General features: G+C 44.1%; 49 protein-coding genes and 5 pseudogenes (1 of these 54 running past the window's edge). 18 read left to right on the top strand and 36 right to left on the bottom strand.

The annotated features are described in order from the left end of the window. A protein-coding gene (locus AB4517_RS05420) for a MetQ/NlpA family ABC transporter substrate-binding protein (RefSeq protein ID WP_017059075.1) crosses the window boundary here: on the bottom strand, window positions 1-783 show its 5' portion. Its footprint begins 21 nt before the window's first position; 783 of the gene's 804 nt are visible here — the first part of the coding sequence; the start codon lies at window positions 781-783; the stop codon falls past the left edge of the window. Between the two features lie 331 nt (window positions 784-1,114). After that, window positions 1,115-2,023, bottom strand: coding sequence for a dienelactone hydrolase family protein (locus AB4517_RS05415; RefSeq protein ID WP_017059076.1), 909 nt, complete (start codon window positions 2,021-2,023; stop codon window positions 1,115-1,117). A 408-nt stretch (window positions 2,024-2,431) separates the two neighbouring features. On the opposite strand from AB4517_RS05415, the gene AB4517_RS05410 reads away from it, so the two are divergent. Beyond that, window positions 2,432-3,058 (top strand): type II secretion system protein, encoded by a 627-nt coding sequence (locus AB4517_RS05410; protein WP_372148018.1) that lies wholly within the window; start codon window positions 2,432-2,434, stop codon window positions 3,056-3,058. 11 nt (window positions 3,059-3,069) lie between these two features. On the opposite strand, the gene AB4517_RS05405 is transcribed toward AB4517_RS05410, so the two are convergent. Then, window positions 3,070-3,525, bottom strand: a complete 456-nt coding sequence (locus AB4517_RS05405; protein WP_017059083.1) for an Lrp/AsnC family transcriptional regulator — start codon at window positions 3,523-3,525, stop codon at window positions 3,070-3,072. 142 nt (window positions 3,526-3,667) lie between these two features. Between AB4517_RS05405 and AB4517_RS05400 the strand changes: the two genes are divergently transcribed. Then, complete coding sequence (locus AB4517_RS05400) at window positions 3,668-5,479, top strand: PLP-dependent transferase (RefSeq protein ID WP_372148017.1); 1,812 nt, start codon at window positions 3,668-3,670, stop codon at window positions 5,477-5,479. A gap of 300 nt (window positions 5,480-5,779) precedes the next feature. Here the strand turns inward: AB4517_RS05400 and AB4517_RS05395 are convergent, their stop codons facing one another. Then, window positions 5,780-6,343 (bottom strand): LysR substrate-binding domain-containing protein, encoded by a 564-nt coding sequence (locus AB4517_RS05395; RefSeq protein WP_372148016.1) that lies wholly within the window; start codon window positions 6,341-6,343, stop codon window positions 5,780-5,782. Window positions 6,344-6,475: 132 nt separating this feature from the next. Next, complete coding sequence (locus tag AB4517_RS05390; RefSeq protein WP_372148015.1) at window positions 6,476-7,360, bottom strand: LysR family transcriptional regulator; 885 nt, start codon at window positions 7,358-7,360, stop codon at window positions 6,476-6,478. A 164-nt stretch (window positions 7,361-7,524) separates the two neighbouring features. On the opposite strand from AB4517_RS05390, the gene AB4517_RS05385 reads away from it, so the two are divergent. Then, window positions 7,525-8,025, top strand: coding sequence for a nuclear transport factor 2 family protein (locus AB4517_RS05385; RefSeq protein WP_017059088.1), 501 nt, complete (start codon window positions 7,525-7,527; stop codon window positions 8,023-8,025). Between the two features lie 197 nt (window positions 8,026-8,222). Further along, window positions 8,223-8,969, top strand: a complete 747-nt coding sequence (locus AB4517_RS05380; RefSeq protein ID WP_372148014.1) for a nuclear transport factor 2 family protein — start codon at window positions 8,223-8,225, stop codon at window positions 8,967-8,969. Between the two features lie 156 nt (window positions 8,970-9,125). Here the strand turns inward: AB4517_RS05380 and AB4517_RS05375 are convergent, their stop codons facing one another. From AB4517_RS05375 to AB4517_RS05325, 11 genes and pseudogenes are all read right to left on the bottom strand, one after another. Next, window positions 9,126-10,268: a diguanylate cyclase gene (locus tag AB4517_RS05375; protein WP_372148013.1), complete on the bottom strand. Its 1,143-nt coding sequence runs from the start codon at window positions 10,266-10,268 to the stop codon at window positions 9,126-9,128. Between the two features lie 186 nt (window positions 10,269-10,454). Beyond that, a complete protein-coding gene (locus tag AB4517_RS05370) occupies window positions 10,455-10,703 on the bottom strand; it encodes a hypothetical protein (RefSeq protein ID WP_017059092.1) in 249 nt (82 codons plus the stop codon). A gap of 379 nt (window positions 10,704-11,082) precedes the next feature. Next, the gene (locus AB4517_RS05365; protein WP_102333225.1) at window positions 11,083-12,252 is read right to left on the bottom strand and encodes an MFS transporter; all 1,170 of its coding nucleotides are present in this window, start codon (window positions 12,250-12,252) and stop codon (window positions 11,083-11,085) included. A gap of 128 nt (window positions 12,253-12,380) precedes the next feature. Then, window positions 12,381-12,992: pseudogene (locus tag AB4517_RS05360) on the bottom strand (LysR family substrate-binding domain-containing protein); the annotation flags it as partial. A 169-nt stretch (window positions 12,993-13,161) separates the two neighbouring features. Continuing rightward, window positions 13,162-13,341 carry a hypothetical protein gene (locus AB4517_RS05355; RefSeq protein ID WP_017059095.1) on the bottom strand — a complete coding sequence of 60 codons (180 nt, stop codon included), beginning with the start codon at window positions 13,339-13,341 and terminating at the stop codon, window positions 13,162-13,164. 63 nt (window positions 13,342-13,404) lie between these two features. After that, entirely contained in the window at window positions 13,405-14,130 is a 726-nt protein-coding gene (locus tag AB4517_RS05350) for a metallophosphoesterase (protein WP_029235480.1), read from the bottom strand. Window positions 14,131-14,209: 79 nt separating this feature from the next. After that, window positions 14,210-14,704: a YcxB family protein gene (locus tag AB4517_RS05345; protein WP_017059097.1), complete on the bottom strand. Its 495-nt coding sequence runs from the start codon at window positions 14,702-14,704 to the stop codon at window positions 14,210-14,212. Between the two features lie 455 nt (window positions 14,705-15,159). After that, complete coding sequence (locus AB4517_RS05340; RefSeq protein ID WP_372148012.1) at window positions 15,160-17,154, bottom strand: choice-of-anchor X domain-containing protein; 1,995 nt, start codon at window positions 17,152-17,154, stop codon at window positions 15,160-15,162. A 12-nt stretch (window positions 17,155-17,166) separates the two neighbouring features. Then, complete coding sequence (locus AB4517_RS05335; RefSeq protein WP_017059099.1) at window positions 17,167-18,684, bottom strand: triacylglycerol lipase; 1,518 nt, start codon at window positions 18,682-18,684, stop codon at window positions 17,167-17,169. A gap of 491 nt (window positions 18,685-19,175) precedes the next feature. After that, a complete protein-coding gene (locus AB4517_RS05330; protein WP_372148011.1) occupies window positions 19,176-20,273 on the bottom strand; it encodes a nickel/cobalt transporter in 1,098 nt (365 codons plus the stop codon). 94 nt (window positions 20,274-20,367) lie between these two features. After that, entirely contained in the window at window positions 20,368-21,090 is a 723-nt protein-coding gene (locus tag AB4517_RS05325; protein WP_029235926.1) for a DUF1007 family protein, read from the bottom strand. A gap of 475 nt (window positions 21,091-21,565) precedes the next feature. On the opposite strand from AB4517_RS05325, the gene AB4517_RS05320 reads away from it, so the two are divergent. Together AB4517_RS05320 and nqrM are read left to right on the top strand one after the other, a co-directional pair. Further along, the gene (locus AB4517_RS05320; protein WP_372148010.1) at window positions 21,566-22,012 is read left to right on the top strand and encodes a NifB/NifX family molybdenum-iron cluster-binding protein; all 447 of its coding nucleotides are present in this window, start codon (window positions 21,566-21,568) and stop codon (window positions 22,010-22,012) included. Beyond that, window positions 22,009-22,206, top strand: a complete 198-nt coding sequence (gene nqrM / locus AB4517_RS05315) for a (Na+)-NQR maturation NqrM (protein WP_017059103.1) — start codon at window positions 22,009-22,011, stop codon at window positions 22,204-22,206. Before AB4517_RS05320 ends, nqrM begins: the two co-directional genes overlap by 4 nt. A gap of 63 nt (window positions 22,207-22,269) precedes the next feature. On the opposite strand, the gene AB4517_RS05310 is transcribed toward nqrM, so the two are convergent. Next, window positions 22,270-22,548, bottom strand: coding sequence for a DUF134 domain-containing protein (locus AB4517_RS05310; protein ID WP_372148009.1), 279 nt, complete (start codon window positions 22,546-22,548; stop codon window positions 22,270-22,272). A gap of 34 nt (window positions 22,549-22,582) precedes the next feature. Here AB4517_RS05310 and AB4517_RS05305 point away from each other — a divergent pair, with 34 nt between their 5' ends. Next, window positions 22,583-23,032: a PaaI family thioesterase gene (locus AB4517_RS05305; protein ID WP_017059105.1), complete on the top strand. Its 450-nt coding sequence runs from the start codon at window positions 22,583-22,585 to the stop codon at window positions 23,030-23,032. A 34-nt stretch (window positions 23,033-23,066) separates the two neighbouring features. Beyond that, a pseudogene (locus AB4517_RS05300) lies at window positions 23,067-23,195 on the top strand (ABC transporter substrate-binding protein); the annotation flags it as partial. A 42-nt stretch (window positions 23,196-23,237) separates the two neighbouring features. Here AB4517_RS05300 and AB4517_RS05295 read toward each other — a convergent pair. Continuing rightward, window positions 23,238-23,441 (bottom strand): hypothetical protein, encoded by a 204-nt coding sequence (locus AB4517_RS05295; protein ID WP_017059106.1) that lies wholly within the window; start codon window positions 23,439-23,441, stop codon window positions 23,238-23,240. Window positions 23,442-23,806: 365 nt separating this feature from the next. Here AB4517_RS05295 and pnuC point away from each other — a divergent pair, with 365 nt between their 5' ends. From pnuC to AB4517_RS05280, 3 genes are all read left to right on the top strand, one after another. Next, window positions 23,807-24,541 (top strand): nicotinamide riboside transporter PnuC, encoded by a 735-nt coding sequence (gene pnuC / locus AB4517_RS05290; RefSeq protein WP_372148008.1) that lies wholly within the window; start codon window positions 23,807-23,809, stop codon window positions 24,539-24,541. Window positions 24,542-24,549: 8 nt separating this feature from the next. Beyond that, on the top strand, window positions 24,550-25,278 hold the full coding sequence (locus AB4517_RS05285; protein WP_372148007.1) for a nucleoside phosphorylase: 729 nt from the start codon (window positions 24,550-24,552) through the stop codon (window positions 25,276-25,278). A gap of 125 nt (window positions 25,279-25,403) precedes the next feature. Next, window positions 25,404-26,084 (top strand): Crp/Fnr family transcriptional regulator, encoded by a 681-nt coding sequence (locus AB4517_RS05280; protein ID WP_372148006.1) that lies wholly within the window; start codon window positions 25,404-25,406, stop codon window positions 26,082-26,084. Between the two features lie 152 nt (window positions 26,085-26,236). On the opposite strand, the gene AB4517_RS05275 is transcribed toward AB4517_RS05280, so the two are convergent. Beyond that, entirely contained in the window at window positions 26,237-27,940 is a 1,704-nt protein-coding gene (locus AB4517_RS05275) for an FAD-dependent oxidoreductase (RefSeq protein WP_017067877.1), read from the bottom strand. 268 nt (window positions 27,941-28,208) lie between these two features. Then, on the bottom strand, window positions 28,209-29,111 hold the full coding sequence (locus AB4517_RS05270) for a VirK/YbjX family protein (protein WP_133153774.1): 903 nt from the start codon (window positions 29,109-29,111) through the stop codon (window positions 28,209-28,211). Window positions 29,112-29,446: 335 nt separating this feature from the next. Here AB4517_RS05270 and AB4517_RS05265 point away from each other — a divergent pair, with 335 nt between their 5' ends. Both AB4517_RS05265 and AB4517_RS05260 read left to right on the top strand, forming a co-directional pair. Continuing rightward, entirely contained in the window at window positions 29,447-30,655 is a 1,209-nt protein-coding gene (locus AB4517_RS05265; protein ID WP_102449292.1) for an IS256 family transposase, read from the top strand. A gap of 727 nt (window positions 30,656-31,382) precedes the next feature. Beyond that, window positions 31,383-32,558, top strand: a complete 1,176-nt coding sequence (locus AB4517_RS05260) for a threonine/serine exporter family protein (RefSeq protein WP_017064690.1) — start codon at window positions 31,383-31,385, stop codon at window positions 32,556-32,558. A 312-nt stretch (window positions 32,559-32,870) separates the two neighbouring features. Here AB4517_RS05260 and AB4517_RS05255 read toward each other — a convergent pair whose 3' ends face one another. The 16 genes and pseudogenes from AB4517_RS05255 to AB4517_RS05180 form a co-directional block, all read right to left on the bottom strand. Further along, window positions 32,871-33,854 (bottom strand): GTP-binding protein, encoded by a 984-nt coding sequence (locus AB4517_RS05255; protein WP_372148005.1) that lies wholly within the window; start codon window positions 33,852-33,854, stop codon window positions 32,871-32,873. A 92-nt stretch (window positions 33,855-33,946) separates the two neighbouring features. Then, the gene (locus AB4517_RS05250) at window positions 33,947-35,623 is read right to left on the bottom strand and encodes an amidohydrolase family protein (protein ID WP_017062008.1); all 1,677 of its coding nucleotides are present in this window, start codon (window positions 35,621-35,623) and stop codon (window positions 33,947-33,949) included. 109 nt (window positions 35,624-35,732) lie between these two features. After that, window positions 35,733-36,368 carry a hypothetical protein gene (locus AB4517_RS05245; RefSeq protein WP_372123016.1) on the bottom strand — a complete coding sequence of 212 codons (636 nt, stop codon included), beginning with the start codon at window positions 36,366-36,368 and terminating at the stop codon, window positions 35,733-35,735. Continuing rightward, window positions 36,328-36,450: pseudogene (locus AB4517_RS05240) on the bottom strand (carboxylesterase family protein); the annotation flags it as partial. The pseudogene AB4517_RS05240 and the gene AB4517_RS05245, both read right to left, overlap by 41 nt. A gap of 44 nt (window positions 36,451-36,494) precedes the next feature. Next, window positions 36,495-36,779: a hypothetical protein gene (locus AB4517_RS05235; RefSeq protein WP_017062010.1), complete on the bottom strand. Its 285-nt coding sequence runs from the start codon at window positions 36,777-36,779 to the stop codon at window positions 36,495-36,497. A 377-nt stretch (window positions 36,780-37,156) separates the two neighbouring features. After that, window positions 37,157-38,116: pseudogene (tnpC, locus tag AB4517_RS05230) on the bottom strand (IS66 family transposase); the annotation flags it as partial. Further along, window positions 38,017-38,757, bottom strand: coding sequence for a YegS/Rv2252/BmrU family lipid kinase (locus tag AB4517_RS05225; RefSeq protein ID WP_372111589.1), 741 nt, complete (start codon window positions 38,755-38,757; stop codon window positions 38,017-38,019). The pseudogene tnpC and the gene AB4517_RS05225, both read right to left, overlap by 100 nt. A gap of 19 nt (window positions 38,758-38,776) precedes the next feature. Continuing rightward, window positions 38,777-39,682 carry a LysR family transcriptional regulator gene (locus AB4517_RS05220; protein WP_372148004.1) on the bottom strand — a complete coding sequence of 302 codons (906 nt, stop codon included), beginning with the start codon at window positions 39,680-39,682 and terminating at the stop codon, window positions 38,777-38,779. Between the two features lie 78 nt (window positions 39,683-39,760). Further along, window positions 39,761-41,143 carry a BatD family protein gene (locus AB4517_RS05215; protein ID WP_372148003.1) on the bottom strand — a complete coding sequence of 461 codons (1,383 nt, stop codon included), beginning with the start codon at window positions 41,141-41,143 and terminating at the stop codon, window positions 39,761-39,763. Continuing rightward, window positions 41,140-42,846 (bottom strand): VWA domain-containing protein, encoded by a 1,707-nt coding sequence (locus AB4517_RS05210; protein ID WP_372148002.1) that lies wholly within the window; start codon window positions 42,844-42,846, stop codon window positions 41,140-41,142. The genes AB4517_RS05215 and AB4517_RS05210 overlap by 4 nt, the downstream gene beginning before the upstream one ends. Further along, window positions 42,839-43,918: a VWA domain-containing protein gene (locus AB4517_RS05205; protein ID WP_372148001.1), complete on the bottom strand. Its 1,080-nt coding sequence runs from the start codon at window positions 43,916-43,918 to the stop codon at window positions 42,839-42,841. The genes AB4517_RS05210 and AB4517_RS05205 overlap by 8 nt, the downstream gene beginning before the upstream one ends. Next, complete coding sequence (locus AB4517_RS05200) at window positions 43,911-44,453, bottom strand: DUF4381 domain-containing protein (RefSeq protein WP_017066901.1); 543 nt, start codon at window positions 44,451-44,453, stop codon at window positions 43,911-43,913. The genes AB4517_RS05205 and AB4517_RS05200 overlap by 8 nt, the downstream gene beginning before the upstream one ends. Continuing rightward, window positions 44,454-45,416: a DUF58 domain-containing protein gene (locus AB4517_RS05195; protein WP_372148000.1), complete on the bottom strand. Its 963-nt coding sequence runs from the start codon at window positions 45,414-45,416 to the stop codon at window positions 44,454-44,456. Between the two features lie 12 nt (window positions 45,417-45,428). Continuing rightward, window positions 45,429-46,412, bottom strand: a complete 984-nt coding sequence (locus AB4517_RS05190; RefSeq protein ID WP_017060007.1) for a MoxR family ATPase — start codon at window positions 46,410-46,412, stop codon at window positions 45,429-45,431. Between the two features lie 130 nt (window positions 46,413-46,542). Next, complete coding sequence (locus tag AB4517_RS05185; RefSeq protein WP_372147999.1) at window positions 46,543-48,951, bottom strand: tetratricopeptide repeat protein; 2,409 nt, start codon at window positions 48,949-48,951, stop codon at window positions 46,543-46,545. 192 nt (window positions 48,952-49,143) lie between these two features. Continuing rightward, a complete protein-coding gene (locus AB4517_RS05180) occupies window positions 49,144-50,691 on the bottom strand; it encodes an arylsulfatase (protein WP_372147998.1) in 1,548 nt (515 codons plus the stop codon). 346 nt (window positions 50,692-51,037) lie between these two features. On the opposite strand from AB4517_RS05180, the gene AB4517_RS05175 reads away from it, so the two are divergent. From AB4517_RS05175 to AB4517_RS05155, 5 genes and pseudogenes are all read left to right on the top strand, one after another. Beyond that, a complete protein-coding gene (locus tag AB4517_RS05175) occupies window positions 51,038-52,600 on the top strand; it encodes an arylsulfatase (RefSeq protein ID WP_372147997.1) in 1,563 nt (520 codons plus the stop codon). Window positions 52,601-52,950: 350 nt separating this feature from the next. Continuing rightward, a complete protein-coding gene (locus AB4517_RS05170; RefSeq protein WP_372147996.1) occupies window positions 52,951-54,045 on the top strand; it encodes a cytochrome-c peroxidase in 1,095 nt (364 codons plus the stop codon). Beyond that, window positions 54,038-56,425, top strand: a complete 2,388-nt coding sequence (locus AB4517_RS05165) for an ATP-binding protein (RefSeq protein ID WP_372147995.1) — start codon at window positions 54,038-54,040, stop codon at window positions 56,423-56,425. The genes AB4517_RS05170 and AB4517_RS05165 overlap by 8 nt, the downstream gene beginning before the upstream one ends. 13 nt (window positions 56,426-56,438) lie before the next feature. Beyond that, window positions 56,439-56,864 (top strand): annotated as a pseudogene (locus AB4517_RS05160) (hypothetical protein). A 106-nt stretch (window positions 56,865-56,970) separates the two neighbouring features. Beyond that, the gene (locus AB4517_RS05155; protein ID WP_372147994.1) at window positions 56,971-57,636 is read left to right on the top strand and encodes a DUF2057 family protein; all 666 of its coding nucleotides are present in this window, start codon (window positions 56,971-56,973) and stop codon (window positions 57,634-57,636) included. Window positions 57,637-57,671: the final 35 nt, after the last annotated feature.

The raw sequence follows: 57,671 nt of genomic DNA, 5'->3' as shown, positions 1-57,671 counted from the left end.
GCCTTTGAAAGTGCTGTCTAAAAAGTCATTGATCTCTTGTGAGTGGTAAATTGAGATAATCTTTTTATACGTTTCATTATTTTTGTCTTCTTCTCGCGCCGCAACAACCATCACTGCTAAAGGTGCGTCTTTTTTCTCTAAGTAAATGCCTTGTTTCTTAGGGTCGAGTCCAGCCGACATTACATAGTTCATGGTGATTGCAGCAGCATCTACATCGTCAAGAGAGCGGGGTAGCTGCGCGGCATCCACTTCAACAAATCGAATGTTCTTCGGGTTGCTAACAATATCGTTTAAAGACGCGTTGAAACCAGCGTTGTCTTTTAATGAGATCAGCCCTGCATCTTCAAGCAGTAATAGTCCACGCCCGCCATTCGTTGGATCGTTTGGAATCGCGATTCGAGCGTTTTCGGGAATAGAATCAAGCGAAGTGTACTTGTTCGAGTAAACGCCCATACGCATCAAAATTGAACGTCCGATAGAAACTAACTGGCTATCGTGATTGGCATTAAAGTTATCGAGGAATGGCTGATGCTGGTAACTGTTCAGTTGGATACTTCCATCATCTAATGCTGCGTTAGGGGTGATATAGTCTGAGAACTCGACGAGTTCAATGTTTATCCCTTGCTTTGCTGCTTCTTTGGCAACAGCTTGTACAACTTGTGCATGTGGGCCAACTGTCGCCCCAATCTTGATGACAGCCTCGTCTTTTTTTCCACATCCTGTTACACCGAATACGAAAGCTAATGCCAACAGGGATGCTGTGATTTTTTTGTAGCTGTTCATGATAACTCCATTTAATAAATAAAAGACATGTAGACGTCTAGCTATCTATATTATCTATTTGCGCGATCGGGTCAATAGGTTTGTTTGAAGCGAAGTTACATTGATGAGCGGTTAAGTCAGTGAATCAACGAGGCTTCTGTACGTGAGACTCGACCGACAATCCCCTTCTAACCCCCTTGGTTTACATCTCAAACCTATTGTTGGTAATGGGAAAAGGGAGGAACTGATTACCGACCAACAAAGGCCTCGCGAGTGCGAGGCCTTTTGGGTTTTGCAGGGAATAGGGCAGTCACTCGGAATCTAAAGAAAACGGGTTCAGTAAAGCTAACTATTAAGAAAGCTTTTGGTTAAAGAACTCAAGTGTACGTTTCCAAGCTAACTCTGCTTCTTCTTCAGCATAGCGGCCAGTTGAATCGTTATGGAAGCCATGGTTCACGCCGTCATAGATGTAAGCTGTGTAGTCTGCTTCGTTCTCTTTGAGTTCGGCTTCATAATCTGGCCAAGTCGCATTCACGCGTTTATCGATTCCCGCAAATTGGATGAGCAAGGGGCCTTTTACATTTTTTCTTAAATCTGGTGCGGCAGGAGTACCATAAAATGGAACGCCTGCATCGAGTTGCTCTGGCATGACAGCGGCCAACATATTCACGATATAGCCACCGAAGCAGAAACCGACTGCGCCTAGCTTACCGTTACTTTTTTCATGGGACTTCAAGAAGTTTGCCGCTGCGATAAAGTCTTCTTCGATTTTCTCTTTTGATAGCGACTTCTGCATCGTTCGACCTTCATCATCATTACCTGGATACCCGCCAAGCGAATAGAGTGCATCAGGTGCAAACGCAATAAACCCCGCCGCTGCGAGTCGTCTTGCCACATCCTTTATGTATGGATTGAGGCCTCTATTTTCATGAATGACCAATACAACAGGCGCATTGCCCTCTAACTCTTTGGGTACAACCAAGTAACCATAGCCTTCGCCGTGTCCTTTAGGTGAAGGAAACTTCTCGTAGGTTGCTTTGATGGAAGGGTCATTGAAAGAGACTTGCTCTGCCTGCGCATAATTAGGAATCAGTGCAGAAGTTAGCGTCGTCATGGTTAAGCCAAGTACAGCTAGCCCAGATAGACGAGCCATAAACTCTCTGCGATCAATCAGGCCGTGTGCATATTCGTCGTACCAATCAAATGCTTCTTGAGGGATAGATCGAGTCGGCGTTGATTGAGATTCGGTATTTGGATTCATAACTTTTCCTTGTTGTGAGTTGTTTGACCAATCAACTATAGTGGAAAATTTGATATAATTGAACGATCGCTCAATAACTTTTGAGCTATTTGTTATATCAAAGTACAAAAATTAGATGACAGTCCGATAAAACGATCACTTCGAATCGATTTCCATCGCTTTGGTTTGTTTTACGGAGCAATTCAATACAAGGTTGATTTGAGGGTTAAGTCAGTGAAGTCGGGTGTGATGATTGTTTGTTTTTAGGGAGGCTCTAAATCGAAGTTGGGCACATTAGAGCTAGGCTTATTTTCCGCAGACATGGACAAGTAAGTTTCAATGCAAAACGCTTGATTTTACTCTGGTATAATCTTTCTCATAGGGACGACCTTAGCGTTATCAGAACCTTCTTGATGAGAGATAAAATAGATGTTGAAACTTCTGCGTCAGATAGAAAAATGGAAACTTGCATCGTTTAGTTTACTCATGCTCATTGCCGCATTTTTTATCTACAACCAGATCGGTAATCGTATTTCCCGTGTCGATGAGGCAACATTTTTGATCGGGCAACTGAATACTGTCTTGGATGCAGCGGAGCAATATTCTCATGACAATGGCTCTTTACCTCCAATTACTTCCGATACCGACACGAACTTCGGCTACTTAAACATCAATCACTTAATTGCAAATCCGGGCTTATCAACATGGCGAGGACCATATCTACCTTATGGCGATACATGGATAGGTGGTGATCAGTACATCGATCACCCAGATTACATAGCAACGCAATTACTGCTTAAGGAAAAGGGCAGCCAATGGGCACGAGGAAGCTCCGAGACAGGTTGTGAATCGTCATCATCCACTTGCTCTGTTGCAGCTTGTATATGGTTGGTACCAACAAAAGTCGCACAAGAAATTAATAAGATTGTGGACGGCAGTTCGAGTATAGAAAGCTCAGATGCGACAGGAAAAATACGTTACGAAAAAGCTTTTGGTGGCGCTCTTATCTGTATGATTGGAGATGATTATCCAATGCCTTCAGCACAGACAAATTAAGTCGTTTCTAATTACCTCACTGGCAACTTGGTCTTAGTTTTTACCTGACCGAAGGCGAAGCTGGATTCAATAGAAGCAATATTAGGCAGGCGAGTTAGTTGTTTACGGATGAACTGCTCGTAGCTTTTTAGCGATTCACTGACTACATGCAATAGGTAGTCGTGATTGCCCGTCATCAGAAAACACTCTAACACCTCGTCAATCACTTCAATGTGCTGCTCAAAGTCTCGCATGTTCTCTTCTGTCGGCTTTTCAAGTTTCACCAACACAAACACATTGACTGGCAGGCCACACGCTTCTTGGTCGACACTGGCGTGGTAACCACGAATTATCCCTTGTTTCTCTAATGCTCGAACTCGGCGTAAGCAAGGAGAGGGCGACAGTGCTACTCGATCGGCCAACTCTTGATTAGACAGCCGAGCGTTGTTTTGCAGTTCAGCCAGTATTTTCTTGTCGATCTCGTCCATTGGCATAATCCATCAATATTGAATTTAGTTTGGCAATATTATTGCTCAAAGTGTATGTCTTACTTCGCAAATAGCAATTTTTAACATCTGCCCAAAACTAAAATTAAAGAAGGAACAACAAGCATGGAATGACTTAGGAATTATGAATACTTCAACTCAACTTAGCCCGCTGCGTAAAACCACCAAACACGAACAAGCAGAAGCTCTTGCCGTTGAGCAAGCAAAGCATTTTGGTATCGACCCAAATAGCGATTACGGCATCACGCTGATTGAACTGGCGACGACACTGTACCAAGCCAATACCAAGACACACGATCTTTGGGCATTGACGGTTGATGGACTTTCAGAGCTCGATAAAAGTGACCGAATCGCTTGGTTTAACGCCAAACGTTTTTTGTCATTCCAGATCGCTAAGATCCTCGATAATCTGCAAAACCCAATGCGCGCCACTTACCAGTCTATTGCCACCAATAATGGTAATTTTGCGTCTAAAGGTGCGTATCCAATTTTCGATAATGTCGCTGCTATATTTTCTGCAAGCCCTGTGATTACACGTACCGCGACCTATTTGTTTGCGTGTACAGAATGGATTGAAGATGCGTTTAACGGTAAAGAGCCGTTGCACGATATATATTCTCGACTGCTTAACCCTACATCGATTTCACTGGCTAACCATATGGTTGATATCGAGGCAGGCTCTAGAGCCAACGAATACCTCGCATGGAACTTTAACTCGGGTATGGCGGCTATTGATGGGTTGTTGAGCCACTTGCTCGGGCATGAAGACATTGTTTTGGCTTCACGCAATATCTACGGTGGTTCTTACCAGCTGTTGGAAGATTGGTTTGGAAAACCTTCTAATCTGAATGTCGCGGTAGAGTGGGTGGATGGTTACTCCGGTGATGAGTTTGCGACGCGCCTTGATGAGGTTGCTGATAAATACGCAGATCGCATCGCTGCAGGTAAGAAAATCTACGTTTACCTAGAGTCACCGTGTAACCCGCATGGATACGTGTTGGATGTTGCTAGCATCAGTAAAGCTGGTCACTCTCGTGGTTGGGATGTGATTGTTGACTCAACAGTGGGTACACCATTGTTGCACCCAGTACTAAAACGTGACGATGTGATGGAAAGACCAGATTATGTGATTCACTCCTACACCAAAGAACTGGCGGGTTCTGGCACCACAACTGCTGGGGTTGTGATTGGTCGCAATGAGACTATGTTTGTGCCAAAAGGAGAGGAGGTCACTTTCACCAAGCCCAACGGTGATGAGGCCAAAATCCTATGGAACGAAACGCTGTTTTGGAATGTGTACTACATTAAGGGTGCATTCCTAGATGCAGATAAAGCGTTTGAAGTGCTCAATGGTATGAAAACGTATGAGATGCGAGTGGTGCAAAAAACGATTAATACACTGACTCTCGCGAAGATCTTTGATGCTCACCCAGACATCAATGTGTCGTGTCCTGCTTTGCCAGATAGTGATAACTATGAACACTGCCAGAACAACATGTACTTGGGGCTACCAGCGGCGCTTTTCACTATCGATATGGAAGGTAACGGCGATCGTGCGCCAATCAATCGTGATGGGTTTAAACAGTTCTTCGACATGCTTGAGCCCGCTATCGGCATGCAAGTGAGCTTAGGGCAAACCAACACCGTGGCGCTGTGCCCAGCACTGACTACGCACTCAGAACTCAGTGATGAAGCGCTCAATGAAGCAGGCATCAAACCGACCACAATGCGTATCTCTATCGGCTTAGAAGATCCTCGAATGTTCATTGCTCATATTGTCGAGGCGGCTAAATTGTCGATTGACCGCAACCACGTAGATTTCTCATCCAGCTTCCCGAGTGGTGACAATATCGATGAAATCTATATGCAAACTTATATGGATGTACACCAGAGGTTTGTGAAAAGCTTGCCGAAGTTCAGTCAGTTGAGTCAGTAACTTAGGTCAGTAAGGAAAGCTAACAAGAGAAGTCAGCGAAGTAGGTTAGCTGTAAACGTTAAATGAAAAACGTAAGGCCTCGCATGTACGAGGCCTTTTGGTTTTCGAGTAATAACATAAACCAATCTAGAATAAATCTTAGAAAAATGCATCGATGAATCACCTAATAGCCTTTAACTCGTAGAATATGGGTAATTCATTTCTTATAACATAAGGCAAATATGAGTGGAAAAAGTAGTTTTTTGGACAACACTGATGTTGAGCACTTTTTCCACTCAATGAAGCTGCAATTAACGTTGGCTAGGGTCCTTTAATTAAAGACGCTATCGCCCCAAAACTCGGCGCACTAGCCACGATTTTTCTCTTCACTCCTCGTTTTTTAAGTATTGTGTCTATCTCGGTTTGGTGAGAATGCTCAAAAGACATGATGGCGTGAGGTTTGGAGCAATATTGCTCTATCGTTGTTGGCGGTGTTTGCTTTTGAGGATTGTAAAAACCGACCTCTTGGTCAGAAAACAACTTAGTTTGAATTAAATCCGACTCGTTACTCATTAGTTCAGGTGACAAAACAAAATCTACATCGCCAGACCGAAATAATGAAGCCCACTGAAGTTGAGTTCTGGCTGGAGCTATGTGCAGCGAACTCATCGGCGCTGCTTTCTGGAAATCATGAAACATAGGTTTTATAACGGTTTCTATTTCATAGTCGTTAGCCGCGATGGAAAAAACTTTATCATCTATTAGTGGGTTGTATTGTTGTGAGCTTGCGAAGGCTTGCATCGCTATTACGATTTCTCTGGCTTTTTCAATAAGTTCTCCCGCCTTTGGCGTAGGCGCGATGCCTCTTCCTGAAGTGACAAACAATTCATCTTTTACTATTTTGCGCAGTTGGTTAAGCCCATGGCTAACTGTTGATTGAGTAACCCCATACTATCCGCTGCCTTTGTTACTGATTGGTGTTCGTAAGCCTAATGGTGAAGAGCCGGCACTCGTTCTCTAATAATCAAATCCGGCCAACCGATTATGGTCTGATTTGATTGCGCCTTTCATAAAATTAAAAAATGCTTTTACTTTGGCTGAATCTTCTAAATCTTTATGAGTCATCATCCATAGGTCTGTATTTTGGTGCATCACTTCCATATCTACTCTTTGCAGAGTTCCCTTACTGTTACCTAAAAAGCAGGGTAAGTAGGCTAACCCCATCTGATTTTCAGCCGCGATGATCAGGGGCTCAAAAGAGTCGGCTTTCATGACAATTTTGTCTTCCGAAATCAGTTCAGAAACCTGTAGCGAAGCACTGCCTCTATGCATCATTAACCAAGATGCAGACTTTAAGGGGTGCTTACTCTTAAGGCCATTTATATATTCTGGCGATCCGTAAACACGAAAGGCAATTTTACTTAACTTGGTCCCAACTAAATGGGCTGGCAACTCATTTGCCGGGCGAATCGCGATATCTGCATCTAGGTGTGAAATATCCAATTGACGAGATGTGAGGCTGAGTTCTAACTGAATTTTTGGATAAAGCCGATGAAAAGCAGCCAAATGAGTACCCAGAATGAGGCGAGATAACGCATCGGTCGTCGTTATTCTTAGCGTACCTTCTAGCTTCAATTCCTGTCCAAAAACCTTGTGCTCCAATTCTCTTACTGTGGATTCGATAGCGAGAGCTGACTCCAGAAGCTTTTGCCCTTCAACCGTTAGTTTGTATCCGGTAGGAAGTTTATGGAAAATTCGTAATTTGTGACGATACTCAAAGGTGTCAATACGACGTAAAACGGTGCTGTGGTTTACACCAAGTGCTCTTGCCGCGGCCGACAGGGATCCTTCATTCGCCACTGTTAGAACATATTGCAGGTCATCCCATCTTATGTTGTGCATTTGCGCATATCCAACGTGTTCAATTAGTGAGTTTACCAAAAATTTAGCACAGCTATAGTTATCTCAACAAGGCAACAAACAGAACTGAAGTTCAAAGCATGCACTGATGGCACTTTTAATCTCCCACGCATTGAGCTTCAAAATTGACAATCAGGAGAAAGAAAATGTTAAAGAAAAATCTACTTATCGGTCTAGCGAGTCTTCTGGCTTTCTTTCAATTCACTCCAGCCCTTGCAGATGAAACAAAAGCAGTCGATTCAGCAAAGACACTAGAAACGGCTCAAGCATTCTTATGGGCGGCAGGCTCAGGTGATATGGCAAAACTCGAGTCATTAATGGCCGATGATTTTGTCTGGCACAACGAAGGTGACGCCGACATCCCTTGGATCGGTAACTGGGAGTCAAAAGAAAAAGTGCTCAACACTTTCTTTCCTCTATTTGGCGCAGGTTTGAAAGTCACAAGCTGGTCAACAGACTATAGTTTTGTAAACGGCGACCAAGCAGTATTCATGGGCAGCATGAGTGCCATTGCGAATGAATCTGGTGTAGACACGGGTAAATTCAGCTGGGCGGTTCGAGTTCAGGTTGAAGATGGCAAAGTGAAGAGTTGGAACTGGTTTGAGGATAGCTACGCAGTATCTAAGGCTTATCACGCCAAACAGTAACCACAGTGACCAATTAGGTTGTAAAGGCTCGATATGCTGTAGACGTATATCGAGCTTAACTTGGTTTTGAATAGCGACGCGAAGAGCCTACTCAACAATCCGACAGTTAAAAGGACACCTGAGACAATCTAGTTCTGAGTTTCAGTGTACGAGCCAAATAACGTACTTTGGCACTATTAAGTTTGGAGAAACTATCTATGAGCAATAAGCTAGCGAATGCGACTAATCTGTATATGGAAGGTATCCGAGATGGTCATGCATTAGAGGCGGTAACGAAGTACACCGGTCAACGTTATACTCAACATAGCACTGGGGTTCGCAACGGTATTGATGGTTTTGTTGAGTTCTTCGAACCGTTCTTAAAACGCTGCCCTGTTAGAGACATAAAGATCATACGTTCAATCGTCGATGGCCAATTCGTGTTTGTTCAAGCATTCCAAGATATTAATAATGGCGAATATAAGTGGGTGACTACGGATCTATTCGATACCGATAATGACGATAAAATTATTGAACATTGGGATGTGATTTCTGCCTTCGAAGCTCAACCGACGGAAGGGGAAGGTCGACTGCAAGGGCCAATCAATCATACTGACTTAGATAAAACAGAGGAGAATAAGAACCTTATCCGTGATTTTTTATGTGATGTCATGGTACTAGGGCAGAAAGACAAGCTATCAAAGTATCTCCAGCACGAAGAGCTAGCCGTTTATCAAGCCTCAGATGTGAGCCCTTTAGATAGCTATATTGGTGGCTATGACCAAGTGTTCAAGATTGTCGGTCAAGGTAACTTCGTAGCAGCTTACAACCGAGTTATTGATAATGGTCTCGAGGTTGCGCGTTTTGATCTATTCCGAGTTGAGGGAGGTCAAATTAAAGAGATATGGGTAAACCAAGAGCCCGTGCCACCAAAAGCAGAATGGGTAAATGGCGGAAAATTCTAGAGTTGCTTTAAGGGAGTTACGCCAATAATGCTATCGCTAAAACAAACCGAAAAAGCGCATCCTTGCTAACCTTACTGGTTGTGTGTGTTTAACCTCTTGAATCTTAGCCAACATGTTTTGTGATGGAAGAGTATTTACACTGTTTTACAACTCGCCTTAACGCTCAACAATGCAATCGCGCCCTTGAGATTTTGCGTCGTAGAGGGCGTTATCCGCTCTTTTAATTAATGAATTCCAGTCATCGTTTATGAGGGCTTGAGTCACTCCAATGCTGACAGTATACGTGCCAGAAGAGAGCTCTTGATTGGAGTTGTGTTTTGCGTGGTTTCTTATTCTTTCAGCTATCTGCATTGCTTGAACTTTATTCGCTCTAGGTAACATGACAACAAACTCTTCTCCACCATAGCGAAAACAGAAATCGCTTGTGCGGCATGTATCTTCAAGAATTTGACCAAAGTGCTTAATCACATCATCTCCCTTGTCATGACCATAGGTATCATTAATTTTTTTGAAGTGATCTAGGTCGGCAATCAGTACAGAAATGTCACTCTCTCGGCCTGGTTGAACAAGCTTGGGTATCAGTTCTGCTAGGCCTCTACGGTTATAAAGGCCGGTTTGTTCATCAGTGATCGATGAACGATAGGTCTGCTTCAACAAACGATCAGTTAAGATCCAAAACACTGAAAATGCGAGGTTAACAATTGTGATTGTCATGATAACGAAAGACAATTTACGAATATCTGATATCAGGTAATAGTTCGAATTCGTTCCTTTGGTATGAGCAAGTACGCCCCTAATTGCCATATAGAGAATGTTGATAAACAGGGTCAGATTCAACAGACACTTTGCTTCTCTGTTATCGTGCTTTTCCCCTGAATAGTTTGCACAGAGGGCTAAGATACATATCGTCACAACGAGAATACTTCGAGCCTCGATCCTAGAAGTTACAGAAGGCGCAATTAGGGCGCTATAAAGGAAGAAGCTAATGCCAAGGGAGCTAATGATGATTGATATTACGAGAAAAGATCGACTTGCTCCGCGTAACACGGTTATACCGACGAGTAACAAACCAAAAGCCGTTGCGTATGCACCATTGGAAAGAAAAACAATGGATTCTGAAGATTGAGTAACGCCGAACGAAAGCGGGGTAACACTGGCTCCTAACAGCAAAGCAGCATAAGCAATATAATTTACCCCTAACGTGGTGCCTGCGAGTATATATTTATGCGTTAACAACATAGCACTCGCAACCGTAGCTGCTAACAAAGAGGTATATATAGCTAAGGTGTGTACATCCATGAAATCACCAACAGCGTAAAAATGAACTCTCTCAATTCAGTATTGCGCAATTTGTATTATGAATGTTTAGTAGTTAATCATTATTAAACTATATGCTGATGCAGATCGATTTTTGCTCAGGTGCATTTGTAAGCGTAGGGCAAGGTGCGAGTTATTCAGGAGCCTAACCTTAGCTTTGTTATACCTTTATTTTAAATTCTCTAAGCCCGATGTATCGACGCCTTTTAAGGTGTCTTTTGCTACTTCATCTAAATCCGTCGTTGTCGATTTTTGAGGATAACCAGCAGCGGCACCTTTACCGATCGCTGTTGCTTCTGCTTGTAGCTTTTTCCCCTCAGACTCACCCGCGATCCAGCCTTGCTTGTAGTCACTGTCTGATTCAAAACGCTTTCCATCTTTTATGTAGTTTTCGAAGCTATTGCCGCTTTCTTGCATGCCGCTATGCCTACCGTCATGAAAACCTTGTATGTAAGAGGTGTTGTGACCACTCTCAATCAAAGCACTATCACTTGTTCCGCATCCGGACAAAAGAAAAACCAATAAGATTAAAAAACAGTTTATTCATACTCAAAGCCTCGGAACTCAGTCGTCTAAATGATAAGAATAGACCAAGATCATCTCGCAAAGGCATAACAGCGCTCTAGGCGGGAAAGCTTGTTTGAGAATCATGATATTCAAAACTTGAGAGAGTAGAGTTACTACTGCCTTATTAGATCTAGAACGATAGCAAATCACTGGGTGGTAATTTGCTATCAATTACAGAGTGAATATCCGTTGTGCATATTGGTAAGTTCAAGAATTAAGACGAGGTGACTTATTGCTTATTTGAACGGTTAACGATAAAACTCAATATCACGACTGCAATACTAAAGCCCACAACACCAATCCAACCCGCACGTTCAAATACCTGAATTCCCACAAATGAACCAAACGCACCACCGAGATAGTAGCCAAGCATATAGATTCCGTTGATACGACTTTGAGCTTGTGGGTCAATTGAGAATACGCGTACTTGGTTCGATACTTGAGCGCTAAATACCCCAAGGTCGATGAGAATGATACCGACGATCAATCCAGCCAATGTGTCAGCGAAAAGCCCCGATATAATAAAACCAGCAGTAATAATAACTAACGCCATACTGATCATGTTTCGAGAGCCAAACTTGCTCACCAGTGACCCTGAAACTTTTGCTCCAATGACTCCAGCAAGAGCAATAACACCAAACATTCCTGCCTGTTGTGCATTGTAGTTAAACGGAGATTCACTGACATGCAGAGCTAACGTCGCCCACAGCGCATTGAACGAAGCAAACCAAAGCGCGCCAGTTAAAGCGGAAGTACGCAGTGTCGCATGCTGCTTGATTAACGTGGCCATGCTCGCAACCAGTTTAAGGTAAGGTATTTTCGTTGTCGGCGTGTTCGTCGGTAAAAAGGCATACAGCAACACACCAAAGACCATCGCAATAATTGCTGACATCATAAATACCGCGCGCCACCCAAACTGCTCACCGATGAACCCACTGAGTGTACGCGAAAGCAAGATGCCCACAGTTAGGCCTGTCATTAATGTGCCAATGACTTTTCCTTTCGTTTCTGGAGTACTTAGTGACGCTGCAAATGGAATCAGCTGCTGAGTGATGTTGGCACTCAAACCAATCGCAAAACACGCAACAACCAGAGCCACTAAGCTAGATGCAGTAAACGCGACAAAAGATGACAACACCAACATGACAGACAAGATCGCTATTAGGCGTCTGCGGGGTAACGTGTCTCCTAAGGGCGATAAGAATAGCAATGCCACGGCATAACCAATCTGACCGGCAGCTGGCACTGCGCCTAGCTGTTCGCTTGTTAACCCTAGCTCTGCGCCGATCTTAGGTAAGATGGGTTGGTTATAATAAAGGTTTGCAGCAGTTGCCGAGACTGCGCTCGACATCAGTAATAAACGTCCTGTGCTCAACACTTCTGTAGTCAATTTTGACATGGTGACACCTTAACTTTGGTTCATCGTTTTAATGAATGATTTCGATGAGCTAAGTCTAAGGTTAGCGATTGAATAACAAAAATAACCATTTGATTTAAATTCTATACGAATATGGTATAGATAACTTTCTAAGCCATGTTTTGTTGAATCGCCTCAATTTCACTCTGTACGACAGCAACAAAGACACTGGCTGTAGGGGATAGAGTATGCGAATGGTGTGTCATCACTAATGGCATTTGTACGTCCACAGATTCAAGATTAACAAATACACATCCCTCACTGCGTAAATCACGAATTGCATGCGGTGCGATAGATACACCTAAGCCAGAAGAGACTTGGGTTAACACGGTTTGCATGTTGTTGGGTTGTTTTTTTATATTTGGAGAGAATCCAGATAGGTCACATTGAGTAATGATGGAGTCAAATAATCCTACCGCTTGTTCACGTTCAAATAAGATGAAAGGGTCTTGCTGCAGTTGTTTCATTTGAATGGTGGAGTATTTAGCCAACTCGTGGGTGACGGGCAAAACAGCAACAAGCTTATCTGTATAAATCGTCACCGAGGTGTAATCATCAACAAGCAGGTTCGGCAGTGGGCGAGAGAAGCTAATATCGATCTCTCGTTTGTCCAGAGCTTCGATCTGTTCAGAAGCCGTCATCTCAACAAGATCAACATCAATATTGGGGTTTTCAGCAATATACTGTCGAACTAAACGAGGCAAAAAGCTCAGAGTTGCGCCTATATTGCTTTTATTATCAATCACAAAGACCTTGCTAGCAAACCTTAGGGTAATAACGTTTGCAAGGCTCTGGTCACTTGTGAGAGTGGGGCGATAATCCTACGTATTCAGCTTTCAAACTTTCAAACTTTCAAGCTTTCTGTTTTCTAGATAATTCTTTTTCAAACTTTTAGTTTTCGAGCTCTTCGTTTTCGAGATTGCGCCGAACTAAATCGTGCATTTGTTTTACAGTCATCAGTGCTAACCAGGTAATTTCTTCTACTGAACGTTGACCCGTTGTGGAAGTTGGGTTGTGGGCTTCAATCACAGATTGATAAATTGAATCGCCGCAAGCCTCTTCTATTGGCATAGCTCTATATAGTTTGGTTTATTTGAAAGCTAATCTATGAGGTTTAAGACAGTAAGATAGGGTTCAAAAATAGACAGCTTGGTAGTTGATGGAATCAGTACAGAACGAGATTCGACTTAATCCTATCTTCTCGCTGCGATTGTATTCATTGATCGAGTGGTCAAAGCCATAGGCTGTCGACGGGGCCATATATTGAGTTATGCCTTGCTGTGTCGCTGTTATTTCATCATGGCCATGACCGCAGAACACGTCACGAACGCGATATTTTCGAAGCACTTTCATCACATCAGTATCGTTCTCTAGGCGGATCGCTTTCATCCAATCTGCACCGACTGGAATGACAGGGTGGTGAACAACCACGATAGGATCATTGGCCTTTCTCAATTGTTGTTTTAGCTGAGCCATGCCGCGGTTATCAATACGCCCTGAACCAAGTGGGTGGCGGCTGTCTAGCGGCTTGAAGCTTGAGTCTAGGAACACAAACTCTCGTTCACCGATGGTGGCTTTGTCGGTGACATAAATCGTCGAGCCTTTTAGCTCTGTGCGCATTAAGCGAGAGTCATCATGATTACCCGCAATCACGTAAATGGATTGGTCGCTAATGTGTTGCCTAATGAATGCCTCTAATCGAACGTAGTCGCCAGACTTTGGGTTACAACAAATATCACCAGTCAGAAAGATGGTCTTGCATGCCGTGTCTTTGTTGACGTATTCCAGTGCTCTGCGCAGGTTCTCATAGCTGGATTCATCGGAAAGGTGGCAATCACTGATTTGGTACACGGTATTCATTGTTATTGTCCGGTAATTCGATACGTAGAATTAAAAGTGATAGAAAAATGCCTGCTAAATCAGCAGGCATTTATTGGTGTTATTTCGCTTTTGATGCGGCGTGGTGTTCAATCATGAAGGCAATAGCTTCATCGTTTAAACAAGATTTACTCACATATTGGCGCTGTTTACCGATATGCAGGATAAAACCAAGATCGGTCTGCTCAAGTTGGTCGATGTCACTCCACGCGATGGTGTTGGTCGCTTTGTGGTTTTTGTAACTTACTCCGTTAGCGTCACCTTGAAAGACAATTTTGCTGCCTGCGCCTGAGCTGATTTTTTGTCGCCATAACCACCAGGTTCTTTTGCAGTACACACTGAATGCTTCAATCACACTCAAAACAATAAAGAACCAGCCAACATAGCCGTTAGGTAATAGTTCAAACTCCAGCAGAACCACACCAAAAATAAGAAACAGTATTCCTTTTAAGTAGGCTTTGGGAAATTGAGTCGGAAGGCTAGTTTGATCATAACACTCCGCGAAAAACGTCTTGTCGAGTTTGTATTCTGTAGTGAAACCGGGTTCTTTAGACATGTGAGGCTACTTTATGGTTCTCTGTGAATGGGCTGTCAGTGGGCAGGTGTCCCACGCTGCAATTTTGCAACTTGATTATTGTATCGCTTCTCACTGTTTTTATTTAGATATTTTGGCTCTGTTTTGTAAATCGATGATACTTAACGGGTCTATTCTAACTTTAGCTATCAGACTAGTGTAGGGGCATCTTTAAAGTCACCTAAAAAATTGGTGATGGGATGGATAGACCTGTGGAGTCACCCGGTTGTTGGGACTACTGGCATTTTTGGATAAAACTTCGATCTCATTTTGTTGGTTGATGGAGTCTATAGTGATTAGTGTGCTTTATCACTGCTGTTGAGGGTGCTCTAACAGAATAAATATATGAAGCTTGCAAAGTTCATCACCGTTCACTCTGAGAGGCCATACCCAAAGCGATACCTTGGGCATGGCCTTATTCTATTTCAGTTTTAGGATCAGTACTCGATGAATAATGACACCTGCTTAACGTTAATGAAGAAACTTCTTTCATAGGGAGAAGAGGTAAGAGCAATATCTAGTTTGTTCAACCCAGACACTCTCTTCTCATTTAATGCTTCTAATAGTTTAGAGTTGGTAAACCTAAGCGTTTGACCTGCTTCTACGTTGTTGAATGTAGTAAGTGGATTACTCCATGCTGCACATATTGTAAAAGACTCACAGAACGTGTCGTAATCCAGTGTGTTTGGAGACCAAGTTTGATTAACGATATGCGCAGTCACATTGTTGAATGGAAATTGAAGGGTTGAATCTCCGAAATCAACAATAAGCGTTGCCTGTTTAATTTTCCCTCGAACCTCACTTAAGTCAAAACTCGCTAGTGTTTCGTAGTCGTATGGGATTGAAGCCCCCGCTCTCAAGTAACCACCGACACGATGTTGCGTGACTTGTGTTGCCGGGGTTGCTTGCCAGTTTTCTCTTTCCAAACCGAATAGGTTAGAGGGGAGGGTCACATTCACTGGCGGACTGAAATCAGAGGCTTGGTATGGTGGAGTTTGACCGAGAACTCCTTGTCGATAGGAGTCAACGCCACTGTAGATTAGCAGTGCGTTCAGTTCATAAGGACCATCGGCTTGCTTAAACGTGTCACCAGGAACGGTAAACTTGATGGTGTTTTCGGCAGCCTCAAGCGGTTCTTGGAAACTCACTAGCTCTAAATACTCTCCGGCTGCACCAACGATATTTACCGAACCTGTGTAAGTTCCACTGCGCGTAACATGGATAGGAAACTCAAAACTCAGCGAATCAATGTAGGTTCCATCTTGCGACATAGTCGGTGTAGTGACTAAACTCCCCGTGACTTCAATCGGTTCGCGGCAACGCTCAAAAGATGCTAAATCAATAAATTCTTCAAACTGAATTCGAGGGGCTGAAATTCGTATGTCATCTTGAGTGATTGCGTAGATGATCGTCGGGTTGGAGGTCAAAGTAGACGCTGAATCAAACGCGCCAAAAATATCTTCAGTTGAGTACTGTAGAGTGACGATTTGCTTCGCAGGTTTGAGTTGCAGACGTTTGCTTGTGTTGAGCTCGTCAATTCCATCGGTGAGGTAACCATGAATGGCAAAATCCCCCGCGGATTTAACATCAAGTTCCAAGCGCTGCTCTAAGGCAATAACACAGCCTTCAGAGGAAAACAGTGGAGCGAGTGAGAGGCTGACAAATTCAATGTCAGAGGGTAGTACGTGGATTTTTTTACTTGTCTGGCGAGTGATAGTTGTTCCATATTCTTCAAAAGACGTTATGCCTTCAATTAGATAATCCCCTTCAGCGGGTGGAACGAAAATATTGCTGTAGACACCATCTTTAGCAATAGCATCGAAATTGACACCCTCATCTTTAAGCGTCAGGCGTGTTTTTATTCCAGCTTCATCAATGATCACTGCGCTGGTTTGGGCACCTGTGATTGGATTCCCTTTGTTTGTCAGTAATGCAGAAACGGGAACTGGTTCACCGACCACAAATTGGTTTGCAGCTATCGCCATGCCAAACGCAATAGGGGATTGGATCGCAACCTGAGCAATAATTACTGTGTTGTAACTTGGGTTTGGAAAATCAACGACGATCTTCCATTCGCCAGGTTCAGGGTTAGTTACTTCAGGCAAAAATAAATAGCTGCCCGGTAGCGGCGGACTTTGTGTGTCACCTGAAAGTATGTTCGCTTGCACATCATTGGATGATGTTGCGACTTGCCCGTTAGGCTTGACTAAATATACGGTTGCATCATCCAACGGCACGATGATTTCTGCTTTTAGGGCTTCCGCTTTGTCGATGGTAAATAGCATTGTGACTTCGTTATCGTTACTAGTCACTGGTTGAGATAGTGTCGTGCTTGTACTCATCCCAACGGGTATTGCATTACTGGCGATAGCCGGTGTGATGAAGGTACAGAAAAGACTGAACACCATCACTAATTGCTTGATGAATTTCATTGTGGCCACTCCTTAGCGCATTGAAATAATTTGTTGTAGAAAACGTTCAACGTTTTGTCCCGTTTTCATTGTTGAGTGGTTAGCCAATACGTTACCCAATGCATTGGTATAACTTGGGTTAGCGCTTGCCAAGGTCACAACAACATCATTTTCTTGCGGTACTGTTTGAATGGCTTGGTAACTGACTATGGTGATTGGATGAGCTTGTGGTCCATGCACACTTGGCATTGTGACCGATTGAGTTTGAGTATCGAGGTAGGCCGCAGAACTAAAGCTTCTTAGCGCCTGCCAAGCGGTAACGCCTGCCCAACGCGATCCCCACGGGAATAGGCCAACGATATCAGGATCTTTCTCAATAACACCGTCTTGGTTGAGATCGGCATTTGCCCCAATAGAAAATGTATTTGCAATATTGCCGCGAGTACGCATTTGGATCGCGTTTGATGCTGTATCCGTTGTTAGATCACGGATACCAGGCATTTTAGGACCCGCAAACGGAATATTTGGGAGTTGCATGTACTTGCCAGCGTAATTATTTGGATCGGTACTGACGTTACTGTAGATATCGGCGTAGTGGTCCATTTTTATCACCGACAAATCTGCTGCGACGCTACCAAGGTGAGGTGTGGAGAAAGTAGAAAGGGAGGTTATCTCAAAGGAAGGGCTAAGTGCTTTGAGGTTTTGGGTATCTAGCCCGCCTTTACTGTGTGCAATGACGTGAACTTTGTCGGATTTCAACTCATCGAGAAAACCCTGAATTTTGTTGTTCAAGATATTAGCGTTAGTCGCTGTGGTTCCATTTTTGTCAGCAGAGAAACGAGTATAACGAATGCCATAGTCATCAAGTGTAGAAAGCACGCCTGGAGCCGTATCATCATCCCAAGTGTCTGATTGTGCAGCAATGCCATGAGCAAGAATCACAGGAATGGCAACATCAAACTCGATTGAGACCCAATCGACAGACATACACCAGTTGTCTCCCGTATTGCCAGTATCAATATCGACGCGAATCTCATTGTTTTGGCCGAACTTGACATCACTGATATCGACTTGAAGGTTAGTATCCGTCCAACGGTTATCAGCGCCTTGCAGCGTACCTAAAGACTTTCCGTTAAAAGATACGATATCTATTTCTGGAGCAATATTACTGACGTTGGCATTGGAGTCTATGTCGAAGACCGGCATGCTGATCCTTGCGTTAGAACCGATAACGCCTTTTTGCTGCATATCGCCCAGTTTACTCGGAGCAATTCTCCCGTCACTTTGTAAAACGTTGGGGCTGACAACCATAGGAACAGGTAAAGAGATAAGTAGAGGTCCGCCAGAAGCATAGGTACAACCGGTATCCAGACCAGGACCAGAATTGACAACATAAACGCCTAGTACTTCTTGCGGTGGGGCTATCCCAGAGCTTTGTGAACGCATCGAGAAATTACGCAATTCGTGTGAATCAGGTATATCTTCGGCACTCGCGAAACTCGGAGAAAGTAACAAAACACTGAGCGTGGCGCTCGGAATGTATAGTTTCATTTGTTTACCTTTGAGTATAGGTTATCCAAGAATTTGGTTGAAGAAAGCTCTATCTGTAGTTGTAAGGTAAAGGCTTGGAGTTTGATGTGAAATTTATTGGGTATAATTTCGGCTTGTTACTCAATTGATAAAACTGCTGCTCTATTTTTTTTCAAAATAGGAAGAGTGCGATCGCAGTTTCTGGATTGCGGAAGTTATGTCCTTATTTTCAAAAGGAGGGGGGGATAGTGCTCTAATATTGTTAGAACAATCTAAGTTAGTTTATGAAAGAGTAGCTAAGAATAGGAAAATCAAAGTTGGATGTAGGTTTGTTACAGAACTACATAGAGCGCGCTGTTCTGAATGGCTGACTACTAACCTAACTGGCTGTGCAAAGTTAGGTTAGTAGAAATTATGTGGCTGTTAATTCAGATTTGAGAGATAAGGGCTAGTGTTTTTTAGTAAAAATGGTAAAGGTCGCAATAAACTGAGGTTTGTTATTACATCGTTCGCTACATAGTGAATACAGGGGACATGCCGCTGTCTTGACCGTTCATCAATAACAAGCCAATCAACACAAGCAAAATGCCGCCAAAGAGTTGCAAGTAGTGACCTGTGGCTTTCAATGAGGCATTGCTGTTCTTGTTGCCTGCTGCCAAGTAGCGCTTCACTAAGTGTTTGCCTGTTAGCGTCATCATTGCGATTAATGAGGTTGTTAATGCTGTCCCTACGGCCATCGCAAAGGCGCTCAATACGCCCATCCAATATAGGCCAACCATGTTTGCGAAAAGCAGTACCATGATGGCTCCGGTGCACGGTCTTACGCCAATCGTCACTATAATTCCAGCATATTCTCGGAGCGTTGAGGCTTTGTTGATTGCGTCTGCATCGGCTACATGCTGGTGGCCGCACCCACAGTCGGCATGAGAATGATCTGCATGAGTGTTAGCTGCGGCTTGCATTGTGCTAGTAGCGTCGATTATCGGAGAAGGGGCTGATATTGATGAACGAAGTGCCATTGGCGAACGCGCTGAAATTGTCGCAGCTGTGTCTGTTGCGAGTGTAGTGATGGCTTTCACTTTCAGCTTAGGCTTACGCATAGCGGTGTAGATGTTTTTCAAAGCCTTCCAACATATAAGCGCGCCGACGACCGCGACTAAGGCAAAGCTTAATGAAACAAACATATTCGCTTTGTCATTCACTACTCGCATGGAAGCACTAAAGCCCCACAGCAACACGCTTACTAGTAAGATTGCGACCAATGCTTGTAAAAAAGCGGAGACGACCGTAAGCACTAAACTCGCCTTGGCTTTGGTTGGGTGAGTCGCTAAGTAAGTCGACACGATAACTTTGCCGTGCCCAGGCCCCAAAGAATGAAGCATGCCATAGATAAAGCTGAACCCGATAAGGTAACTGCCTGCGCCCCAAGGGTTGGATTTAGCTTCATAGAGCAGGTCTGCAAGTTCTGAATTGACTTCTCTTTGCCATTGAATGCTAGAGATAACTAACGATGGCCACATGGACCACAGTTGATACGCACCAATAGCAATAAGCACGAACGCGCCAGCACCAATGAGGTAGTGATTGATTTTGGATTGATTTTTCTTCATTTAACAAGAACCTATATCTGAAATCTTTCTGTTAATTAGTTGCCATGCTTAATCAGCTAGACGCTGACTTAAAGGCTGAAACGAACCACTGCGACTAAGAAGCGGGAACCGCCGCACAATGAAGCTCAACCGATTGTGTAAACAGTTGGCCTAGCGTGTTATCTGGATCTGCATCGACAGGTAAAGACATTGCATAACTCATTTGCTCTGGCGTCGGGTTAGGCTCGATTAATTCTAAATGGCATTGTCTTGCTAGTTCAGGTGACAATGTCACGTCGCTGTTGGATAGCCACGACATGTCGACAAAGTAACTAGGGTCAAAAATCAATACGCGAAGCGAGTTTCGTGTCACAGGCTTAGGTTTAGAAAGTGGTAGGTCAAATGTTAGAACCATCTTGGCTTTATCACGCTCAAACTTTGCGTTCTCAACCACCTGATATTTGATGGGCTCTTCACCATCATAAAAGTACGTGAAGTAGTGCTCGTACATCATGTTTTCGATTACAGACGCAGCGAGCTTTTTGAATGTTTCAGTTTCTGTATCGGCAGAGACGTCTTCTCCATCCAACATGTACATCGAGGTCATTGCATCAAAAGACCACTCCATAGAGAGACCGGTGATCATGCCATTCTCTCCCTCAATATGAGTTTTCATCTCTATCCAAGAGTGAGGGTGGGCATATAGATTTGGCGCAAAACACAATAATGCTAGGCCAACAGTCAAGCCCTTGAGAGAGCGAAAGCATGTCGAGAAACGGCTTACATAGCGTGTGGAGAGGCGATTGATGACATCGATTAGAATAAATGGCTGTTTCATGAGAAATGATGGTAATTTAGTGTGATGTTATATTATAACAACTCGATGCGTTGTTCACTTCAAATTATAAGCTTGTTTACATTGAAGCCGACTGCAATTCTTGATTTTCAATCCAACCTATTTTTCCTATAAACATCTTTGATTGATCCCTAATTCGACATTATTCAGACTAGTGTGTGACGTTGAATAGTCGATTAAGCTCTCGGTTGTGCGAGGCCTTTTTGTAATGGGTTTGAGCTTGGCTCTTGATAACAGGCATTAACAACGCAAAAAATACCCCCAGTAAAAATACTACCCCCTAGTATATATGGTTATTTGAAAGGTAACTGAGATAGGCTGAAGATGACGGTAAGTTTGGGTGCTTGTGATCTTAGTTATCGATTCAGTAAATCTTATTTTTCACATGATAGTTATTGGCATATGCCAGTAATGGGGCGTATGCTGAACTCCTGATCATCAATAACAGGAAGTTACTATGTTATACGCAGTACCTTGTCGCGACCTTCATGTTGGCAACCACTTTGCTCGTTCCCCACAGATCGCGATTGTCGATGAACAACGACAGATAAAACAGATTGTTCCTTTGATTGACTCCGACACCTCTTGCAATAAAAAGAAGCAATGGATTTCGGTTCTCCGTTCTTACGATGTGAAATCTGTGGTGGTTCGTTATATTGGTAAGAAGATGCTGGCGCACTTGTTCAATAACGATATTCGAGTCTTGGCATCGACAGGTAAGGCAGAAATCGGGGCTTTGGATTTCGACAATCTACGGGAAGTGACCGATCTCGATTATGGTCGCGAGCCGAGAAATAGTGGGTGTGGCAATAAAACGTGCGGCCAAAACGGGCACAAAAAACAAGCTTCGATTCTAATGGTACAGCCTAATCAGCTAGGTGCTATTCGAGGGTTCCGACAATGACCTTTTTGTTGACGCTATTGGGGTTTGTCGGAGTCGTTACATTGATGGCGATAGGCGTGATTTTTTCGCGCAAGCCAATCAAAGGCAGCTGTGGAGGATTGGCGCAGTTAGATATTGAGCGTGAATGCAATTGCAAGGATGTGTGTGAAGGGCAAAGCAAAAAGCTGTATCAGATTACTGAGCCATCAAGCTAAGTATCGAAGTAAGCATCAGAGTTCTCGCTCACTGAGTTAAATAACTTCTGGCTAACACGTTAATTAACTACTTTGAATCACCAACGCGTGACCATTGACGATGCACTTGGCGACTTTAGCTCGTGCACGCTTGATAATGTTGCCGAACGTTTGGCGAGACACCTGCATTTGTTCAGCGGCTTCAAGCTGGCTCAGGCCTTCTTGATCAGCCAAGCGCAAGGCTTCGAGCTCTTCCAATAGCAATTCTTCTTTATGAAGCTCGTCCATAGGAACACCATTGGGCTTAAAACAAGAGTAAGCCGTACGGGTACACAACTGGCGATTTTTTTTTGGTCGAGCCATATCAATCTCTAGCAATCTATGGGTAAAGGTAAGTATGAAGGTTTTCTTTCCACACAATCATCGGCGTTGCCAAGTGTGCAGCCAAGGTTTTTTCAACGACAGCGCCATTTGTTTTGAAGCTATTGGCGAGCATGACACTTTAACTAAGCATGAGGCAGTAGCTAAATATAAAACCAGAGCCAAGATTGTACCAACAGATAAAGCTGAGGGCTACGATGGCATCATGCAAGGTGGCATTGTCACTACACTGCATGACAGCGCGATGTTGCATTGTCTATTTCAGAATGATATCAAGGCGATGACGGTGAGTTTAACCTCTCGTTTTCATCATCCGATTTTGATTGGTCAAGAACTGGAAGTTCGTGCCCAATGGGTGAAAAGTAGACGTAATATCTACTTCCTAGAAAGCCAAATTACTCAGTGCGGAAAGTTATGTTCGTCGGCACAAAGTCAGTTTATGTCAGTTTCTAGCTATCAAACTTAAGCTTGGTATAGCGGTGTTGTTTTATCAGTTATAAAAGTCCAACTACGGTTTCATAATCACTGAAAATAACGTGTACGAAGAAGAGATTAACCGCGCCCTGTTGAAGATTCGTGAGTCACGAAAGTGGCGTAAAATCTTGGTCGATTATTTCGCAGATCAGTAATCGAAATTAGAGGCTTATTCAAAAGCTTTTGGACTTTCGCCGTTACAGTTGATCTGAATCTGAGGCCTTGATCTTTTTGAAGTATTTAAATGCACTCCAAACTGCGTAAGCCGCAACCCCTACAATCAATGCCGAGCGAAGGAGAATAGGCGCATCATGCTCAAGTTGACCAACATGAGGAACAATACTGGCAAACAATCGACTGGTAAAAAGCAGCCCCATTACTAACATAATTACTTTATTCATGTGACCTGCCATACAATTGAGTACGTTGCACAGAACGAGTTTTGGGGCGATTACACGGTTAACACGCCAGACAACGATTCTGCTCGAAATAAAATCATGCGCTTCTCAAACGTAACCGTCAACGCGATATCGGCGTTTAGCCAGTAAGTTAAAATTCCGTTTTTGGAAGGGGGCTGTTCTGGTGCTGGAGTTTCGAGTTCGAGACTGTGGGAGGGCTATGACATCTTCCCGTGAAATTGATTTTCCGGATTTAATATTCTGATTTATGATCGCATGCAATCTAGGGGGGACAAATGTCCTCCTCTTTGTTTCTATCGGCGCAATAATATAGGTGCTACAAAAATCAAATAATAAAGGACACATCTATGGACCTATTCGCTCTACTTGATATCAACAATACTTTAGTCAATATCCCAATAGGGGATGGCTACGCAATGAGCTGGATTGAAGCATTCGGCACCGTGTTTGGTTTGTTGTGTATTTGGTTTGCAAGCCAAGAAAAAACCATTAACTACCTGTTCGGATTGCTGAATGTCATCTTATTCGCGGTTATCTTTTTCCAAATTCAGTTATACGGACTGTTACTTCTACAACTCTTTTTCTTTTGCGCCAACATTTACGGTTGGTACGCATGGACACGTCCTAATGAGCAAGGTGAAACGCTAGAAGTTCGTTGGTTGAGCCAAAATAAATTAGTAGCAACGGCCGCAGCGTGTGCGATTTCTATTGCTTTGCTAACTATGTACATCGACCCATTCTTCTTTGCGCTAGCAAACATCGCGGTAGATAGCCTGAATCTATTTGGTGCGGATTTAGCGGAGCCAGTGCTTGAACCGGATGCGTTCCCATTCTGGGATGCAACGATGACCATTCTATCTATTGTTGCTCAAGTTCTTATGACACGTAAGTATGTTGAAAACTGGATACTGTGGATTGTGATTAACATTATTAGTGTTGGTATTTATGCAACACAGGGCGTTTACGCAATGTCGGTACAATACACAATCTTAATGTTTATTGCGGCAAACGGTACTCGTGAGTGGGCACGAACTGCAAAGCGAAATAGTGATAAATCACTCACTCAAGCAACGGCTTCTTAGGAGTGAAGATGGCAAAGCAACCTCATATTGGCGTTGATGAAACGCAAATTGCTCCGTTAGTTATTGTTTGTGGTGAGCCTGATAGAGCGAATCGAATCGCGAGATTGCTTGAAGATGCCGAGATGGTTTCTGAGAACCGTGAATATCGAATCTTCACCGGTCAATATCAAAGGAAAGCGATATCAGTTTGCAGCACGGGCATTGGCGCACCTTCAATGATCATTGCGGTAGAAGAGCTTAAGCTTTGTGGTGTGACTCATATCGTCAGAGTAGGGTCTGCAGGTGCGATGCAGTCACATATCGGGCTTGGTGAGTTAATTATTGCAGAGGGCGCGGTTCGCGATGAGGGGGGATCTACCGCTTACGTTAAGCCGTCGTATCCCGCCTATGCAAGCTTCTCCTTGCTCAAAGAGCTAGATAAGTTCTTGCAGCAGCAATCAACACCTTACTATTTAGGAACGGTGCGCTCACACGATAGCTTTTATACCGATGACGAACAGGCGCTTTGTCAGTACTGGAATGGCAAAGGCATTTTAGGTGCAGACATGGAAACATCCGCGCTGTTTACCGTTGGACGCTTGAGAGGGCTTAATGTAGCTTCTATCCTGAACAATGTTGTCTTGTATGAACAAGATGTAAAAGAGGGCGTTGGGCAATATGTCGATGAGGCAGAGGCAATGATGCAAGGAGAGCGGCTAGCATCTTTAGCGGCACTGGAAGCATTAATTACTCAATAAGAGCCTGAATAAATACAAGAAGAAAGCGATGGGAGACCTTCGCTTTTTTATTGGGTTCTCTCCTGTGGTTTAAGTGGTTACAATCGTTTGAATATAAACAGCAGTAATGCAATGAGAGAGTAAGTATGAAGATTGCACCATACTCAAGCGGACGCTTTAAAAACTACTTAGAACAAAAAAGCTCTGAGTTTAGAGATCTCATCTACCAACACCAAGTTAACTCTCGTTACTTCAATCAAAACGATGAAATCCTACGCCAAGGTGAACAGCTTCAATACCTTTATGTAGTGCCCGCTGGAAGAGTCTCTATGAGTATTTCTGCAGCTAATGGGCGACGTTTTCAATTGGGCGAGGTGAATTGCGATTACCATATCTTTGGTGAGATGGAGTTTTTCACGCAGACCCCTTGTCAGTGGAACGTAGTGGCTGATGAACACATGCAAGTTGATGTTATTTGCATTCAGAAGCTAGCAGAAGCACTACATGAAAATCCGGAGATGATGTTCTTCTTTGCCTCTGCATTGGCGGAAGATTATCAAGACTCTATGGGTATTTACACTAACCGTCTTTTACACTCAATTACCTACAATATTGCCTATGATTTATTGGTTCAAAGCGAGACTAACACTGTGTTAGGCGGTTTCGATAAAGTGAATCAAGAAGCAGAACGATTTGGTACATCGAGCAGAGTGTATCGAAGAGCGGTTAAAGACCTATTAGACAAAGGTTTCATCAGAAAAGGAGATCAATGGTTAGAAATTGTCGATCAGCGAGCACTGCAAGCTTTTATTGACTCCTACGAATAATAAAAGAGCTTGGCACTTACTTAAATGCCAAGCTCGGTTTTTCAATGTTTACTATTAACTACTCGCATCTATTTATGAGCGACTTTCTCTCAGCAACTAGCAACTAGCCCGTAAGTGTCCGCGCACCATTACCGGCGACTAAGTATTAATCCTTAAGCTTTTGCATACATGAGTGTTCTATAACCACCGATTAAGTTGCGTGCTTTAAAGCCGTTGTTGACGAGTTGGCGATAAGCCACGTTACCACGTAACCCGACTTGGCAGTAGATTACAATCTCTTTGTCTGCTGGGAGCTCACTCATTCGATCACGCAGTTGGTCGACAGGAATGTTGATTGCGCCTTCAATAAAGCCACCATTTTCTAGTTCGCTAGGGTTACGAACATCGAGTAGGAGTTGGTTGTCGCTTAATGTTGCAATCTCATCGAAATGAATAGGTGTCGCGTCACCTTTAATAATATTGTTGGCAACAAATGCGGCTTGGTTAATCACGTCTTTGGCACTCCCGTAAGGTGGTGCATAGGTTAATTCAAGGTGTTGAAGCTGATCAACGGTCATACCTGCACGTTGAGCTACTGCCATAACATCAATGCGTTTATCAACGCCATCTTTACCGACGGCTTGCGCACCTAGTATTTTCCCTGTCTTAGGGGCGAATAACATCTTGAACGAGACAATCTCAGCGCCAGGATAGTAGCTAGCGTGGCTTGCGGTATGCACATAGACTTTTTCATAGTCGACGCCTTCACGCTTCAACTGTTTTTCGTTTTTCCCTGTTGAGGCAACGGCTAGGTCAAAAATCTTACAGATAGCTGTGCCCTGTGTACCTTGATAGATTTCATTGCGTCCGAGCATGTTGTCGGCAGCCATACGACCTTGACGGTTAGCAGGGCCAGCAAGCGGAACTAGAGTTTGTGCACCTGTGACAAAGTCTTTTTCTTCGACCACATCACCCACAGCGTAGATGCTAGGATCGCTAGTCTGCATCATTTCATTGGTGTAGATACCACCTAGTTCGCCAATTTGAAGTCCTGCTTCTTTTGCTAACTTAGTCTCAGGACGCACACCGATAGCCATGATTAAGATATCAGTAGTTAATGACTCGCCATTATTAAGTGTTAATTCTAATTCACCCTCTATGTGTTGGTGCTTCTCGCTCTCGCCTGAATCAAAACTTGCGATGTGTTCGTTAGGTATATATTTCACAGACTCAAGCGCGACGCCGAGTTTTAGGTCGATGCCTTTGTCACGAATCTCCGCATGGGCAAAGCCGGCCATTTCCCGGTCTACTGGCGTCATTACTTGGTCAGCCATCTCAATCAACGAAGTCTTGATCCCAAGCTGATGAAACGCTTCCATCATTTCCAAGCCGATAAAGCCACCGCCAACAACTGTCGCGTGCTCAGGTTTATTCATTTGGATTGTTTCGATGATGCGATCCATATCTGGAATATTGCGTAGTGAATGGGTGAGGGGGTTATCGATTCCTGAGATGGGAGGAACGACGGCACCGGCTCCAGGGCTTAGTAATAAGAAGTCGTAACTCTCGCTGTAGTGATTACCATCAACAAGATTTTTGACTGTAACGGTTTTATTGGTGCGATCAATAGAGGTAACTTCGTTCATCACTCGTGCGTCAACGTTGAAGCGAGCTAAGAAGCTTTCAGGTGTTTGTAACAGAAGCTTGCTTCTATCCTCGATATCGCCACCTATGTGGTATGGCAATCCACAGTTGGCAAAAGAGACGAATGGTCCTCGTTCAAACATTATTATTTCGGCTTCTTCACTAAGACGACGAGCGCGTGCAGCAGCTGAAGCACCTCCAGCTACGCCACCGATGATTACAATTTTAGTCATACGTTTACCTATTACTGTCTCTAAGTTTAACTATACAAATTGCCGAGCATAGAGCTTGTATCTTCTTAATGATCAGTACTGGCTGGTCGCCGGCGATTGAGTAGTTTTCGAAATACCTAGATACTATAAAGATGTAAATTAGCATTGTCTAATATTTATTTTGAAGCTATCACCTCGGGATTGAGCGTTTGGTCCAAGGGCTGTGATTAGACTAAAGCACGCTAGTAAAGGTAATACGCGTTAGCGAGTCGAGTACAGGTTAGCCAAATTAACTGTCATGAGCATAATGAACAGGATCACGGATGTGCTGACTGATTACGTTCTTCAGATCTTGTTCATACAGATCTAGCCAGGCATAACGCTCGCGATACAACTTACGCTTTTGACGTTTTAGAGCTTCAAGATCTTTCCTGTTCGGGTTTGTCGGGAGACGATAGAAATAGTTATCATGCACCTGTCCATCGTGCTCTTCCCACAGACTGTCGTATTTAAGGCTGATGTCTTTGTTTTTCTTACCGTAGCGTAATGAGTTCGAGACATGACCAGACTCTTTTACCGCATAGATATTGTCGATACCCAAGTTAATAGCGAGCAGTCGTAGTGTTTCTACCATGAAGGATTTAGGTCTTAAACCGTAAAAAGCTTTGGTGAATGTGCGGCTAAATCCATTGTCATTGGCGCCACCCTGTATACCGCCGATGTAGATGTTGTTGTCGAAAACAGTAAACGAAATGGTATACATTTTTTCGAGTTGAGAGTTGGTCAATGAAATTGTCAGTTCACCTTCTTTTCTCGCGTTTCTTTCGAAGCTGAGATTAACCAGATAAACGTTGTCATCTATCTCAAGTTTTAAAAGATTGAGCCTTTCGTTATAGATTTGGTGTCTAGCTTCTGTTGCGAAGGTGTTTTCAAACCAGTCGTAGTGTTTGGATAAGATATCGATCTTTTCTTTATTGCTAAAGCCAGTACATAAGTAGGGAGTCACAAATTTAGAAAGGAAGTTGGGTTGCTTGATAAATAATAACTTTCTCTCTTCAGAGTTGAAATTATTACTCATTTTTCGAGTAGCTGAATAATAAAACAGGGCTCGAATAGTAAACTTAACTATCGCTTTGTACTTACCCTTATTTTTATGGGTATTTGCTTCAATCCCCATGCGAACGACATTCATAATCACCTCAAAGAAGAAGGATTGCTCGAACATAGTCGTGTCATGAACCCTTCCAATAATCTCACCAATAACAAGAAAATGATGATAGTGAAAAAGGTGATTTGGGTAAGTATGGATATGTATAGCTATGTAACTCAATCAGTTACTTAGCGTTCAGATTTTGGACAGATGTGTTTGTCGCTTTAGTGGGGAGGGGTATCAATGTTATTTATTAGAGGCGCTTGCTCCTAAATCAAAAATGCCACTACAAATCTGCAGTGGCATTAGAACGGAGCCTGTAATTTAAATTGTGTATCTGCTTATAATTAAGCCAGTCATGGCTAAGGATAAGCAATATGGACAAGAAAGCTTTAGAAGCCTTCGCTCGCGAAGCCGCTAAGTCAATTAAGACGCCTTCGGATCTTGATGACTTCAGGAAAATGTTAACCAAGGTGACGGTTGAGACAGCTTTAAATGCTGAACTTGATGATCACCTTGGCTACGAAAAACACTCACCGACCAACGATAGTAATAGTCGAAATGGCTACTCTTCTAAGCGCCTACTTACTGACAATGGTGAGATCCAGCTAGAAATCCCTCGTGACCGTGACGCGTCCTTTGAACCCAAGCTCGTTCGTAAGCATCAAACTCGATTCCAATCGATGGACGACAAGATCTTAAGCTTGTATGCCAAAGGAATGACTACCCGAGAAATCGTCGCAACCTTCAAAGAAATGTACGATGCTGATATCTCCGCCAGTCTAATATCGAAAGTCACTGATGCTGTTTTAGAACAAGTTGTTGAGTGGCAAGCTCGCCCTCTTGATTCGGTTTACCCCATCGTTTACCTGGACTGCATTGTTGTGAAGGTGCGCCAAAATAAGCAAGTCATCAACAAAGCCATTTACCTTGCTCTCGGCGTCAATATGGAAGGTCAGAAAGAACTTCTTGGGATGTGGATGTCCGAAACTGAAGGCGCGAAGTTCTGGCTCAGTGTACTTACAGAGCTTCAAAATCGGGGTGTGAATGATATCCTCATCGCTTGTGTTGATGGCCTCAAGGGCTTTCCTGATGCCATCAATGCCGTTTATCCAAAAACTCAAATCCAGCTCTGTATCGTACACATGGTACGAAACTCAATGAAATACGTTCCGTGGAAAGACTACAAGACCATTACCGCAGACTTAAAGGAAATCTATCAAGCTACGACTGAAGATGAAGCACTGTTGGCGTTAGAGCACTTTGGTGATAAATGGGATGACAAGTACCCTCAAATCAGTCGCTCATGGACGGCTCATTGGGATAATCTCAATACTCTGTTCAGCTACCCTCAAGATATCCGTAGAGCTATCTATACAACGAATGCGATTGAATCTCTGAACAGCGTGATAAGAAAAGCGACTAAGAAGCGTAAACTGTTCCCGACAGATGAATCGGCAAGAAAGGTGGTGTACCTAGCGATAATGGATGCTTCCAAGAGATGGACAATGCCAATCCATCACTGGAAACAAGCTCTAAACCGCTTTATGATTATGTTCGAAGACCGACTAACTGAATACTTATAACCAAGAGCAGTTACACAAAATTATTTACAGGGTCTTGGAAAGCCGCGATGAACCACAAATAAGCGGCTCTTTTTTACCCCAATTTTCTGCTCTTAAACCTTATCGACTGTATCCGCCCCATGAACCCACGGGACGATATTGTTAATACGTGAGCGCCGCAATCACACTGTTAGCGCTAAGGAACCTTTGAAACCGTCACCAAAGCTCACTCATAATAAGCTATTATTTACAGTAGATTTCGGTTAATTTTCCAAAGGCCATTATGAAAAACAAACTGAGTTTAGCAATTCAAGCATACTGCAACTGGATTGATTCAAACATTATTGAAATTGCTTATGTCGGTTCCATTCTAGTTGTGATTCTAACGCTCATCATCAATCTTATTTAGGCTTCCATTTCCTAAATATTAGTTTCCTTTACTCATTACCGAGCTTTTCTAAAAGCCTCAGAGTTAAATCAATCACCTCATGGATTTGGAGTTTTACGCCTTCAAATAGCTGCGTGAGCGGATCTATTTTTGAGGTTGCAGCTTCAACAATGACTGATTTACCTCAACGATAAACTGATAACCTCTCATTCAATGAATCCTATCTTTTTAACCATTGCCTTGTTCGTTTGTAGGGGCCCGTCCTCTATACACGACTATTGGTTACGCTTGAATGAGGATACTATTGAATTAGAATGCCCCTCAAACATATATCGCCTTGGTTATTGAGAAACAAACAGAATGAAACAAACAAATCATATCGAACAATGCCAGCAAGAAATTTTGAGCTTTTCGGACCGATTACATCAATCTGGTTGTGCGCCTTACTCGGTAGCTCAATACACTCAAGCTTATGCAAAACGCCAGAACATTGATGTCTCTATTGATGTGACCCCGACAAAAGTCATCACTATTTTTGAGCAACCCACGCAAAAAGTCGTGATGGAAAACAAAAAACCACCCTCGGTTAACTTACGTGATTTAGTCGCAACGCTTAAAGGCTTTTCGACTCATTCCCATTACGAAGGTTCAGAAACCTACTCGAATCGTACCTTGTGCTTTGCCAATTTATTGCTTCCGCCATGTTATTTAATGTTAGTTGGCAGTACTTATCTGGCGGTCGGTTTATCCATTATTCTGGGCGCTATAGCCTGGCTAGCACAAATTTTCCTGACTGGGCCAAGAAGCATTCTTGTCGAGTTCTTTGTCGCCTTAGTAGCCAGTTTTTTAACCGGTATGATAGCGGCACAGGTTCCCGGCTTACCAACATTGGCACTGTGCATTTCTTCCATTGTCCTTTTTATTCCTGGGTTAACCGTCACCAACGGCTTAGCCAGTCTTGCTCTCAATGACTTTCGGTCAGGTATCGAACTGCTTGCACAAAGCGCACTCATAGTAATGAAAATATTCATCGGCATTGTTATGGGGTTAGGCTTAGCCAACATAATCAATCAACCATTATCGGTACCGGTATTTATTGATGAAATCCCATTCGTTCTTCATGTCACCGCACTGATCGGGATTTCTGTCGCTATTGGCCTTATTTTCAACGCAAGTATGACAGAAATTCTCTTAGGCCTTCCTGTCGCGGCAATTGGCATGTGGGGGCCACATTGGTTTACTTCCGATTGGGTTGTAGGTACATGGGTAAGCACAATACTCATTACGCTTTACGGGTTGGGGATGGGAAAATTGCGTCACGTTCCACCACTCATATACATTATTCAAGGGATCATCATTCTTGTCCCCGGTAGTCGAATCATTGTCGGAGCAAGTGAGTCCTTCTTTGCGACCTCCATTTTACCCATTCCGAATATTGGTCTGTCCGCCTTGCTGATGTTTGGCGCGATTATGGCGGGACAAATCATGGTTTATTCTATATTTAGTCGTCATTTTGATTCCATCATTGAGGACTAACCATCGAGCTAACAATCGCTGATCAACACGCCCTAATAACCCACGATTGAGTCTTTATCTGCTTTTTGACGTTAACCGATTCTGAGAAGGTACTGATGAACAGAGTCTCGAAAATCGATAAGACTATTTTGTTTCAGATGGCGAGGGGAATGAGCAATATGGATTTGGAAAAACCGAATAGAATCGAAAGTAGCCAATAATTCTATAAGATAAGGATGCTTAGGATGAGTCAATGCAAAGTAGGCAGAGGTAAGCTAGGTATAGGCAAGCGCTAGGTTGATAGGCTTGCCATCTACTCCATTTCCGTTCTAACTACGCCACCAGTGCGTTCAGTTTTTTACGCATACTCTCTTTATCAAGGCCACCTTTAGGTCCAATGAAGACTAACCGTGACGAACGAGATTCATCATCTTCCCATGCATCTCCAACCGTCACATTGGCTCGCTGGCCCGTGCACTGAAATACACAGCGATGATCAGGACGATCGGTTAAATTTAAAATACCTTTCATGCGATAAGCATCAATTGAAAACTGTTGCAGTAGAGGATACAAACTTTGTAGATTAAGCGCTTGATCAGTTTCAAAGCTGAATGTTTCGAAATCATGGTTCACGTGATGACAGTGCTCATCATGACAATCATGGTGCTGGCATTCCCTTTGATCAGCCGCTATTTTGTTAGTGACAAAGCGCGTACTTTCAGGGGCATCAAATAAGATAGGTAAATCCACTTCGCCGAATGAAATATCAATCAATTTAGCAAACGGAGCTTGTACTCGGCACCATGCTTTGACTTGCTCTAGTTTATCAGCATCGACTAGGTCAACTTTATTAACCAGAACAATGTCAGCCACTTGAATTTGCTGCTTCGACAACGTCTCCATTGGGCCTTCTAGCCCTAAAATGTTTTCCGCATCGATCGTCGTCACGATTGCATTTAAAGGTGCGTGTGCTTGCAGTTCCGGATCTTCAAATTGAAGTGCCACTTCTTTGGGTTCTGCGATACCTGAAGTTTCAACAATAATATGGTCTGGGCGTTCCTCTAATGCGAGTAAACGCATTACCGAAACGACTAGTCCTTCTGCAAGGTTACAACAGATACAGCCATTCTCTAGGCTGATCATATTTTCACTTTCAGATTTAACTAACTCCGCATCAACATTGATTGATCCAAAATCATTGACGATCACAGCCATGCGCATTCCATTTGCATTGGTTAATATATGGTTTAGTAGGGTCGTTTTCCCTGCTCCTAAAAATCCGGCTAAAATTGTTACTGGAATAGGCTTCTTGCTCATAGCATGCTCTCTTTCGATTTTCGTTGTCTATATTTACTCGGTAAGCAATAAAAAAGGTTGAGCTAATGCCCAACCTTTTAAGTCAGGATAACTTAGCCAGTAACTTTGTTGCGAACCGCTTCACCTGGGTTTGAATCTAACAACATTTCACCAGCTTCAATGATAGGTGTCCCGTTTACAAGTACGTATTTCATGCCTGTAGAAAGGGCATTTGGTTTATCAAATGTTGCAACGGCTTTTACTTCATCAAGTTTGAAAATAGCTAAATCAGCATCTTTACCTACTTGAATACGACCTTTATTTGCCATTTGTGGCACAGCATCCTCAAGAATACGACATGCGTTTAAGCTAGTTCTTTCCATCGCTTCTACTAGTGTTACCGCTTTGTATTCCTCGACATATTTTTCAATAAAACGAGAGAAACAAGCAAGTGAGCGAGGGTGAGCTATTGCGTTGCTTGGAAGTGGCCATACATCACCTTCAATTAATACGCCTTTATCATCCATCCAAGGCATTGCATCTGAAGCGATAGCTGCACCTGGGAACAATACTGAACGGTCCATTTTAGCGCGATCTTCTTTGTTCTCATCGGGTTTTAAGAAGTGCATGACAACCACGGTACCGGGCGCTGATGCTTGTAGTTCAGTGACTTTTTCTTGGTTTAGTGCTTTACCATTCGCTTCCATGTAGCTAGCGCTTGGTACACCCCAACGTTGTAACCAATCGTCACCACGGAAAACTTCTGCGCCAATAACGGAAGAGCCAGCACCATAAGGATAAGCTTCAGTAGTAACGGCTAAACCTTGATCAATGGCGGATTGAACTAAATCGGCACAATCTTCGATATCTTGTACTGACGTGCTGTTGAGGTGACAAATGTGCATGTGTGCACCCGTTGTCGCCGACAGGCTAATGAGTTCTTGGTATGCTTCAAAGCTTGATTGTGGCTCTGCGCTGTTTAGGTAACGAACGTGAGTGTAGGTTGGTACTTCATAGCGTTTTGCTAGTTTAGCAAGATCATAGTACTCTTTGTGGCCATAACCTGGTGCGTAACCCGCGTTAATACCAATGCCTAAGCCCCCCTCTTTAAGACCTTGCTCAACCGAGCCCAGAATTTGTTTTAATTCATCTGGGGTTGCTAGGGTATTTTGCCAATTGTTTTTAGAAAAAGCTTTCTGGAACCAAACAATCGTACCATCAGGAGCAGGCATCGTAGGTTCTTTTGCTTGAATACGAGCGTAAGTCCATGCTACAGAAGCGCCGTAATTAATCGGGCGACCTTCAGCAGCAGTAATATCGTAGTACGTTCCGATTGGGAATAGACCAGATTCCATCTCAAGAGCGGTGGTTACGCCATCGAATGCTTGAGCACGGGCAGCAGGAAGTTGTTGTCCGTGAGCGTGCATATCGATAAAGCCAGGTGCAACCACGAGACCTTCAGCATCGATGATTGTTTTGCCTTGCAGCTTTTTGTCTGAGATTGCAGCAATACGCTTACCTTTAATACCGACGTGACGAATTGCGTCGAGTCCAGTTTCAGGATCAACAACACGGCCATTTTCGATAACGATATCAAATGGCCCTTTCTCGTTAGGCATCAGTTTGATGTTTTGACCAACCAGTTTTTCAGGGGCTGCATGTAAAACAGAGGCAAAAGGCAGTGCCGCAGCCCCAACCGCTAACTTAGTCAAAGTCGAACGTTTATCTGTATCGACACCATCAAGTAATACTTGCGTAGCGTCCAATTCATTTGGGTCGTAATTTTTCATATTGATACCTGTTATGTTTGTTGTAAAAGAATATTAGTTCATGATTGCTATGAAAACTATGCTGCATGTAGAAAAATCAATCGATTGACTAACACCCACCTTTCCATCATTAGAATCCACTGCCAACCGTTATATAAAACGCGCTGTCAACGTCACTAAAAGCGAGGTCTACCCCCATGTGTAACCCATATCGGCAAGCTATCTGATAGCGAAATCCAGCACCATACGCATCGACACTTTCATCGTCTGACAGACTGCCCTCTACTGTCGCTTTACCCAGGCCATAAAACGCAGAAACGGTCCAACGATTATCAATCGTATTATCGTATTCCGCGACAACACCCAGCCCAGAGGTCACCGAGCTTTCGCCCATAAAATATTGAATAACGCCATTGATAGCGTTATTCACATCTTCATTACTGGTCTCAAACTCTACCGAGCTCTGGCCAATAATATGTTTCACACCCAGCATCAATGGTGTGTTTGCCACTCGAAACTGGAGCTGCTGAAGCGCAGCGACTCCCGAGTTTTTTGTGCCGAATTGAATCGTTTTGTTGTACGACGCACCTATACTGAACTCTTTGAAAATATCGAGGTTCGCCTTTCCAGCGCCAACGCCACCCGTATATCGAATGGTATCTTTTAGCCACGACGGTATCACCGTTAATGTCGGTATCAGAACCTGCGCCATATTCAAAGTCCCCACCATGAATAAAGACATACACGGGTAATGACTCTGAACCATTGATCTCCGAAGGACGCCAAATATTAAGATTCAAGCAATCTTCAGATTGCTCTTGCTGGGTTATTTTAAGCTGTGGGCACACGGCGCCAAATTGTGTCGCATCTATAGCGCTATCAGCATTGTGTTCTAATTGACGGAGTGACTGTGCTGAAAACGTTGTTGATCGGCGTAAGTGATTCCTTTAAACGCTTCAATGGATACGCGTTGCTCGTCACCTGCTAAGGTATTGATCACAACAGACTCTCTATTTGCGAAAAGAGTCGCGTCCCCGATGGATACTGAAACCTGCTCTGTTGGTAATGTCTGAAGCGGTTCTGGCTTAATAGGACGTGAGCTGGTTTCATCACTACCCCACGCAGAAAGAGCAACAGTGATAGCGATAACCATGAGTGAGCGATGCGTTAAATTCATGGTTGTACCCATAAATGTGTTCGGCCATCTGACCTGATATTGGTATCATCAAACCTGAGAATCCCTATGCTCAGCCATGCTCATTTCTGGAGTATTTGAAGTATTTTTTCTTTATGGTGCGATATTAATTCACTCTTTAAATTTGAATAAATCGCTTATGCAGGACGTGATCCTACATATATTCACTACCGTGAGTGGATGTCGCTTTTTATTTATCACAAAGACTTCTTGTTGTACCTTCTTTGGCTGACTATCTAGGGTTGATAAAATTTCAACGGGTTCTTGAAACAGCTCTATAGGGGGTTGCTGTGACTCTCCTTCTGAAGCTTCAAACTCATCAAAGAACCCAAATATGTTATTAGAGTCCGATGGCATAGTTAGCACCAAACGTAAGTTTCGAGGCCAAAGCCAATATTGTTGAGGTCTGTTTTGACTTGACCCGAAGAGGTCCAAGGTAGAAGTGCGTCGATATCAGGCTCTGCTTTCGCGAGCTCTTTCATGCACTTGACCATGTAGTCTTAGAGGATAAGACCGTTGGCTTTTGCAGTCTCGACGATACTGTAAAGCATCGCGCTCGCCTCAGCACCGTTTGGTGTGTTGGAGAATAGCCAATTTTTCCTGCCAATAACCAGCGGTTTAATTGCGCGTTCAGCGCGATTATTATCGATAGATAAGTGACCATCGTCGATATAACGAATGAGTTTAGGCCATTGCCCGAGCTAGTACTTTATTGCTTTGCCTAGTGGGCTAGAGCCTATCACCTTCTGGGTTGTCATCCATTGGTAAAGCTCATCCAGTATCGGCTTGGCATACGCTTAACGCTCTGCTTTGCGTTCTTCGGCAGGCGCACCTTTTAAGCGTGATTCTATCCCGTAGAGCTTTTGGGGTTTAGCCAGCACTTTATCAGCCTTGCCCGATTTACCTTCCCCTTGAAGCTTCTTCGCGTCCATGAACTTGCGTTAAGCACCCCACATTAGTGACGTGATGCAGACCATGATAAGCCGTGTAGCCATCGGTTTGTAGATAACCGTTGTAGTCACCTAAAAAGTCCACGGGGCACACCCTCGCGCGACTGTTTTGATAGTCGTACAAGGCGATTTTTTCACATTCGGCAGTGCCGCTTCGGGCGAGTCAGCGCCTGAGCAGTAAAGCCACATATAACACTGCTTCTCTTCTTTGAGCACATTGAGCGGCGTTTCATCCGCCTGAACCACCACTTGTTGAAGTAGGTTCTCCTTCAAGGCCACATACAGCGGGGCGAACTTCTCACTGACTTGGATAACCCACCTTGCCATGGTGGCGCGTGATAGCTCGATACCCGACTGGGTAAACAGCGATCATCAATCAATGCATTGGGTGCTAACTCTTGTCCTCCACCCGCTAAGCGACCATTACAAAAAGCACCAACAAGGATCTCGCCGGTAAAGCTGCCTTTGTCTATGGGCAACGTGCCACTGTAGGGCTTAAAGCCAAGTGCTTTCACCACACCTGTTAGTGTATACGCACCGCCACCGAGAAAATCTTTAAGCTCGACTGGCGTTTCAGCTGTGACTTCAGCACCAAAACCCGCCGCAGCGACATTCATAAAATAGCGGTCATTCGCACGCACGCTATCCACCGCAAACGCCTTGCCTTCCAGCGCTAGTTCAAAAGCACCCGAAATATCGTTAGGTATTCCCGTTGCGGTAGCAAAATCATTCGCAGTGCCCATTGGGACAAGCGCCAGTTGTGGTCTTTCACTGGCACGGAACAGGTTGAGCGCGTTAACGGCTTCATTCACCGTTCCATCGCCACCGACAACAATCAGACGCTTAACACCATCGCATATTGCCTCGCTTACCAAACGAAACATGTCCGACGATTCCCAAGTCACTCTAACTTGCAGGTCAATATCATTGTCCCTCGCCGCAAAGGTGGCTTGCCTTAATTCCGGGATATTGGCTTTCTTTCCGTTTAAAATCACGCGAATGCTGTCCATGGCTATGTCCTTGTATAGGCTAACTTGATAACTCTTTTGCTGCCGCTTTGATCTTAGCTCGTAACCACTTATGGCTTGGTTCATTAGTACGGCTTGGATGCCAAATCATACCAATATCGAGGTCTTCCAACTCGAAGGGTAATGGTAGTGTTTTTACCGCGTACTTTTCAGCAAAACAACGCACTGATGAAACAGGCATTACTCCGATGTACTCAGAGCCTTCGATAACAGGAAGCATCTCTACAATGCCCGCTGCGCGATACACGATTCTACGTTTCTCAAGGTCACTATAGTGCTCAGAGCTTAATAAGCTTTTGCGCGCATGCCACCTAGAGACCACCACATGCTCGAGTGCTAAGAACTGTTCCATATCGATGGTATCGCCAACCGTAGGATGATCACTACTACACACCACGACCAGCTCTTCTGTAGAAATCACCTCGTGCTTAAGCATGGTTCTTCCTTTAGGCGTCATATCAACAATCACGTCGTGTCTTTGCAGCCTTAAATCAGACTCATAGTCTTCGGTAAACAGAGGATGAACCTCTAACGCGATACCTGGTGCGACTTGGCTGATTAACCGCATGACTTTTGGCATCATTTCGTAGCTCGCCGCCGAGACGCAGGCAATGGAAAACACGCGGCCTGAGGTTTTAGGATCGAAGTCTCTTGATGCGGATAAGGTAGAAGTAAAGTTTTTAAGTGCAGCGGCCATTGCAGGATAGATATCAATAGCGAATGTGGTTGGCTCTACGCCTGATGTGGTGCGATGAAACAGTGGCTCATCATAGATATCTCTCAACCTTGCAAGTGCTTTACTCACTGCTGGTTGGCTTATATCCATGCGATTAGCAGCTCTAGATAAGTTCTGCTCTTCATAAATAGCGACAAATATAGGAATTAGATTTAGTTCGGTACTTTTCATACAGTTCCATATTAAAGAAACAGGTTCTCCATAGTAGAGAACCTGTCGATTATGTTCGATGCGAATGACTAAAGTTTGCTACTTAGTTCTATCTTTTAAGTCTGGCAAGGCTTTAGGGATTTTCAAGCGAGCAGCAATTGAACGAGAATTGCTTGAGTTTGATGTGTCACTGGGCAAGTTACGTAACCCTTTCCATAAACGAGTGAATACGTTTTTATCTTCACATCCTTGTTGAAGGGCTTCGCTATCTTCTAGCCAACGCTTTTGTCCATTTGATTTACCATGTTGCGCTTTATCCAGTTGCACTTTATTCAGTTCTAACTGAGAGGTTTGGTTTCGCAATTGACGGTAGATAAAGGTTCTTAATGCAGCCCAATTACCTTGCTTAACTAAACGACGTAGTACCAGCCAACTCGGTGTTGGGCGGTTTGCGTAGTAACGCTTAACGGAAATAATCAACGCAATGCAGACTAATAACGCCAAACCAACAGTAATAAACACCGACATGTAGGCTTTGATGAAAGATTGGACTGTGTGTTTGGCTTCAAACACTTCGCCTTTTATCACCACGTTTTCAAGGCGTTGATTTTTGCTGTCCCACCACTGAAATGAAAACTCTGGCAGCGTAAACTCACCACCCTGCTGAATCACATATACAGTCTGTTCAACTCGGCTTGAGCGATAATCACCACGTTCTTGAGTGTCATCCAAACGGTTGGGCTGTGGGTAAGCTTGGAACTGCTTAGTGGACTTATTGGTTAGCACATCTGGCAGCAACACAGAAAAGCTGTCTTTTGCCTTAATCGTGATAGTTCGAGTAATAGCATCGCCAACTTTTAGCTCTTCACTTGAGCGTTGCCATTGCTGCTCTATATCTACTTTTGTCGCAGAAAACCAAGGCGTTTCATTATCGAGTAAACCTGAAGGCAACGAAGCTTCAAACTTAATCGGCTGCGTGTAAAGCGTACCGCCCACGTTTGAACCATCAGGAGCAGAAACTTGGATACGAACCGGTACGGTTGGAATAACAAACTCACCGGAAGTCATCGGATAAAGCGTCAATTCCCAACGCTGACGTGACCATGTAGTACCACCGACTCTTTCTGTGTAGTTCGTCGCGAGTTGGTTACGCTGCTTAGCGATAACGTTAGGGATTTCGATACTGCCGATTCGAGTGCCGCCCGTTAACCAGCGCGGTGTCGCCACCTCAATGTTCAGAATGACCTGCTCATTTACGCTGACTTTGCCCGGCGTTATTTTGTCGCCTGACTTGGGTTTCTCGCCAATCCAAGCGATAAGCTCAACGTCACCACTTTTTTGGAGGTCGAAGATATCGGCAGCAGAAGCAACAGCAGGAAAAAACCAACTCAACATAAGAGTCATCGACAACAACCATGTGCGGGCTGTGAATCGCGCTCGCTTTGATTGAATCGCTTCAAGAGCTAAATCATATCGACTCATTGCGTTTGCTCCTGTTTTGACGCTTGTTCGATGGAAGGCGCAGGATCTCTTAACTGAATTTGGAATTTGGATTTCAAGAAGAACTTAGGATCGGCTTCTACTCGCTTTAACCACTTGTCGGCAAGCTCTTGGCTGCCCAAAATCTCATTCGCGTTAAGTGTTTCCTTAAGCATCAATTCCGCTACCGTTTCTTCTTCAGCGCCATCACCCGTTCGCGGCTGATCGTCTTCGAGTTCTAAAGATTCTTCAGGGCCATCTGTGGTTCCAGACTGGCTTTCACTGGTTCGGTTTACCTCTTCGACAATTCCACTAAGCACAGCAAGATTGTTCTCCACATCCGTTCTTAGTTCTGGTGACAGGTCCTCTTTCTCACTTAATGATTTCAAGAGGTCTCGTGCGGCAAGGTATTCACGCTGCCTAGCTAACGCACTCGCTGCATTGTACAAACCAAGGTCAGTTTTGGTTTGCAAAAACGCACTGTGAGCGAGCTTAAAATCACGAGCATAGTAATAAGCCGCGCCCTTTCGCATTGGGTCAGTAAAATGTTTGGCAGCTTGAAGATATTCTTTCTGATTCAACAGGCGTTGACCTTGCTGATCGGGCGTTAACCATAAGTCCCACCACCATTGAGCTGTTTTGTCCCAAGTAGTAACCGACTCCACCACAACTGGTTTCTCAGCGGTTAAGTTGACTGTTTTCGCCAAAGTGTCTGGTGAATACATGCTGCTTGTGATCATCAAACCAACGACACACCACTGCACCAACCACCCTTTTCTGAACCATAGCAACATAATGAAAGCCATTGGAATAAGCAGTCCATAGCCCATGTCTTTCCAAGGCATTGAAGATTCGCCGTTGAGCTGCATGTTTCTTTCAACCGCTCTGTTCAGTTGTTGGATATCCGAATCATCAACGGTCACTTCAATCACTCGTCCACCCGTCTTACTCGCTAAGTTACGCAGTGAATCTAGGTCGACAGGGTTATCGCTCACCACATTACTGTTTCCTGCGGCGAGAATGAGCAACTGATACGGATTGTCGTTAAAGAAACTCTCGTACGCCCTAATGGTGCTTGGGTTTACACCATCTGATGCCAACAGTACAGAAGAGCCTAACTCACCAGACAGTTGCTGATTAATCAGTGGCAGTGCTTCCTCTGCTGACTTACCTGATACCGGCATGATATCGGGTGTGATAGCCGCTAGAAACGGTTCAAACACCTTGCTGTCTTGCGTGACGGGCATCGCCACGTGTGCGCTGCCTGCATAAACCACTAAGCCCGTATTACCGCCTTTGCGAGCTGCCAATAAGTCTCTAATTTTCTGCTTAGATCGTTCCAAGCGACTTGGAGGCAAATCTTTAGCAAGCATAGATTCACTATTATCAAGCACAACCAACATCGACGCTTTGTCTTCACCAAAAGGCGAAGCCTCACGCTGCCATGTTGGGCCAGAACAGATAATGATGGCGATAGTCACAATCACCACCAATAGCTTCAACGGCAGTTGCTTGCGCCAGCCTGTTTCGCCAATCGTCAATGCATCACGTAAATGTGTAGGTAAAATGTCTTTCCACGTTGGTTTGGTCTCTTCTCTCCAACGAACCCATAACAGGAAGAACATCGGAATAAAGGCCAACAACCACAAAGGTCGGATAAAATGAAACTGGGTAAAAAACTGTTGTATCGTGAGAGAATCAGGCATCACTCTCTCCTTTCAAATTCTTAACAGAAGAAGCGAGCAGCGATCTTCGGCGTATCGTTGCTAAGCTGAATGCGGTCAAATACATCACTACAACAATCGCCATCAAATAGTGGTGCAGCCCCTGTTTAGGGCGATAAGTGGTACTTTCATATAACTGAGGTTCAAGCTCACCAATCTGAGCATAGGCTTTGGTCAGTTCGTCGCGGTTAAGTGCTTCAAAGGCTTCGCCACCTGACTCTTGAGCGACACGCTTGATGGTTTCCATATCCAGAGCAACCTCTCCAACGGTTTGCGGATCGCCCATCGCAATAACGTGAATTCGAACGCCTTTAGCCTTGGCGACTTTTGCGGCATCGATAGGCTCAACAAAACTTCCTGTATCATTACCGTCTGTTAATACGATCACGACTTTCTCTTTTTCGTTGGTGTCGACGTTTGAATCTTGAACGGCAGCACTTTGCTTTTCACTTTGTTCAAACACCTTGATCGCCAAGCCAATTGCATCGCCCAAGTGCGTACTTTGCCCTGCCATCGCGACATCGGTTTGATTAAGCAGTTCAAGCCATACATCTTGGTCCGCGGTAAATGGCGTTTGTACAAACGCTGCATCACCAAACAAGATCAAACCGAGTCGGTCACCTTTTCTGGTTTTCGCAAAATCAACCAGCACCTCTTTGGTCGCATCTAAACGAGAGATTTTATCGCCTTGTTTAGAAGTGAAATCTTGCTCCGCCATTGAGCCAGACAAATCGACCACCACCATCACATCACGACCCAATTGTTCGCGAACCTGTGGCTCACCAAGAATGGTTGGTTTCGCTAACGCACACACGACCAATACCCAAGTAATAATGAGCGTGGTTCGTTGCCACCAGCTTGGAGTTAACTGGCTTGCACCTTCTGACGGTGCTTCCCCAATCGCTTCTACCAATTCTCGAAAAAATGGCACCTTAATCGCCATTTGCTTAGTTCGATAAGCTGGCACCGCAAAGTAGACCAACAACGGTAAAGGCAGCGCAATAAACCACAGCGGATGCGCAAATTCAAAACTGGCAGATAAAACATCAAACATTGTCTTGCCCCTCAACCGTTACCTGTACATTCGGCTTGTGAAGTTTTAGCCACATCATCGCGGTTTGAATTACCTCTAAACGCTGTTCAAAGCTCAAACGCACATTAGGGTCAATTAGGCTTTGCATCCATAATTCCGAAACTTCATCGGCAAAGAACGCATTGCTGTTTTCACTCGTGTTGGCGCTAACAGGCAGATAAGCGTTCAAACGGTTCACATAAGCTTGGCCAAACAACTTGGCATTACTGCTGTCTAGGTAACGAAGCACCACTTTGAGGACTTTAAAGGTTCGTTCGGTTGAGTTCTTGTCTCTTGCATCCAGTACCATGAGTTCTTGAAGCGCTTCTTTGCGATAACGGTTATTCCACCACCTTAACGCCAAGCGATAAGCCAGATAGATAGCGACCAATAACAGAATAACGCCAAGGATCTTCCAGCCGATCGTTTGAGGAGCCCAGCTCACACTGTCAGGAATGGCGACATCATGTAGGTCGCGAAGGATATAAGTACTTGGAGGCGTATGTTCAACAGCCATTTAGCGCCCTCCCACTAGTTTCTGCAGCTGTGATATGTGATTGCCCGACGTGTCTAATTCTATATAAGGGAGGTTTTTCATCGCCATCAATTTAGCAAGGGACAGTTTCTGAAGTGCCGCTTTTTGGGCAAGGCTTTTACTTGCGAGGTTAACCTTAGATTGGCTATCCAGATTAAGTTGAAAGCGACCATCACCCACCACCCAGTTTGCGCTTGCCAGATCTTGAGGCAATGATTGTTCTAATGGATCGGTGACCATAATGGCTAAGATGTCGTTGTGTTGTTGCAGTTGCTTTAGTCGGTCAAGATGTTGCTCTTGGCAATCTCGCCAGTCACTAATGAATATCAAGGTTGATTGCTTGAGTCTCATTCGTTTGATCAGTTCAATCCACTGGCTAAAACCAACATTATCGCCATCACTTACATTGACGCCTAAGCTTTGATTGGCTTTGGTAAGATGTTTTAGCTGAGCCAACAAATCAGATTGAGAACGTTGAGCTTTGGTATGAAACAGTTTTTGGTGCGAGGCCAAAACGAAGCCGACACGATCACCATCTTTCAGCACTCGCCATCCACACAATGCCGCCACTTCGGCAGCCACAACAGATTTCATGGTGTTTTGAGACGCAAAGAACATCGAACTGCGCTGATCGACACAGATCATCACATTACGGTCTTTCTCTTCGGTATAGCTACGAACATGAGGCTTACCCGTTCGCATCGTAACTTTCCAATCGAGATTACGGATATCATCACCCAATTGGTAATGACGTAATTCTTCGAAGTTCAAACCACGACCACGGAACAAAGAGTTATGTCTGCCCGAAAGTACGCTGCCCGCTTTTAAATGAGGTAACAGTGAAAACGACTCAGCTTGAGCCTGAATTCGCACTAACCTTGAATAATCACAATACAGTCGTGGATCAAGGCCTTGCGATTTGGGAGCTTGTGTTGGCTTCGCCATGACGCCCCCTAGTTATCCAATCTCAACATTATCGAGCAGTTCTTCAACCACTCTTTGATGGTCAACACCATCGGCCAATGCGTCGTAAGACAACGAGAATCGGTGACCTAATACGGTTGGTAACATGGCACGCACATCGTCCAACGTGACATGGTCACGTCCTTGCAACCATGCATAAGCGCGAGCACATTTATCCAACGCGATGGAAGCACGCGGACTTGAACCAATCTCAATCCATTTAGACAAGTTTGATTCTGGGTAACGCTCTGGCTTACGAGTTGCCATCACCAAGGCCACAATGTAGTTCTCAACTAAATCAGAAACGGCAATGTCTGGAAGTTGGCGCCGAGCTTCAAGTACCAACTCAGGTTCAATATGTTGTGGCGTGACTAATTCTGAACTGGTCTCGCTACCGAGTTCCTCACTGCGCACAAGTCGAATGATGTCGCGTTCAGCTTCATCTTCTGGATAGTCGACTGTCACTTTCATAATGAAACGGTCCATTTGTGCTTCAGGCAGTGGATACGTACCTTCTTGCTCAACTGGGTTTTGTGTGGCTAGCACCATGAACAAATCTGGCAGGATGTGAGTTTGACCACCCACCGTAATCGTCCCTTCCGCCATCGCTTCAAGCAGAGCAGCCTGTACTTTTGCAGGCGCACGGTTCACTTCATCGGCTAATACAATGCTGTTGAAAATAGGACCCGGTTGGAAATGCAACTGAGGCTTTCCATCAAGCTCTTGATACACCTCCGTGCCCGTCACATCAGATGGCAGCAGGTCTGGCGTAAATTGAATTCGACCAAAACTGGTGTTCAGTAGATTCGCCAGCGATTTTACTGAGCGAGTTTTCGCTGTACCGGGAAGTCCCTCTAAAAGCACATGGCCATTAGTCAATAACCCTATCACCAGAGCCCGAACGACGTGGCTCTGACCGATAACACTTTTCTCTGTTTGTTCAATCAGTTGGTTTATTGCTTGTTGCGCATGGTTCATAGGTCTTCCCTTAATTCAATCTGGCTGCGTACATCCTACTCACAAGCTCCATAACTATTAGTTATAAACGCGATAATTGGTTACAAGCGGAATAAGCAGCAAGCTCGATAGCCAAGCTCACCTCATCGCTTTATTTAAACCTAGCTTTCAATTGGTTAATGGCTTCCGGCGGTGCCACTTTGCTCAATGATGAAATACATTGCTCAAACGCCTTTGGTACGCCCGGTATATGACTGTTTCGCGCCAACACTTCACACTGGGCATACAGGTGCTGTGGGTTGCGGCTAAATTGGTAAGCCTTATGCAGTGATTGACTTGCCGCAAGCACATCCGATTTTTCCAAAGCCAATCCGTACACATACCAATATTGAGGATCGGTTTGCGCAGTTTCAGCGGCTTGTTTAAGGTAGTCCGTTGCTTGTTCGTAATCTTTCACACGAAGCAGAGACAATCCTGTGCTGTATGGCAAAACACTCGATTTAGGCTGAGCTTCAATACCTTGCTTCAAGGTCGACAACGCTTTTGCCTCGTTACCTTGCGCTCGATACAAATCCGCTAAATTGGCGTAGCTGTTTTCGAAATAAGGCTCAATCTCGATAGCGCCTAGATAAAACTCAATCGCTTTGTCGTGCTGGCCTAAATCTCGGTAAACGTTGCCTAGGTTAGTACGTCCAAATCCTCTGTCGGCATTAAATTGCTGTATTTCAATGTACTCTTCTAATGCAGGCTTGATTTGGTCTTTCTGCAGAGGGTTCATTTCTCCCCAATAACGCACTAATGCGCCTGCGGTTTCTGAACGAATCGACAATACAGGGTCTTTCAGTAGCGGCTCTAGAATTTGCCAACGGTCAGTGAATGGGAAACCAGACGAGCCTTGTACCACACCCAAACGGATCATTTCATCATCATGTTTCACCGCTCTTGCCAGCGAAATAAGCGTATTCTTACCCGTATTACCGCCCAAACGTTCTAAGCTCGATGCACGAATGATATTGCTTAAGCTAGAGTCCTGAGCCGAGTATGCCAACGCATCCTCTGCACCTTTGTGCCCTATCGAGTCAGCATAAAAGGCAACGGCAAAGTGCTGCTGATTACGATACTTAGAATCTGGGAACCACTCACCGATTTGCTTATCTGCCCACTGGTCGGTTTGATCTGCATGACAGCTAGTGCACACGTTCGGCGTTTTAATGTGTTGGCTAATATCAGGACGTGGGATATGCCAACTGTGGTCACGCCTTGGGTCGACCTCCATGTAAGTCGTCTCTGGCATGTGACAAGTCGTGCATTGTGAAGCTTCAGTATTCGCTTCGTGGAATGTGTGCTTTTCAGGCGTGTATTCTGATGCAATATGACATTGGCTACACACGGCTTCTTCCGCAATTTTTAGTTCAGCGGTATGAGGATCGTGACAGTTAGTACATGTGACGCCTTTTTCAGCCATCACGGATTGAAGGAAAGATCCGTAAACGTAATCTTCATCGTAGATTTGACCATCGTTGTGGTAAAGCTCTGGGGTAATCAAGCTCAAGCGATACTTATCAAAGAAAGACCCGTTAACGTGATCACCCGTTTCATTTAACTGAGTACGACGGCTGTGGCATTGAGCACAGGTTTGAACTTGATTGGTATGGATGATGTCTTTTGGTTGCAGGGTTGAATTACCCTCTTGATAGATCCACTCTTTGACCGACTTCGACAAGTCGCGGTCAAAACCATAATGCGCCGAGACTGGAGCATCCTTTCCACCGTTAGCTTTTGCTAGCTGAGCCTTTTCAACGTGCTCACTCGCAGGGCCATGACACGCTTCACAACCGACATTAATCTCAGACCAAGTAGTGTTGTAGGTATTACTCGCGCTGTCGTAGTTTTTCTCTAGGTTCGTTGAATGGCAATCAGCACACATGAAGTTCCAGTTTTGACCGCTATTGGTCCAGTAGAATTCATCGGTGTTGGTGGTATCAGGATAGAGGTGAAACCAACGTTGACCGCCTTCGCCCTCAGTGCGAGAATCCCAAGCGAAAGGAATCAACTGTACACGGCCGTCTTCAAATTCAACCATGTATTGTTGTAGTGGTTCAAAGGCAAAGGTATAGCTGATTTTGTAATCTTTAAAGTGGCCGTCTTGCCCTTCAATATTGACCCAGAACTCTTCGCCCTTGCGGAAAAATCGGTTGGGTTTACCGTCATGAGTGAATGTTTGATCGTTGAAATCGCCTAATACAGATTCGTCTGTAGCGTGCTTCATCGCCATATCATGATGAGAGCCCTCCCACGCTGCGACTTCTTCACTATGACAATCAACACATGCTTCCGAACCGACATAGCTGGCTTTAGAACCGATAGGTAAAGCGTCAGAGCTAACGGGTGACGCTACAGAGTTGGCCTTTGAAATATCAGAGTTGATATTAGGATCTTGCTCGTTGGCATAGGCGTTCAGACTGAACAGCGACAACATCAGTGAAGACAAGATTGCGGATAATACTGCGACTCGCTGGTGTTTCAATCCGTTTACCAGTGAGCACAACCATGCAGACATAACATTCCTTGTTTTTATACATCCTTATGCTTAATAAGGTAGACGTAAAAACAACGAATTTACAATTATTTAGTGGCAATGAGCTCGATTGTTGTGATTCGTATTCACGACCGGGATTTACTCATCGATATGCGCATAAAAAAAGAGCTCCTAAGAGCTCTTCAATCTGTTCAGTTTCACTCAAACAATCACTTACTTGTTATGAGATTCCTGCAGTTTTTCCATTACCTGATCCAAGCTAAAGCTCGCAGCTTTTTGACGTGGCGGATATTCAGCAAAGGTTTCTAGGAACTTGCCCACATACGCTTGTGCTGGAACGAACATATAAGCATGGTCTAACAACCAGTCGTAATATGTGTTCGATGTAATGTCTGCGTTTTCGTATGGGTCCATACGCAGGTTAAACAGCTTAGGAAGACGTAACGTCACGAACGGTTCAGCCCAAATTTGCATGGTACCCGTTGCACGCTGCTCCATGAACACCGCTTTCCATTGGTTGTAACGAAGCGCCGCTAAATCACCATCATCGGTAAAGTAGAAGATCTCCGAACGACGGCCTTTCTCTTCTTCACCCGTTAGGTAAGGAAGGAAGTTGTAACCATCTAAGTGAACCTTAAACGTTTTATCACCGGCAGTATGACCTTTGAGTAGTTTCTCTTTGATTTGGTCATCACCAGCGGCGGCAACGAAGGTTGGCATCCAGTCCATATGGTGCATGATTTCGTTAGATACGGTTCCTGGTTCAATCTTACCAGGCCAACGAACCATTGCTGGTACACGGTATGCGCCTTCCCAGTTGGTGTTTTTCTCACCACGGAACGGGGTTGTACCCGCATCAGGCCAAGAGTTCATGTGAGGGCCGTTATCCGTTGAGTAGAAAACAATCGTGTTGTCTTTGATACCCAACTCATCCACTTGCTTCAATAGTTGCCCAACGTGTCGATCGTGCTCAACCATACCATCAGCGTAGTTACCGACACCGGTTAAGCCTTTACTGTCGGCTTTCACGTGCGTTCTAAAGTGCATACGTGTCGCGTTCCACCACACGAAGAATGGTTTGTCCGCTTTCACTGCGCGATCCATAAAATCAAGTGCCGCGTCTAGTGTTTCTTCATCAACCGTTTCCATACGCTTACGCGTCAGTGGACCGGTATCTTCAATCTTGCCATCAGCGAATGACTTAATGACACCACGAGGGCCAAATTTCTTACGAAACTCAGGATCGGTTGGGTAATCTTCATTCTCTGGTTCTTCTTCAGCATTTAGGTGGTAAAGGTTGCCAAAAAATTCGTCAAACCCGTGTGCTGTTGGAAGGAATTCATCTTTATCGCCAAGGTGGTTTTTACCAAATTGACCTGTCATGTAACCCATAGGTTTCAGCATTTCTGCGATTGTCGCGTCTTCTGCTTGTAAGCCAATGTCTGCGCCCGGCAAACCTACTTTACTCAAACCCGTTCGTAATACACTTTGTCCCGTGATAAAGGTAGAGCGACCCGCAGTACAAGATTGCTCTGCGTAATAGTCCGTAAACATCATCCCTTCTTTCGCGATGCTATCAATATTCGGGGTTTTGTAACCCATGAGACCGAAGGTGTATGCACTCACATTGGATTGACCAATATCGTCCCCCCAAATAACCAATATATTTGGCTTTTCAGCCGCAAAAGTGGCGCTGGACGCGGCCATCATCGCTGTACCCAAAATCGCTAATCGACGTTTAGCGCCATATTTCGCTGTCATAGAAACCTCTTCGTAAGTTATTTGCATCCTGCCCTACAACGTATAGTCCATTTTTTACACATGCGCGAGATACCCTAAGCTATTAATCTTTTTGTCATTTTTATTGAGATACGGATACAGAAATCATCGATAAGGTTTACGCCAACAAACATGATAAGGATCACACATACAAACTAAGGCTTTATTCTACGTACCCACTGGAGCTGATATTAATCAATAGGTTACCTAAGCATCATAACGATTGGTTATAAGCACTATAAAAGGACGTAACGGAATTTTGAGAATAACATTTGCTCATCGATGCGTTGTTCTAACGCATTAATCTTAAAAGTGAATCGGAGTCCTTATGGGTACTAAAATTAATAAACTAGCATTAGGTGTTGGCTTATTAGCAGCTTCTTCAGCGGCAACAGCAGCAGAAAAACCAAACATTCTTGCTATCTGGGGTGATGACATTGGTGTATTCAACATCAGTGCATACAACAACGGTATGATGGGTTACGAAACACCTAACATCGACCGTATTGCTAACGAAGGCGCACTATTTACTGACCACTACGGTCAACAATCGTGTACTGCTGGTCGTGCTGCATTCCTAACAGGTCAAGAACCTTTCCGTACTGGTCTATTGACTATCGGCATGCCAGGTTCGGACCACGGTATCCCTGATTGGGCTCCAACGATCGCAGACCTTCTTAAAGAACAAGGCTACATGACAGCTCAGTTCGGTAAGAACCACATGGGTGACCAAGACAAACACCTTCCAACGAACCACGGTTTTGACCAGTTCTTCGGTAACCTGTACCACCTAAACGCCGAAGAAGAGCCAGAAACATATTACTACCCTAAAGACCCAGAGTTCCGTAAGAACTACGGCCCTCGTGGTGTAATCAAGTCTACTGCTGACGGTAAGATTGAAGATACTGGCCCAATGACGCGTAAGCGTATGGAGCATGCGGATGAAGAGTTCCTAGAAGAATCTCTAGCATTCATGGAAAAAGCGGTAAAAGCTGACAAACCATTCTTCATCTGGCACAACACCACTCGTATGCACGTGTGGACTCGCCTACAAGAGAAATACCAAGGTAAGTCAGGTATCAGTATTTATGCTGATGGTATGTTAGAGCATGATGACCATGTTGGTGTGCTTCTAGACAAGCTGGATGAACTAAAAATCGCTGACAACACTATCGTAATTTACTCTACCGATAACGGTGCTGAAACGGTTTCTTGGCCTGATGGCGGCGCAACTTACTTCCACGGTGAGAAAGGTACAACTTACGAAGGTGGTATGCGTGTGCCTCAGCTAGTTCGCTGGCCTGGGACTATCAAACCTGGAACTAAAATCAACGATATCATGGGCCACCAAGACTGGATTCCTACTCTACTAGCAGCCGCTGGTGATGATAAAGTGGTTGAGAAGCTAGCATCTGACAAAGGTGCAACTTACAACGGTAAAAACTGGCGCGTACACCTAGATGGTTACAACTTCCTGCCTTACTTCCAAGGTAAAGAAGAGAAAGGCCCTCGTGACAGCATGCTTTACTTCTCTGCTAACGCTGAGCTAAACGCAGTACGTTGGAATGACTTCAAGATTTCGTTTGCTGTGATGGATGGTAACATTGTGGATGCAGTTCGTTTCCAACCAAACTGGCCTCAAGTTGTTCACCTACGTGCTGACCCATTCGAGAAAGCACCGCACGAGTCTGGTATGTACCTACGCTGGATGGCAGACAACATGTGGTTATTCGTTCCAGTAGGAAATCAGGTTCAAGAGTTTATGACGACGCTACCAGATTACCCTATGCAGAATAGCCAAGTACTGAACCCAGGTAACTTCAACCAGAATGCATACATGCTTCAAGGTAAACTTAAGCAACTAGAAGCGGCATCAGCGCAAGCTAAATAAGCCTATCTAGGCGATGCAAACTGTATAGATGTGTATTTAACTAAGATTTATAGTAAGTACATAATCGAGTACGAAAGCCGTGATAACTCACTTGAGTTACCACGGCTTTCTTCGTTTAACGCCATTCGGCTTGATTTCATTTGAAAGAGCTTCATTCAATTCTGACTAGACCTCCCTATCAATCCCCGCTAGATAACCGCCTAAGCGATTTAATTTCCTACCACTTGTCTTGCAACATCACATATGCGCAACTAGCTTTATAAATAACACCTATCATTGGAAAGTAAAATGAAGGTGATATCAGAAGGATTCTGAGTTGCCATAATTGTCAAACTAGATGGACTAATGTTATGAAAACGCCATATTTAGCAGGAATAAGCATCACTGTCATTGTCGTTTCAGTCGCTTTGCTAGTTTATGACGCGGCCTCTTCAAAAATGCACACCTCGTTCGAACACAAAAAAAATCACGCCCATGAAAGCAATCATGATGACTCTCACTCTTCAGGGCACTCCGCCCATTCCGAAGAAAAGCACGCACATAAAACCGTCGCTTCAAGCCAACCCATATCTCCGATTCCAAACTCTCCCGAGATAAATCATGAGCTGGCCAAAATTGGTTGGGTGCTATTTAAAGACCCGAACCTTTCTTCTAACCGCAGTGTGAGCTGTGAAAGTTGTCATAGCCTGCAAACCAACGGCGCAGAGGTAATTCCAGTTTCGATTGGCGTAAACGGCGCAGGGATGAGAAATTCACTCACCGTTTTTAACGCAGTCTTTAACTATCGGTTCTTCTGGGATGGTCGAGTAAACAACCTCGGCGATCAAATTGATGGCCCAGTGCACAACGTCGATGAAATGGATTCAAACTGGCAACATATTACGGATTATGTGTCTCAATCGAAAACTTACATCGACTTATTCCAAGAACAATCAACGCCCATTGACGAAGCTTCAATTAAGGCTGCTCTTATTGAATTTATGCAGGGTTTGACCACACCCAATGCCCCTTTCGACCTGTATTTACAAGGTGACAGCGCAGCACTTTCTGAAACCGCCAAACGAGGTTGGGAAACTTTTCAAGAAGAAGGCTGTATTCGTTGCCACCAAGGTACCAACATTGGTGGAGGCATGGTGATGCGATTTGGTTACTTTGGGTTATCGAAAACAGGAGCCGAGCGAAGTGAAGACCAAGGTCGTTTTATGTTTACCGCTAAACCACAAGATAAGGATTTATTTCGTGTTGCGAGCTTAAGAAACGTGGCGATCACTGCACCCTATTTTCATGACGGGCAAACAGCCACACTCGAAGAAGCGATCAAAATAATGGGTGAAAGCCAACTCGGTAAAACGTTTGAAAAACAGGCCATAAACGATATTAAAGTCTTCCTCGAATCCCTAACCGGTAACCGTCCTCAAATGTTAATGGAGTTTGAAAATGAATAAGATCAGACTCATATTTCTACTGTTTGTATCGCTTTTCATCGGCTTAATTAGCTTTATTATGCTGACCTACTCCGAGCATGAAAAGGTCACCGAATATGGAGTGCCTATTCGGCAGTTAGGCCATGAAGTATTAGAAATGCGTGATCATATCACCAATGCAGCGCTTGCGGGTATTTCCAACCCTTATCAAATGTCTGCAGATTTGGTTGCTTTAGAAAGAGAGTTGCAACTACTCAGAGAAAGTTATCAAAGCGAGAATATTCACTCTACGTTCTTTAAACACTTACCGACAGCGCAATTATTGGATCGCTTTTACGATGCTTCAATGTCGAACTTAGATACGCTAGACAACCTAGTAGGACTTAGTGTGGCTCGTCAGTTTATTTTGCAATCTTTGACTCTACAACTCACAGAGAGCAACTCAACTGATGCTGAGATAAACAACGCAAATATCGACATTCAAAGCGCGCTTCTTGCGAGTGTGTTGGTTGGGGGAATCGAAATTAACCATTCAGGTGTTAACTCCGAGCTGGCGAACCTTTATAAAACGTTTACCGAACTCAACCAACAACAAAGTCAGCTGTTATCTCAAGTACTTTCAGCACACAGCATGGAGTATATTGAACATATTGAGCATGAGTTTACCGATCTGCAAGACCAACTTAAAAGTATCATCGTTAAGCTTATTATCGTTTTGGCGTTGCTGACTTTAGCGTTCTCATTCACCATGTTTATTTTTCGAGTCTTCGAACTCAAAAGAAACAACCTCTCCTATCAAGAAGCCGCAGACAAAGCAGAAAAAGCCAGCGAAGCAAAATCTCTCTTTCTCGCTACCATGAGCCACGAGTTACGCACCCCAATGAATGGCGTATTAGGCATCGCTCAGATAATCAAGGAGGATTCACACAGCGAGAATACTCGTAAACACGCCCAAATCATCATTGACTCTGGTCAGCATCTCGTCACCATATTGAATGACATTCTTGATTTTTCTAAGGTGGAGCAAGGCAAGATGGAGTTGGAATACAGCCCGTTCTCTGTCACCGACGTCGTGACACACCTTGATAAAACATTGACACCTCTTGCAGAAGACAAAGGCCTCGCTTTTATCATTAAAGATAACATTCCTACCAATATTCAGTTGATTGGTGACTCTGCACGTACACGTCAGATCTTATTTAACTTAGCAGGCAATGCAGTCAAATTTACTGAGTCAGGAAAGGTCGAAGTAGAATTCTTGATAGCCCCTACTACTCTACCAAGCGTGAATATTTTAGTGACGGATACGGGTATTGGTATAGCAGAAGACAAGATCGACCATATATTTACCGCCTTTGAACAAGCTGAGCTTTCAACAACCCGTAAGTTTGGTGGCACAGGGTTAGGGCTTTCCATTGTTCAGCAGTTAGTCGAACTGATGGGCGGAACAATTAAGGTTTCCAGCCAGCTTGGTTTGGGCACTCAATTTAAGATCTCTTTGCCGTTAGAAATGCATGAGCTTGAAGAACAAGTCATCGACCAAACGCCAACCAAAACCAATGAGACTCTCGATGACTTCTCAGTATTGTTAGTCGAAGATAACAAGATCAACGCAATGGTGATTAGGAAGTTCTGTGAGTCGATAAACTTAACGGTTGAGAATGCCTACGACGGTTTACAGGCCTTAGATAAGTTGGCGTCAAACCAATATGACCTGATCATAATGGACAACCATATGCCCAACATGAGCGGTATTGAAGCGATTCAAAAAATCCGTGGCGAACTCAAGCTGACTACGGTTGTTTTTGCATGTACCGCCGATGTATTCAAAGAGGCCCACGATGAATTCATCGAATCAGGCGCAGACTTTGTACTCACCAAACCGTTACAGAAAAACAGCTTACAAAACGCCATCAACGAGTTTCACCAACAGTTTGAGGTCAACCGCCATCACTCCGTTAACACACACAATCTTCCAAACAAGGAAAAAAGTAACATCACGATGTTAACGCGTCACCCTAAGAACAAATTGCCACTCACAGAGGAAGAACTGTCGCGTAGCCAATTTTTAACTAACGATGAGCTTAAAACAGACGAGAAACTCAAATGCTTAACTTCTCTCGTTGATGAGCTAGAAAACGAAATCGATGAGTTGATAGAGCTATTTTCGGATGCCAAGCAAGATGATCTATCCAGAACATTAAAGGCGGTTAAAGCGATTGCATCAAGGTATGAAATGAGTGAAGTATTCGAGCTCGCAACCGAAGCTGAGAAGGTAACGGAGAAGCACATCATGCCCGAGGCTGAATTACTTCAGCAACTCATCAATCGCTTGATAGTCAACAGCCATCAAGCAACACGATTAATACACAAACTCCATCAGCAACGAAAAACGGGGTAAAAGAAGGTGTCATATGATATGGAATGTAAATTTACCTAGCACTGGCCCACATTTATTCTTAGCACTCGGTGCCACAATCATTTTTGTGGTCGACTGTCATGTTCCTTTGGGCATTGCCATGGCCGTGCCCTACATAACGATAGTCTTGCTCGCAGCCACAACGAAAGATCCACTATCAGCCGTGATGTGGGCTATTGGCTGCACCTTACTTACCTTATAGGGTTACTACTTATCTGGTAGCGGCAGCGAAACCTGGTTTGTCGCCTTCAACCGAATCATTACCATCTATGCCATTTGGGTGGCGGCAATTATTCCTATTTATATCTCTTTACCTTCTCCTCAAGCCTCACTGGACGTCGATGATGACGTGACAGAGGAAAGTTCAAGATCACGCCCTCACTCGCACAGAAACCATACAATCGACACGTTCAAAAACTAGGCTTTGGTTAAGTTTCGGTGAATTTTTCCAAATCGAGACAAGGTAGCTTGAAATACTGCTTTATGCATGCGAGTGTAGAACAACTCACCTAAATAACTGTATGACTATGAAAACATTACAATCCATTGCGCTGCTTTCGACAATTATCGCAGCGGCACAAGTGTTAGCTGACGTAACAATTGAAGTTCCTTCTAGCGCAGATGCTTTAGTCGAAGTCTTAGCTGTTAATGAGGCTAAACCTGATCTCGACGGTGGTTTCTTCTCTTCGAGCAAAACGATCACCGTTCCAGATGGCGTAAACCAAATCGTTTTCAAATATCAACTGGCTTTCAGCCAAGGTAACGACCGAGAGTTTGTCGATAGCGATACCATTATTGCTACTTTTGATGCGACAGACACAGCATTGACGTTTGACATGCCTAAGTTCCGTAACACCAACGAAGCGAAAAAAGGCCTTCAAAACTTAGATTGGAAACTGGTTGATGAAAACCAAAATGCAATCAGTGTTAAGCAAGACAAACTTATCAAAGATGGCATGCAGATTGGTCGTAAGTACCCGCAAGAAGCGAAGGAGTACAACCAGAAAGGCGGCATCGCTGCACTTACAGTAGGTTCTAGCGCGGGCGTAGCAGCTGCTGTCGCACAACCGGTAACGCTTCCAACAAAGATTGACGGAAATGCAGCAAATACAGCTGAAGAGATGCTCTATTTCTGGTACGAAAAAGCGGATGCTGAAACCAAGCAGAAATTCAAAGACTACGTGAACAAGTAGCTCAATGAGCTTAATTTAATCGAGTAGGAGGAGGC

Source organism: Vibrio sp. 10N.222.52.C3 (genome assembly GCF_041474195.1).
Classification (GTDB): Bacteria; Pseudomonadota; Gammaproteobacteria; order Enterobacterales; family Vibrionaceae; genus Vibrio; species Vibrio crassostreae_C.
Note: the sequence above shows the minus strand (reverse complement) of the source record. Positions and strands in the feature narration are given on the sequence as shown.

Excerpts from the sequence above, each read along its gene's own strand:
- AB4517_RS05270 (WP_133153774.1), bottom strand. The coding sequence starts at position 29,111 with ATGAATGTCGTTCGCATGGGGATTGAAGCAAATACCCATAAAAATAAG.
- AB4517_RS05235 (WP_017062010.1), bottom strand. The coding sequence starts at position 36,779 with ATGAATTTAACGCATCGCTCACTCATGGTTATCGCTATCACTGTTGCT.
- AB4517_RS05400 (WP_372148017.1), top strand. The coding sequence starts at position 3,668 with ATGAATACTTCAACTCAACTTAGCCCGCTGCGTAAAACCACCAAACAC.
- AB4517_RS05250 (WP_017062008.1), bottom strand. The coding sequence starts at position 35,623 with ATGAAAAATTACGACCCAAATGAATTGGACGCTACGCAAGTATTACTT.
- AB4517_RS05350 (WP_029235480.1), bottom strand. The coding sequence starts at position 14,130 with ATGAATACCGTGTACCAAATCAGTGATTGCCACCTTTCCGATGAATCC.
- AB4517_RS05335 (WP_017059099.1), bottom strand. The coding sequence starts at position 18,684 with ATGAAACTATACATTCCGAGCGCCACGCTCAGTGTTTTGTTACTTTCT.
- AB4517_RS05330 (WP_372148011.1), bottom strand. The coding sequence starts at position 20,273 with ATGAAGAAAAATCAATCCAAAATCAATCACTACCTCATTGGTGCTGGC.
- AB4517_RS05280 (WP_372148006.1), top strand. The coding sequence starts at position 25,404 with ATGAAGATTGCACCATACTCAAGCGGACGCTTTAAAAACTACTTAGAA.
- AB4517_RS05405 (WP_017059083.1), bottom strand. The coding sequence starts at position 3,525 with ATGGACGAGATCGACAAGAAAATACTGGCTGAACTGCAAAACAACGCT.
- AB4517_RS05295 (WP_017059106.1), bottom strand. The coding sequence starts at position 23,441 with ATGAATAAAGTAATTATGTTAGTAATGGGGCTGCTTTTTACCAGTCGA.
- AB4517_RS05380 (WP_372148014.1), top strand. The coding sequence starts at position 8,223 with ATGAGCAATAAGCTAGCGAATGCGACTAATCTGTATATGGAAGGTATC.
- nqrM (WP_017059103.1), top strand. The coding sequence starts at position 22,009 with ATGACCTTTTTGTTGACGCTATTGGGGTTTGTCGGAGTCGTTACATTG.
- AB4517_RS05285 (WP_372148007.1), top strand. The coding sequence starts at position 24,550 with ATGGCAAAGCAACCTCATATTGGCGTTGATGAAACGCAAATTGCTCCG.
- AB4517_RS05155 (WP_372147994.1), top strand. The coding sequence starts at position 56,971 with ATGAAAACATTACAATCCATTGCGCTGCTTTCGACAATTATCGCAGCG.
- AB4517_RS05185 (WP_372147999.1), bottom strand. The coding sequence starts at position 48,951 with ATGTCTGCATGGTTGTGCTCACTGGTAAACGGATTGAAACACCAGCGA.
- AB4517_RS05370 (WP_017059092.1), bottom strand. The coding sequence starts at position 10,703 with ATGCAAGAAAGCGGCAATAGCTTCGAAAACTACATAAAAGATGGAAAG.
- AB4517_RS05260 (WP_017064690.1), top strand. The coding sequence starts at position 31,383 with ATGAAACAAACAAATCATATCGAACAATGCCAGCAAGAAATTTTGAGC.
- AB4517_RS05180 (WP_372147998.1), bottom strand. The coding sequence starts at position 50,691 with ATGACAGCGAAATATGGCGCTAAACGTCGATTAGCGATTTTGGGTACA.
- AB4517_RS05175 (WP_372147997.1), top strand. The coding sequence starts at position 51,038 with ATGGGTACTAAAATTAATAAACTAGCATTAGGTGTTGGCTTATTAGCA.
- AB4517_RS05195 (WP_372148000.1), bottom strand. The coding sequence starts at position 45,416 with ATGGCGAAGCCAACACAAGCTCCCAAATCGCAAGGCCTTGATCCACGA.
- AB4517_RS05385 (WP_017059088.1), top strand. The coding sequence starts at position 7,525 with ATGTTAAAGAAAAATCTACTTATCGGTCTAGCGAGTCTTCTGGCTTTC.
- AB4517_RS05165 (WP_372147995.1), top strand. The coding sequence starts at position 54,038 with ATGAATAAGATCAGACTCATATTTCTACTGTTTGTATCGCTTTTCATC.
- AB4517_RS05340 (WP_372148012.1), bottom strand. The coding sequence starts at position 17,154 with ATGAAATTCATCAAGCAATTAGTGATGGTGTTCAGTCTTTTCTGTACC.
- AB4517_RS05265 (WP_102449292.1), top strand. The coding sequence starts at position 29,447 with ATGGACAAGAAAGCTTTAGAAGCCTTCGCTCGCGAAGCCGCTAAGTCA.
- AB4517_RS05375 (WP_372148013.1), bottom strand. The coding sequence starts at position 10,268 with ATGGATGTACACACCTTAGCTATATATACCTCTTTGTTAGCAGCTACG.
- pnuC (WP_372148008.1), top strand. The coding sequence starts at position 23,807 with ATGGACCTATTCGCTCTACTTGATATCAACAATACTTTAGTCAATATC.
- AB4517_RS05275 (WP_017067877.1), bottom strand. The coding sequence starts at position 27,940 with ATGACTAAAATTGTAATCATCGGTGGCGTAGCTGGAGGTGCTTCAGCT.
- AB4517_RS05210 (WP_372148002.1), bottom strand. The coding sequence starts at position 42,846 with ATGCCTGATTCTCTCACGATACAACAGTTTTTTACCCAGTTTCATTTT.
- AB4517_RS05305 (WP_017059105.1), top strand. The coding sequence starts at position 22,583 with ATGAAGGTTTTCTTTCCACACAATCATCGGCGTTGCCAAGTGTGCAGC.
- AB4517_RS05170 (WP_372147996.1), top strand. The coding sequence starts at position 52,951 with ATGAAAACGCCATATTTAGCAGGAATAAGCATCACTGTCATTGTCGTT.
- AB4517_RS05355 (WP_017059095.1), bottom strand. The coding sequence starts at position 13,341 with ATGCCAATAGAAGAGGCTTGCGGCGATTCAATTTATCAATCTGTGATT.
- AB4517_RS05190 (WP_017060007.1), bottom strand. The coding sequence starts at position 46,412 with ATGAACCATGCGCAACAAGCAATAAACCAACTGATTGAACAAACAGAG.
- AB4517_RS05365 (WP_102333225.1), bottom strand. The coding sequence starts at position 12,252 with ATGTCAAAATTGACTACAGAAGTGTTGAGCACAGGACGTTTATTACTG.
- AB4517_RS05325 (WP_029235926.1), bottom strand. The coding sequence starts at position 21,090 with ATGAAACAGCCATTTATTCTAATCGATGTCATCAATCGCCTCTCCACA.
- AB4517_RS05200 (WP_017066901.1), bottom strand. The coding sequence starts at position 44,453 with ATGGCTGTTGAACATACGCCTCCAAGTACTTATATCCTTCGCGACCTA.
- AB4517_RS05415 (WP_017059076.1), bottom strand. The coding sequence starts at position 2,023 with ATGAATCCAAATACCGAATCTCAATCAACGCCGACTCGATCTATCCCT.
- AB4517_RS05390 (WP_372148015.1), bottom strand. The coding sequence starts at position 7,360 with ATGCACAACATAAGATGGGATGACCTGCAATATGTTCTAACAGTGGCG.
- AB4517_RS05225 (WP_372111589.1), bottom strand. The coding sequence starts at position 38,757 with ATGGACAGCATTCGCGTGATTTTAAACGGAAAGAAAGCCAATATCCCG.
- AB4517_RS05220 (WP_372148004.1), bottom strand. The coding sequence starts at position 39,682 with ATGAAAAGTACCGAACTAAATCTAATTCCTATATTTGTCGCTATTTAT.
- AB4517_RS05320 (WP_372148010.1), top strand. The coding sequence starts at position 21,566 with ATGTTATACGCAGTACCTTGTCGCGACCTTCATGTTGGCAACCACTTT.
- AB4517_RS05215 (WP_372148003.1), bottom strand. The coding sequence starts at position 41,143 with ATGAGTCGATATGATTTAGCTCTTGAAGCGATTCAATCAAAGCGAGCG.
- AB4517_RS05255 (WP_372148005.1), bottom strand. The coding sequence starts at position 33,854 with ATGAGCAAGAAGCCTATTCCAGTAACAATTTTAGCCGGATTTTTAGGA.
- AB4517_RS05310 (WP_372148009.1), bottom strand. The coding sequence starts at position 22,548 with ATGGCTCGACCAAAAAAAAATCGCCAGTTGTGTACCCGTACGGCTTAC.
- AB4517_RS05205 (WP_372148001.1), bottom strand. The coding sequence starts at position 43,918 with ATGTTTGATGTTTTATCTGCCAGTTTTGAATTTGCGCATCCGCTGTGG.
- AB4517_RS05345 (WP_017059097.1), bottom strand. The coding sequence starts at position 14,704 with ATGTCTAAAGAACCCGGTTTCACTACAGAATACAAACTCGACAAGACG.
- AB4517_RS05245 (WP_372123016.1), bottom strand. The coding sequence starts at position 36,368 with ATGGTTCAGAGTCATTACCCGTGTATGTCTTTATTCATGGTGGGGACT.
- AB4517_RS05410 (WP_372148018.1), top strand. The coding sequence starts at position 2,432 with ATGTTGAAACTTCTGCGTCAGATAGAAAAATGGAAACTTGCATCGTTT.